We start from the raw sequence: 53,716 nt of genomic DNA, 5'->3' as shown, positions 1-53,716 counted from the left end.
GCTTCCGCTGATCACCGTCGGGGCCCTGGTCGCGAGCCGCACGGGCGTGCCCTTCCCGCTCCAGCGGGTGCTGGCCTGGCCGGGGTATCTGTGGCTGGCGCTGCTGCTGTATCTGACCCTGGCCCTGCTGGTCGGCGAGGCGGTACGCCCCCTCCTGCACGCCTGGCTGAAGCGCCGCCCGGCACCCGAAGCCGCCGCCGCACCGGCCCCCGCTCCCGCTCCGGCCCCGGTGCCCGCCGCCGCGCCGGGAGGCCCGGCCCCCGAGGCACCTCAGGCGCCCCAGCCGCCTCAGGTGGCCGAACCGGTCCGTACGGCCCCGCGGCGGCTGTTCGTCGCCCGGGCCGTGGCCGCGGGCGCGACTGCGGCGGCCGCCGGGACGGTCGGGTACGGGACGTACACCGTGCTGCGCGGGCCGCGGGTCAAGCGGGTCACCGTGCCGCTGGCGAAGCTGCCGCGCCGCGCCCACGGCTTCCGGATCGCCGTCGTCAGCGACATCCACCTCGGCCCGGTCCTCGGCCGCTCGCACACCCGGCGCGTGGTCGAGACGATCAACCGTACGAACCCCGACCTCATCGCCGTCGTCGGCGATCTCGTGGACGGCAGCGTCGCGGACCTCGGCCCGGCCGCCGAGCCGCTGCGCGGGCTGCGCAGCCGTCTGGGGAGCTTCTTCGTCACCGGGAACCACGAGTACTTCTCCGGCGCGCGGCAGTGGGTCGACCACGTCCGCGAGCTCGGCGTCCGCCCGTTGGAGAACGAGCGCGTCGAGCTGCCCTGGTTCGACCTCGCCGGGGTGAACGACGTGGCGGGGGAGGACGAGGGGCAGGGGCCCGACTTCGAGCGGGCGCTCGGCGACCGCGACCGGGCACGGGCGTCCGTCCTGCTGGCCCATCAGCCGGTGGTGATCGACGACGCGGTGGAGCGCGGCGTCGACCTCCAGCTGTCCGGCCATACGCACGGCGGGCAGCTGTGGCCGGGCGAGTACGTCGCGGCGCTGGCCAACCCCACCGTGGCGGGGCTGGAGCGGTACGGCGACACCCAGCTCTACGTCACCCGCGGCGCGGGCGCCTGGGGCCCGCCGGTGCGGGTCGGGGCGCCGCCGGACGTCACCGTCGTGGAACTGGCCTCGACCCGCGCTTGAGCCAGGACGCCTCCCGGCCCTTCGGAGCCGGCACGCCTCCTAGCCCTTCGTCTGCTCGAAGGAGCCGAGGAAGATGCCGAGCGCCTGCTTGTTCTCCTTGGCGTTCCAGTCGCCCGCCGGGGTGGTCCAGCGGATGGAGAAGCCGCGGCCGTCGCCGACCAGGAAGCCGCGGCCGAACGTGCGGAGCCGGTCCTGCCCGACCGCGGTGCTCCACTCCATGTCGGCGGCCTTCCACTTGCGGTAGTCGACCCGGCGGATGTCGTCGATCCGCTGGAAGCCGGGGTACAGCTTCTCGATCGTCGGGATCAGGCGCTTCCAGCCGTCGACGGGGTCCTGTTCGGGGCCCTTTCCGAAGGTCACCACCAGATTGCGGTCGTCGCCCTCCGCGGCGAACTTGATGTGGAAGCGCGAACCGCTCTTGACCTGCTTCCAGCCCTTGGGGAGGTCGATCGAGAACCCGCCCGCCTCGCTCTCGTAGCGGTAGTAGCCGGGCGGCGGCGGGTCGTCGGGGCCGGGGTAGGCGCCGCCGCCGGAACCGGCGGGCGGGGGAGCGGACGAGGACGGCGGGGGCTGGCCGGGGGCGGACGACCCGGGCGGGGCGGAATCCCCGGGGGTGGAGGGCGGGGGGTCCTCGCGCGGCAGGCTCGGGGGCGCTCCGCCCGGCGGCGGGGCGGAGGGGGAGGCGTCGGAGGCGCGGTTGTCGCCGCCGGTCAGGCCGCTGGTGGTGGTCAGGGCCAGTACGGAGGCCGCCGTTCCGAGGACCAGGGTCGCGATGGTTAGCGCGAACGGGCCGCCCCTGCGCCCCCCGCGCCCAGCGCCGCGCCCCCCGCCCCCGCCGCCGCGCCGCGCCGACGGGAACCACGCCTCGTACGTATTGCGCAGCCACGGCATGCGCGGCGCCGCGCTGATCACGACGGGCTCGCCCTCGTTCAGGATGCGCTCCAGGGCCTGGCGCACCACCGGGGCGGTCAGCCGCTCCTTCGGATCGTCGCGCAGCAGCCCGTGGATGACCTGGACCAGCGGCCCGGCGTGCGGCGGGGGCGGTACGGGCTCCTCCCGGATCACCCGCAGCGTCTCCTCAGGGGAGGCCCGGCCCCGGTGCGGCGGGCGGCCCTCGACCATGGCGAACAGGACCGCGCCCAGCGCCCACATGTCGGACGCGGCGCACGCGCCGGTGGCGCGCGCCTGCTCAGGGGAGGCGTACGCGGGGTCGGTGACCTGCCGGGACGGCTCGGTGCCGACATGGCCGAAGCCGGAGAGGACGACCTCGCCGTCGGAACGCAGCAGGACCCGCGCGGGGCTGATGTCACCGTGGACGATGCCCGCGCGATGGGCGGAGTCGAGGACGGCGAGGAGTTGCAGCCCGATGCGGGTGGCGCGGACCGGATCGAGCCCGCCGCGCCATGCGAGTTCGTCACTTAACGGGCGGCTGTCGCTCATGGGCCGGCCGGTTCGTTCCTCAGCGCCGCGCTCCTGCGTGCCGGTCACGCTTTCACCCCTTGATGAACGTGCCCCATCCACCCTCTTCCCCAGGAGGTACGTCGAGGTCGCAGCGGGCGTTCAACGGCTGTGAAAACGCTATGGGCCCGCCCCCGGACGAGGGGGCGGGCCCATGCGGTACGGCACTACAGGCGGCTCAGAAGCGACGCGTGATCAGCGCGCGCTTCACCTCCTGGATGGCCTTGGTGACCTCGATGCCACGGGGGCATGCGTCGGTGCAGTTGAAGGTGGTGCGGCAGCGCCAGACGCCGTCCTTGTCGTTCAGGATCTCCAGACGCTGCTCACCGCCCTCGTCGCGCGAGTCGAAGATGAAGCGGTGCGCGTTGACGATCGCCGCCGGGCCGAAGTACTGGCCGTCGTTCCAGAACACCGGGCACGAGGAGGTGCACGCGGCGCACAGGATGCACTTGGTGGTGTCGTCGAACCGCTCGCGGTCCTCGGCGGACTGCCGGCGCTCGCGCGTCGGCTCGTTGCCCGTCGTGATCAGGAAGGGCATCACATCGCGGTACGCCTGGAAGAACGGCTCCATGTCCACGACCAGGTCCTTGAGGACCGTGAGGCCCTTGATGGGCTCGACCGTGATGGGCTTTTCCGGGTTGATGTCCTTGATCAGCGTCTTGCAGGCCAGCCGGTTGCGGCCGTTGATCCGCATGGCGTCGGAGCCGCAGATGCCGTGGGCGCAGGAACGGCGGAAGGTGAGGGTGCCGTCCTCGTCCCACTTGATCTTGTGGAGGCCGTCGAGGACGCGCTCCTTGGGGTCGATGTCGAGCTGGAAGTCCTCCCAGTACGCATCGGCCGCGATCTCCGGGTTGAACCGCCGGATCCGGAAGGTGACCGTGATCGTGTGCGAGGCGGTGGCGTCGGCCGGCTCCGGGGCCTGGTCGGTCTTCTCAAGCGTGGGGGTGCTCATCAGTACTTACGCTCCATCGGCTGGTAGCGGGTCTGCACGACCGGCTTGTAGTCGAGGCGGATGGACTCGGAGCCGTCCGCGCCCACCTCTCGGTACGCCATGGTGTGCCGCATGAAGTTGACGTCGTCGCGGTTCGGGTAGTCCTCGCGGTAGTGGCCGCCGCGCGACTCCTTGCGGGCCAGCGCGGAGATGGCCATGACCTCGGCCAGGTCGAGCAGGTTGCCCAGCTCGAGGGCCTCCAGCAGGTCGGTGTTGAACCGCTTGCCCTTGTCCTGGACGGAGCAGTTCTTGTAGCGCGCGCGCAGGCTGCCGATCTCCTCGACGGCCTCCTTGAGCGTCTGCTCGGTGCGGAAGACCATGACGTTCTTGTCCATGGTCTCCTGGAGCGCCCGGCGCACCTCGGTGATCCGCTCGGTGCCGGTGGCGTCGCGCAGGTTCTCGACCTGGTCGCGGACGAACCCGGCGGGGTCCTCGGGGAGTTCGACGAAGTCGGCCGTGGCGGAGTACTCGGCGGCGGCGATGCCCGCCCGGCGGCCGAAGACGTTGATGTCGAGCAGCGAGTTGGTGCCCAGCCGGTTGGCGCCGTGCACGGACACGCACGCGACCTCGCCCGCGGCGTAGAGGCCCGGCACGACGGTGTCGTTGTCGGACAGCACCTCGCCCTCGACGTTGGTCGGGATGCCGCCCATCGTGTAGTGCGCGGTGGGCTGGATCGGGATCGGGTCGGTGTACGGCTCGATGCCCAGGTAGGTGCGCGCGAACTCGGTGATGTCCGGCAGCTTGGCGTCCAGCTGCTCCGGCGGCAGGTGGGTCAGGTCGAGGAAGACGTGGTCGCCCTCGGGACCGCAGCCGCGGCCCTCGCGGATCTCCGTGTAGATGGAGCGGGAGACCACGTCGCGCGAGGCGAGGTCCTTCATGACCGGCGCGTACTTCTCCATGAAGCGCTCGCCGTCCTTGTTGCGGAGGATGCCGCCCTCACCGCGGGCGCCCTCCGTCAGCAGGATGCCCATGCGCCAGATGCCGGTCGGGTGGAACTGGAAGAACTCCATGTCCTCCAGCGGCAGTCCGCGCCGGTACGCGACGGCCTGGCCGTCACCGGTGAGGGTGTGCGCGTTGGAGGTCACCTTGAAGAACTTGCCGCAGCCGCCGGAGGCGAAGACGACAGCCTTCGCCTGGAAGACGTGCAGCTCGCCGGTGGCCAGCTCGTACGCCACGACGCCCGCGGTGCGCTTGACCCCGTCGACCTCGGTCATCAGGAGGTCCAGGACGTAGAACTCGTTGTAGAACTCCACGCCCTCCTTGACGCAGTTCTGGTACAGCGTCTGGAGGATCATGTGGCCGGTGCGGTCCGAGGCGTAGCAGGACCGGCGGACCGGGGCCTCGCCGTGGTTACGGCTGTGGCCGCCGAAGCGGCGCTGGTCGATCGTGCCGTCCGGGGTCCGGTTGAACGGCAGGCCCATCTTCTCCAGGTCGAGGACCGAGTCGATGGCCTCCTTCGCCAGGATCTCGGCGGCGTCCTGGTCGACCAGGTAGTCGCCGCCCTTGATCGTGTCGAAGGTGTGCCACTCCCAGTTGTCCTCCTCGACGTTCGCGAGGGCGGCGGCCATGCCGCCCTGGGCGGCGCCGGTGTGGGAGCGGGTGGGGTACAGCTTGGTGAGCACCGCCGTACGGCTGCGCTTCGTCGACTCGATGGCCGCGCGCATACCGGCGCCGCCGGCGCCCACGATGACGGTGTCGTACTTGTGGATCTTCATGAGTGGATACCTCAGCCCCGGGGCCTAGCGGATGTTCGGGTCGAAGGTGAAGATCACCAGGGTGCCGAGCACGATGGTGAATCCGGCCGCCGTGTAGAGCAGCCCCTTCAGCCACAGGCGGGTGTTGTCCCGCTCCGCGTAGTCGTTGATGATCGTGCGCAGGCCGTTCGCGCCGTGCAGCGTGGCGAGCCACAGCATGATCAGGTCCCATGCCTGCCAGAACGGCGAGGCCCAGCGGCCGGCCACGAAGGCGAAGCCGATCTTGGTGACACCGCCGTCCAGCACCAGCTGGATCAGCAGATGGCCCAGGACGAGGACGACCAGGACGATGCCGGACAGGCGCATGAAGAGCCAGCCGTACATCTCGAAGTTCGTACGGGTCGCCTTGGGCGTCTTGCGGGTGCGGGCCCGCGGCGGCTCGATGACCGGGGCCGGGTGGTCCACGTCGTACGCGCTGACCGCGTCGTTCGCGGGGGTGGTGGTCTCGGCGGACATGTGCGTCAGCTCCCGAACAGTTCGCGCAGCGTGTGCTGGAGGACCGGGTAGAAGGCACTGGCCATCAGCACGGCCCAGATACCGACGACGGCCCACAGCATCTGGCGCTGGTACTTCGCGCCCTTCGACCAGAAGTCGACGGCGATGACACGCAGGCCGTTGAGGGCGTGGAACAGGATGGCGGCCACCAGGCCGTACTCCATCACGTTCACGATGGGCGTCTTGTACGTCGCGACCACGTCGTCGTACGCCTCGGGGGACACCCGGACGAGAGAGGTGTCCAGGACATGTACGAACAGGAAGAAGAAGATGAGGACGCCGGTGACTCGATGAGCCACCCAGGACCACATGCCTTCCCGGCCGCGGTACAGCGTTCCAGCCGGCACGGAAAACCCTCCGGAAGCGGGGACTGGGGCCTGCCGGCTTGCTGTCGGTCGGGCCCGGCCGGGTACGGTCCACCGGCCCTGGCCATCGTAGCGACGTGCTGTCGGAACCTTCGCGCGGGGGGCTCGGGTGTGATCAAAGAGGCACAGGTGGGCGCGCTATACCGGGCGGAATCCGGTGATATCCGGCATGGCGGCACCCGGAGCGGTCAGTCGGGTGAGCCGCCCGCGGGCGATGCGGCGCAGCTCCTCGGCGGCGTTGACCCGCTCCTCCTCGGGATCGTTCCCCAGCCGGTCCCGGATTCCGGTCAGCAGCCGGTCCAGCGTCTCCTCGGGGGCCAGGCCGTCCAGGCAGATCACGAACGCGTGGCCGAACCGCTGCTCGTACGCGGCGTGCGCGGCGCGTAACGCGGTGTGTGCCGCCAGTGCGCCGACCCCGGTCTCGGCGGGCAGCGGATGGCCGGTCATGGACTCGTCGGCCAGCGCCTCGGCGAGATCGGCCGGGGTGAGGTCGTAGCTCGCCTCGTCCCCGGCGGCCAGCAGCGCGCTGAGATCGGGATACGGGCGGTGGTCCGCGATCAGCCGGGCCCAGCGGCGGCTGCCGCAGCAGGAGAGCAGCGCCGCCTCGGCGGCGTCGGCGGTCAGGCGGTTGAGCCGGTCGAGGCCGTGGGTGTCGCGGGTGTCGCGGGTGTCGCGGGACCCGGGACGGGGTCTGGGGCTGGACCTGGACAGCGTGGACTCCTTGGGCGCGCGGGGACACACGGGGGCGCGTGGGGGAGGTGTGCTGGGGGCGTGAGCAGTTCACGCTAACGACGTGGAGAGGCCAGTGTGGCGCAGAGAGCGTAAATTCACTCGTAGGGGGACGTTTTATGGCGTGAAGTAGACAGGGGTGTGACGGAGGCAGCAGGACCGCAAGAGGTGAGGTGCGCGTCATGGGGTTGCCCGTCAGAGCCGCCACCAGGGCGGCCATCCTCCGCGGCGGCGTCGCCGGTGCCGCCGCGACCGTCGTCCTCGTCGGCCTCGGCTGCCAGCAGACGCAGTCCACCCAGCACGGCACGGCCTCCCCGCGGGCGCCCACCCTCCCCACACGGCAGCACACCACCGCCACCCACGCCACCTCGCCGCCCGCCTCGACCCCGGCGACCCCGCTGCCCTCGGCCGCGCCCCGCACGATCCCCTCCGTCCGCGACTTCACCCCGCGGTCAGGGCCCGGCTGGAAGCCCGGTAAGAACAGCCGGGTGGTCGCCGACCTCAAGGGCCCGCTCGCCGACGAGGCCCGCATGATCGCCGGCGAGCTGGGGCTGCACACCGCCTCCGGCACCCCGCACCGCGGCGATCTGTCCCTCGCCGTCGCGCCGGGCCAGGGCGGCGGCGCCGAGGGGTACACGCTCACCGTCCACAAGGGCAGCGCCCGCGTCACCGGCCCGGCCACCGCGGGCGTCTTCTACGGCACCCGGACCGTGAAGCAGGCCCTTGCTTACGGCGGCAAGCTCCCCGAGGGCGTCATCCACGACCGCCCGGACCGCCCCCAGCGCGGGCTGAACCTCGACATCGCGCGCAAGTTCTACACCGCCAGCTGGATCGAGGCGCGGCTGCGCCAGATGGCCGACCTCAAGCTCAACCAGCTGGGCCTGCACTTCTCGGACGACCAGGGATTCCGTATCCAAAGCGATACCCACCCCGAGATCGTCTCGGCGCAGCACCTCACCAAGGCCCAGGTCCGGCGGATCGTCGGGCTGGCTCAGCAGCTGCACATCACGGTCGTCCCCGAGATCGACTCGCCCGGCCACCTCGGCGCGGTGATCCGGCAGCATCCGGAGCTCCAGCTGCGCAACGCGAGCGGCACCACGTTCCAGGGTGACGTGGACATCTCCAAGCCCGCGTCCGCGCGGATCGTGGACCAGCTGATGCGCGAGTACGCCCCGCTCTTCCCCGGCCGCTACTGGCACCTGGGCGCCGACGAATACCTGGCGCTCACGGTCAAGAACCCCGAGGCGTCGTTCCCGCAGCTCGTCGCAGCCGCCCAGCGCAAGTACGGCTCCCGGGCGACGGTCCAGGACCTGGCCACCGGCTGGCTGAACGACCGGGCGGCGGTCGCCCGCTCGCTCGGCAAGGAGCCCAAGGCGTGGAACGACGGCTTCTTCAGCGGCGGCGTCGTCCAGCCCGACAAGAACATCGAGGTCGAGTACTGGACCGGCCGCACCAAGTGGCCCGCCAGGCCGCCCGTGGAGTATCTGCGCGAGGGCCGCAAGGTGGTGAACCTCAACTCCGAATACCTCTATTACGTGCTCGGCGAGCCGAACGGCTTCTACTACCCCACCGGCAAGCGCATCTACGACGAATGGACCCCCGGCACCCTGCGCGGGACCCAGCCCGTCTCCGACAAAAAGCTGACCGGCCCGAGCCACGTCCTCGGTGGCCGCTTCGCCGTCTGGTCCGACCAGCCAGGGGCCCAGACCGAACAGCAGGTGGCCAAGGGCATCCGGCTGCCGCTCGCCGCGCTCTCCCAGCGCCTGTGGGACCCCGGTACGCCCCCGCTGAACTGGTCCGCCTTCACCCGCCTCGCCGACCAGCTGGGGGTCTGAGCAGCACGGAAGACCCGAAAGGGCGGGAAGGCGCGGGAAGCGCGCGGAAAAGGTGAGGAGCGTGAGAAGGCGGTGCGCGGGGGCTGGAGGGACGGCCGGGGCCGCCACCCCCCACAGGAGAGGCCCCGACCGCCGTCCAGCTCGGGCCCGCGAAGGCCCGTGCTCCTTATAGCGTCGCACGCTTCGAATGCGTCACACCCGCCGCGGACGCGAAACCTGACCGTTACGGTCACGGGCGCGGGCACACCAGGCGTGTCCATGCCCTGGGCCGACTCTGGACGGGACCGGCCGGATGCCCGTAACGTGCAGGTCCGCGCTGCGGGCGCGGTCAGATTTATTTTCTCGCGTGGTTCCGATCGGGCCACGTCCCCAGGGGGATCAAGAAATGTATCCGTGCGGGAACTGCCGCGCTTCAGCCGTCGGCCCCGACGGTCGCTGCGCGGCGTGCGGCACCTATCAGCAGCAGACGCAGCAGCATCAGGCTCCGGCCGCAGGGCCCGGCGGCTATGCCTATCCTGCCGCGCCGCCCGTGTCCATGCCCGCGGCGGGCGGCATGCCCCCGGGCGGTGTCGATCTGCGGCGCGGGCTGTCCACCACGCTCACCGTGCTGTTCTGCGCGACCATCGCCGTGCTGATCCTCGCGTTCATCGCCCGCGTCCAGCAGTACAGCCTCTTCGGTGACCTTCTGGACGGCGGCTCGTCGGTCTCCCCCGAGGAGGCCGACGACGCGGACAACTTCTACCGCGTGGCGCTGGTGCTGTCCTCGCTGGTCATGCTCTCGCTCGCCATCGTCTGGCCGATCTGGTTCCGGCGGCTGCGGCTGAACGCCGAGGTGTTCGCGCCGGGCCAGCACCGCTTCGGATCCGGCTGGGCGGCGGGCGCCTGGTTCACCCCCGTGGTCAGCCTGTGGTTCCCCAAGCAGATCGCCAACGACATCTGGCGCGCCAGCTCCCCGCAGGGCCCGCACCAGGTCAGCCGCGGTCTGCTCAACGGCTGGTGGGTGTGCTGGGTCATCAGCGGCCCGCTCTTCAGCAGCTCCCTCGTGCAGTGGAGCAACGCCCGGCAGCGGGCCATGGACGGCGGTCTCTTCGGGGCGCGGAGCGCCATCGAGGACATGCGGTCGGCGATCGGCATGAACTGCTTCGCGTACCTGGTCACCATCGCCGCCGCGATCCTCGGCCTGCTGGTCGTCCGCCAGATCACCGCGATGCAGGAGCAGCGCGCCGCGCTGCCGCCGCAGGCCCCGCAGGGCCAGATGCCGCCGTCCCCGTACGGCGTGCCCGCGGCCAACCCGTACGGCGGCGGCGCCCCCGGCAACCCGTACGGCGCGCCCGCCCCGTCCCCCTACGGCGGCGCCCCGCAGCAGCCGCCGATCGTTCCGCAGGCCCCGCCCGCCCCGCCGTCCGCGCCCAGCCCGCCGTACGGGCAGGGCTAGCGCGTCGGCCGCGGCAGTGCTGGACCGAGACTTCTCCGAGTGGGGCAGGAAGAGAGCGTGCAGGCGGACGACGCGGAACTGACCGCCGCGGTGAACGCGGCGCAGGCCGGAGACGAGACTGCCTTCCGGACCGTGTACCGATGTGTGCACCCCCGGCTGCTGGGCTACGTCCGCACCCTGGTCGGTGACGCCGACGCGGAGGACATCACCTCCGAGTCCTGGCTCCAGATCGCCCGCGACCTCGGACGGTTCAGCGGAGACGCCGACCGGTTCCGCGGCTGGGCCGCCCGCATCGCCCGCAACCGCGCCCTCGACCACATACGCATGCGCGGCCGCCGCCCGGTCATCGGCGGGGACGAGACCGAGCTGGAGACCCGGGCCTCCGAGGCCGACACCGCGGGTGAGGCGATGGAAGCCCTCGGCACCGGCCGCGCGCTCAGCCTCATCGCCCAGCTCCCGCAGGACCAGGCGGAGGCCGTCGTGCTGAGGGTGGTCCTGGGGCTGGACGCCAAGAGCGCGGCCGCGGTGCTCGGCAAGCGCCCCGGCGCCGTACGGACCGCGGCCCACCGCGGCCTGCGGCGGCTCGCCGATCTCCTCGGTGACACGCCTGTGCTCGATGGGATACCCGGGCAGCGTGAGACAGGGGTGGCCAGGTCCGCGGGTGTGACGGAATCGGGTGCGCCAACGCAGAAAGACATGTGATGGCCGACGACCACCGCTACAGCTGGCTGGATGACAAGGCCGCGGAGCGGCTGCTTCGCGGTGAACCGGTCGAGGGGCAGAACGGTGCCTCCGGCGACCGGGACGATCGGCCGTACGCCGAAGCGGAACGGCTGGCCGCCGTGCTCAGCGCCGTGGCCGGAGCCGCGCGCCGCCCGGGCGGCGCCGCCGCGGACGGCACGGCCCCGCTCCCCGGCGAGGAGGCGGCGGTGGCCGCCTTCCGCGCGGCGCGGGCCGAGCCGACGGTCGTTCCCCTTTCCATGGAAGGCCAGGTCGGCGCCAAGTCGACGCGCATAGCGCGTCGGCGGCGTCCGCTGCGCGCCGGCATGGTGGCCGCGATCGCCGGATGCGCGCTCAGCGGCTTCGCCGTCGCGGCGGCGGCCGGTGTGCTGCCCTTCGGGCACAGCGGCGGCACCCCGGGCCCGGGCGCGAGCGCGTCGGACACCGGCCCCGGTGACGGCGACTCGGCCCGGCCGGAGATCTCCGAGGGCGGCGGTACGTCGACGGGGCCCGACGGAGGCGGCTCGTCCGACGGCACCCAGGGCCGGGGCGTACCGGGCGACGGCGAGGGCCGCGGCAAGGACAAGCACGGCGAGCACGACCGGCGCGGCAAGGGCGGGCACGGCAAGCCGGACAAGTCCGGTAAGCCGGGGGCCTGGAAGACCGGCAACGGCCAGAGCAACGGCAACGGTCAGCGGGCCCTGGGGGCCTGCCGCCGCTACCTCGCGGCGGAGGCCGGTACCGGGCCCGACGTCGGCTGGAAGGCGCTGAAGAAGCTCCAGCAGGCGGCGGGCAGTCGCTCCGCCATCCACGATTACTGCGTCCAGCTCGTCGGCGACACCGATCCGCGCAGCGGCACCGACGACAACTCCGGTTCCGGTGACGACACCGGGAGCGACGACGGCGGGTCGTCCCACCCCGCGCCCCCGCCGCCGTCCGATGACGGTACGAGCGGTACGCCGAGCCCGGACCCCAGCCAGTCGGACACCCCGTCCAGCACCCTGTCCGGCACCACCTCGTCGTCGGGCGGTCCTTCCGCCAGTCCGTCCGCGACACCGTCCGGCTCCGCGGAGGCCACCAAGTCCGCGAAGCCCGCGAAATCCAGCGGATCCTGAGACCCACGGGAACCTGGTGTGACGTTTTTTTCAGGGGTGACGCTGTAAGAAACGGGCCGACTGGTCATCGGCCGCGCGGGAGCCGAGGTTCCCCCCGTACCGACGGCTCCGCGCATATGGCGCGGGCAGAGCACGTTCCCCCGGCTCTGCCCGCGCCCACTCTCACCGTGGCGGGCCTACTTGTAGACGACCACCTTGTCGCCCGCCTTCACCTGGTTGAAGACCGCCGCGATCTTCTTCTTGTCGCGGACGTTCACACATCCGTGCGACGCCCCGCTGTAGCCGCGGGCGGCGAAGTCGGCCGAGTAGTGCACCGCCTGGCCGCCGCTGAAGAACATCGCGTACGGCATAGGCGTGTGGTAGATCGTCGAGACGTGGTCCCGGCTCTTGAAGTTGACCTGGAAGAGCCCCTCCCGGGTCGGCGTGTACTGCGAGCCGAAGCGCACGTCCATGGCCGAGACGACCCGGCCGTTGATCATCCACGCCAGCGTGCGGCTGCCCTTGCTGATGCACAGCACCCGCCCGGTCAGGCACCGCGAGTCCGGCTTGGCCAGGGGGTTCGTGGTCGGCGGGTACAGCTCGTCGCGGGTGGGCGGGGTGGTGCGGGACCGCAGGGAGCTCCAGGTGCGGCTGTCCACCGAACCGGTGGCCGCCAGCCCGCGGGCGCGCTGGTACGAGGCGACGGACGCGCGCGTCACCGTGCCGAAGTAGCCGGTCGGGTTGCGGCCGAAGTGCCCGAGCTGGCGCAGCCGCGCCTGGAGTTCGCGCACCCGTTCGCCGCTGGTGCCGAACGCGACGACGGGCGGCGCCACCCGCGGCGCACCGCGTGGCTTCGCCGCGACCCGGGTGCGGGGCGGGGCGGCCCGGTGGGGCGTGGCCCGCGGGGTGTGGGTGAACGTGCGGTGCGGGCGCGGCGCTGCGGCCGGGGTGCGGGGCGCCGCGCTGACGGTGCTGGCGCCCGCGCGCGGCTCCGCTCTGGTATGTCGCTGTCCGTCCAGGGTCACCGTCTCGCCCCGGCAGCCCGCCAGGAGGGCCGCCGCGGCGGCCGTGGCGAGCGCGGTGCGGACGGCCGATCTTCCGTGCATGTATCCCCCTCTTCGCCGGTTCGTCGCCCGGAATGTTGCCCGGGGCTGCCGTGCGGTGAACATCGGCGCATGCTGTGAAGAAGGCCCTGAATGGGTACAAGGGCAGATATAAGCCACCAGAAGGCAGGGACCCATGGCGCGCGAGTCGGAGTCGGGCTTCCCGATCGAGCCGGTGTACGGGCCCGGTCGCGAGTGTGGCGTACCCGACGGGCTCGGCGAGCCCGGGGCGTACCCCTTCACCCGCGGCGTCTATCCGTCGATGTACACCGGCCGCCCGTGGACGATGCGTCAGTACGCGGGTTTCGGCACCGCCGCCGAGTCCAATGCCCGCTACCGGGAGCTGATCGCGCACGGCACCACCGGTCTGTCGGTCGCGTTCGACCTGCCCACCCAGATGGGCTACGACTCCGACGCGGCGCTCGCGCACGGTGAGGTCGGCAAGGTCGGCGTGGCCATCGATTCGGTGGACGACATGCGCGTCCTGTTCGACGGCATTCCGCTCGACCAGGTCTCGACGTCGATGACGATCAACGCGCCCGCCGCGCTGCTGCTGCTCCTCTATCAACTCGTCGCCGAGGAGCAGGGGGTGCCGGGGGAGCGGCTGACCGGCACCGTCCAGAACGACGTCCTCAAGGAGTACATCGCGCGCGGCACGTACATCTTCCCGCCCGCGCCCTCGCTGCGGCTCATCGCGGACATCTTCCAGTACTGCCGCGCCGAGCTGCCCAGGTGGAACACGATCTCGATCTCGGGCTATCACATGGCCGAGGCCGGTGCCTCGCCCGCGCAGGAGATCGCGTTCACCCTCGCGGACGGCATCGCGTACGTCCGCACGGCCCTCGCGGCGGGCATGGGCGTGGACGACTTCGCGCCGCGCCTCTCCTTCTTCTTCGTCTCCCGTACGACCCTCCTCGAAGAGGTCGCCAAGTTCCGCGCCGCGCGCCGGATCTGGGCGCGGGTGATGCGCGAGGAGTTCGGCGCGCGCGATCCGAAGTCGCAGATGCTGCGCTTCCACACGCAGACGGCGGGCGTCCAGCTCACCGCCCAGCAGCCCGAGGTGAACCTCGTCCGGGTCGCCGTCCAGGGGCTCGCGGCGGTGCTCGGCGGCACCCAGTCGCTGCACACCAACGCGTTCGACGAGGCCATCGCCCTGCCCACCGCCACCTCGGCCCGGCTCGCGCTGCGTACCCAGCAGGTGCTGGCGTACGAGACGGACGTCACGGCGACCGTCGACCCGTTCGCGGGCTCGTACGCGGTGGAGGCGCTGACCGACGCCGTCGAGGAGGCGGCGGTGGACCTGATGCGCCGGATCGAGGATCTGGGCGGCGCCGTGGCCGCCATCGAACGGGGCTTCCAGAAGGCCGAGATCGAGCGCAACGCGTACCGCGTCGCCCGCGAACAGGAGGCGGGGGAGCGGGTGGTGGTCGGTGTGAACCGGTTCCGGATCGACGCGGAGGAGCCGTACGAACCGCTGCGCGTGGACCCGGCCATCGAGGAGCGCCAGCGCGCCCGGCTCGCCCGCCTGCGGGCCTCCCGGGACCGGTCGGCCGTGGGCGCGGCGCTGTCGGCGCTGAAGAAGGCCGCCGAGAGTGAGCCGGGTACGGCCAATGTGCTCTACCCGATGAAGGACGCGCTCGCGGCGCGGGCCACGCTCGGCGAGGTGTGCGACGCGTTGCGGGAGGTGTGGGGCACGTATGTCCCGGCGGACGCGCGCTGAGCCGGCCTGCTGAGTGTGCGGGTGCGCGACACTGGGTTCATGTCTGCTCCCCGCCGCACCTGTCCGGTCTGCACCCGTGAGATCGCGGTGGTCGGCGGGCGCTTCGCCCGCCACGATCCGCCGGGCCGCCGCTCCGACTACGAGCTGGTCTCGTGCCCGGGGTCGCGGCGGATCGCGCCGCTGCTGACCACTCCGCCGAAGCTGTTCGGCGGGGACGAGCCGCCGACTCCGGGCCAGCAGCCGCTGTTCTGAGGACGGTCGAAAAGGTCAGCTCACCAGTCGTGAGGTGATCACGACGCCCGGGCTGGACTCCGTCAGCGCCTCGCTGAGCCGGTCACCGGCCGCCGTCAGCGCGGCGTCGTCCATCGGGCCGAGCGCGTCCAGGACGAACATGGCCCGGGTGGTGTCGTGGGTGAGCCGGGTGCGGGTGCACTGGCGCCAGTTCCAGCGGCGGCAGGTGACGCCCGCGTCGTCCCGCCACACGACCTCGCCGGGCGAGGGGTGCTCCACGGCCGGTTCGCCGCTCGCCGTCGTCTCGAACGCCTCGTCGCCCGTGGCGCGCACCAGCCGGGCCGCGCCGGTGTAGTGGTCGAGGTCCTCGCCGCCCAGCGGGAGCACATGGGCGACCGAGATCGCGTTGTAGAGGTCGGTCAGCCGGTCCACCCGCGGCAGTCCGGCGCCCGCCCGGCGCAGCAGCGCCTCCGCGCTGGGCCGGGTGCGCTGCGGCTTGGCGCCGAAGGCGCGGAACGCCTCGCGCCATGCGGCCAGATGCGGATGCTCCTCGACCGGACCGTCCCCGAAGCGCTCGCGCGCCTCCGTCTCGGCGGCGGACAGCCACTTCTCGCTCAGCTCGTCACTGGGCCCGGGGCGCAGGCCCTCGGCGGTGATGAGCAGCGCGCGGTAGTCGGGGCGCAGGGCGTGGACGGCGGGATCGACGGTGGCGGATGCGAGCCAGTGGGATGCGGTGGACGTCGTCATGCGGTCCACTATGACATACGTTTCGGTGCAGTTTTGTGTACTGGGTGCGGGGCTAGAACAGGCCGAGGTGTGCGGCGAACATCGCCATCACGACGGCCAGGACCCAGCCGATGGCGTGCTCCACGAGCTTGTCGTGGTCGTCGGAACCGGAGGGACCGCCGGTGCGGGCGTGGACCGCGATGTGGGTCATGCGGGTCGTCCTTGCTGCTTGGTGTCTTGCTGCTTGGCGTGGGCCAGGAGGATGGTGATGATGGTGATGAAACGGGCAACCACTGTTGCCCAGGGTGCGCGGCCGCCCCTCCTCGGGTAAAGGGGGAGTGGCCTAACTCACCTATCCGTGAGCATGAGGAGGATCATCGTTGACCAGCGTCATTCCGAAGGGGCTTGGCGAGCAGGTCAGGGCGCTGGCCGACGGCGAGGTGACCTCGCGGGCGCTGGTCGAGCAGGCGCTGCGCCGCATCGCCGAGACCCAGGCCACGCTCAACGCCTTCCGGCGCGTCCGGGCCGAGGCCGCGCTGCGCGAGGCCGGCGACGCCGACCGGCGGCTGGCGGGCGGTGAGCGGTTGCCGCTCCTCGGGGTGCCGGTCGCGGTCAAGGACGACACGGATGTGGCGGGCGAGCCGACCGCGTTCGGCTGCTGCGGTGACTTCCCGGCCAAGGCGGAGGACGGCGAGGCGGTGCGGCGGCTCCGGGCCGCCGGGGCCGTGATCGTCGGCAAGACCAACACGCCCGAGCTGGGCCAGTGGCCGTTCACCGAGGGCCCCGCCTTCGGCGACACCCGCAACCCCTGGAACCTCGACCGCACCCCCGGCGGCTCCTCCGGCGGCGCCGCGGCCGCCGTCGCCGCCGGGCTGGTCCCCGCCGCGCTCGGCTCGGACGGCGCTGGCTCGGTCCGTATCCCCGCCGCCTGGACCCATCTCGTCGGCATCAAGCCGCAGCGCGGCCGGATCTCCACCTGGCCGGACGCCGAGTCCTTCCACGGCATCACCTGCAACGGCCCCCTCGCCCGCACCGTCGCCGACGCCGCCCTGCTGCTCCACGCGGCCAGCGGCAACCGCGACGGCGACCTGCACTGTCCGGAACCGATCGACGTGCTGTCCGCCCCGGGCCGCGACCCGGGGCGGCTGCGGATCGCCCTGTCGTTCAAGCCCGCCTTCACGGGCACGCCGAAGAGCCTGGACCCGGCCGTCCGCGCCGCCGTGACCCATCTCGCCGAACGGCTCGCCGCCCTCGGCCACGACGTCGAGGAGGCCGAGCCGCGCTACGGCGCCGTCGGGCTCTCCTTCCTGCCGCGCGCCACGGGCGGCCTGTGCGAATGGGCGGGCCGCGTCCCCGATCCGCTCCTGCTGGACGTACGCACCCGCGCCGCCGCCCGCAACGGCCGCCTCCTGCGCGGCACCCTGCGGCTGGCCCGCGCCGCCGAGGAGCCGCTGCGGCGCCGGGTCGGCGCCATCTTCCGGCGGTACGACGTCGTCCTCTCCCCGACCACCGCCACCCCGCCCCTGCGGATCGGCGCCATGGCCCGGCTGTCCGGCTGGGCCACCGACCGCGCGATGATCGCGGCCTGCCCGTACGCCTGGCCCTGGAACGTCCTCGGCTGGCCCGCCGTCAACGTCCCGGCGGGCTTCGCCGACCCCGCCGCCACCCTCCCCCTGGGCGCCCAGCTCCTGGGTCCGGCGTCCAGCGAGCCCCTGCTGATCGCGCTGGCCGCGCAATTGGAGGCCGACCAGCGCTGGTACGAACGCTGGCCCTAGCCCGCGTCCCCCGCGTGCCGGGCGCGGGCCCGCTCCAGCGCGGCGTCGAAGTCGCGCTGGGTGTCGTCGCACCAGTGCATCAGATCGGCGAGCAGCAGCCGCAGGGTCTCGCCGGGGCTGCGGCGCCAGCCGTCCGCGGAGAGCGTGTAGGTCTGCACGGCCTCGTTGGCGCGTCGCACGGCCTCTTGGTGTGCGCTCGGCGTCGTCATGCCCGTGTGTCCTCTCGTCACTCGTCCAATGAAACTGAAACGCATTGTATATTTGCAACACAATTCAGTTTTGGGGGTGTGGGCGATGACCAACGCACTGCGCGAGGTGACAGCCGTCCGGTACGTCACCCCGCTGCGCGGCGGCGGTTCCGTCCCCGGCGTGGTGGAGGCCGACGACCTGGGGACGTACGTCGTCAAGTTCACCGGCTCGGCGCAGGGCCGCAAGGCGCTCGTCGCCGAGGTCATCGTCGGCGAACTGGCCCGGCGGCTGGGCCTGCGCGTACCGGAACTGGTCCTGGTGCACTTCGATCCCGCGGTCGCCGCGGACGAACCGCACCAGGAGGTCCAGGACCTGCTGCGCGCCAGCGCGGGCCTCAACCTCGGCATGGACTACCTGCCGGGCGCCGCCGACTTCACCCCGGACGCGCACGACGCGCTCGGCCTCGACCCGCTGGAGGCCGCCCGGATCGTCTGGCTGGACGCGCTCACCGCCAACGTGGACCGCACGGTGCACAGCACCAACCTCATGACCTGGCCCACCTCCGGCCACCAGAAGCCCCGGCTGTGGCTCATCGACCACGGCGCCTCGCTCGTCTTCCACCACCGGTGGGAGACGGCGCGGGACGCGGTGACGAAGCCGTACGACCTCCGCCACCACGCCCTCGCCCACGGCACCCCGGCTGTCCCGGCGGCCGACGCCGAACTCGCTCCCCGCATTACGCCCGGGCTGCTCCACGAGATCGTGGCCACGGTCCCCGACGCCTGGCTCCCCGCCGAGCCGGGCTTCCCGACCCCGGCCGACTTGCGCCGGGCCTACGTCACCCACCTCACCGCCCGCGCCCGCCGCTCCGCCGCGTGGCTGCCGACCGTGTGCCCAGCGCCGCCCTGATCGCCGACAGATGGTCGTCCACCGGGCCGAGCGTCAGCAGGCCGCTGCCCGCGCCCGTGAGCTGGCCCGCCGCCGGGAGCAGGCGGGCGTGGGCCCGCGCCAGGACGTCGCGGTCGCCGAGTTCCCGGGCGACCGCCGCCTCCAGGCAGCACAGCGCCTCGTACAGCAGGTCCGCCGGGGGCTCCGGCAGGGCGCGCAGCGCCGCCCGCGCCCCGGCGGCATCCGTCCCCAGCAGCGCGAACGGCTCCGCCCAGGGGCGGTACGGACCCCAGTCCGCGCTCAGGTCGACGCCCCGCCCCGCCTCGCGCGCGGACCGCTCCCCGCCCGCCGCCAGCCGTACGCACAGCAGCGCAAGCGGCAGCAGCCCCCGCTCCACGCCCGGCATCCCGGCCCCCTCCAACCACCCGGCCGCCGCCCGGTACGCGGCCTCGGCTCGCGCCGCCTCCCCGGTCGCGGCGAGCCGTAGCGCCCCGTACCACTCCGTGAAGACGCCCACCAACGGCAGCTCATGGCGCGCGCCCAGCCGGTCCGCGGCGGCGGCGTGCTCGTCGGCGGCCGGGAAGTCGCCGAGCGCGCAGCGCGCCTGGAGCCGGACCAGATGGCCCAGCACCTCGTACGTCACCAGCCCGTGCCGCGCGGCCACCGCGATCAGTTCCGCGCCGATCGCGTCCCGCCGCGGCGCGAGCCCGGCCCGGGTGCAGGACTGCATGAACGCCCCGTTCAGGGCGAAGACCAGCAGCGCCGGATCGTCCAGCCGCCGGGCGATCTCCTCGGCCTCCCGTGCCGCCTCGGGCCCGCGCGGGGAGCGGGTGCCGCGCATCTCCAGCGCGACGGTGGCCAGCAGGCGGCAGCGCGCCGCGTCGCCGCCCTGAGGCGGCAGCGCGGCCAGGGCCCGCTCGGCCGCACCGACGATCCGCTCCGCCAGCTCCGGATCGTCGCTCCGGGTCCAGATCGCGGGCACGTCGTACGCGCCGATCACCCGCGCGGTCAGCTCCGGATCGCCGCACTCCTCGGCGGCGGCGATGGCCGCCGGCCGGTGCTGCCGGGCCGCCTCCAGACCCCCGCCCCCGGTCACGGCGAGGTTCCGGATCAGCCCCACCGTGGCCTCCAGCCGAGCCCGCGCCCCGCCGCCGACCGTACGGTCGTAGACGGCGGCCGCATCGGCCCAGACCCGCGCCGCGGACTGCCCCACCCCGGCACCCACCGGCCGCCCCGGCCCACCGCCGGGGCCCGGCGTCGGCTCCGCTGGACGACCGGCAGCCCCCGCCTCCAACGCCGGGTCCTGGGCCAGGATGTCCGCCTCCAGGCGGCGCAGGCGGGGGGCGGGGTCCAGGCCCAGCTGGGCGGTCAGGGTGGTGCGGGCGCGGCGCAGGACGGACAGGGCGTCGGCCTGGCGGCCCGTGCGGTACAGCGCGAGGGCCAGCAGGCGCCACGCGTCCTCGCGCCAGGGGTGGTCGGTCAGATGCGCGTCAAGGTCGGGCACCGCCTCCGCGGGGCGGTGCAGCGCGAGCAGGGTCTCGGCGCGCTGCTCGACGGCGCGGAGCCGCAGTTCGGCCAGGCGGGCGCGTTCGCCGCGGGCCCAGTGCTCCGTCTCGAAGTCGGCGTACGCCGGACCGCGCCACAGCTCCAGCGCCGCCCCCAGCCGCCGCAGCGCCGCCGCGGGCGGCAGGGTCGCGGCGGCGCCGACGGCCGCCTCGAAGCGCCACGCGTCCACGGCGTCGGCCGCCGCCCGCAGCGCGTACCCGGGGCCCTCGGTGACCAGCAGCCGGGGCCGGGCGTGCGGCGGACGGTCCGGTTCCAGGGCGCGGCGCAGGGCGCCGACGAAGGTCTGTACGGCGCCCACCGCCCCCGCAGGGGGCTCGTCCCACAGGTCCGCGACCAGCCGGGACACCGGTACGACCCGGCGGCGGGCCACGATCAGCCGCGCCAGCACCGCCCGGTGCCGTGGCCCCTTCAACGCGAGCGCGCCACCGTCACCCTCGGCCACCACCGGCCCGAGCACACCGAACGCGACCCGTTCCCACGTCACCGGGCCACCTTGACGTGCTCCCTGGCCTGAAGTCCGGGGATTCCGGCCTGGGTCGTGTGACCCTTCCGGGGGCTTCCTGTTTCCACGCGCTGTGCGGGCACGTGTGCCCGTCTTACCGGCGCTCCGCAGGCGTTTAGCGTCTCCGCCCGTCCGGCGGCGACGATACGGCGTCCTTCGAAGAGGACGTTGCGCGCTGCGTTGTGGTCGCGGTCGTGCACGGTGCCGCACTTGCCGCACGTCCACTGCCGGACGTGCAGGGGCTTGGGGCCGTCCCGGAATCCGCAGACCGAACAGACCTGAGAGGAGGGGAAGGCCCGGTCCACCTTGGCGAAGGTGCGGCCGTGCTTGACCGCCTTGTACTCCAGCATGGCGACGAACGCGGACCATCCCGCGTCGTGCACGGATTTGGCGAGCCGGGTGCGGCCGAGGCCGGACACCGCGAGGTCCTCCACGTACACCGCTTGGTTGTCGCGAATGATCTGAGTGGATGCCTTGTGGTGCCAGTCCCGGCGCCGGTCCGCCACCTTGGCATGGTGGCGTGCGACCTTGAGGCGGGCCTTGGCCCGGTTCTTCGATCCTTTGGCCTTGCGGGACAGCTCCCGCTGAAGGCGCCCCAGCTTCTTCTCCGCCCGGCGCAGGAAGCGGGGGCTGTGGATCTTGCTGCCGTCGGACAGGACGGCGAAGGCGGACAAGCCCAGGTCGATCCCGGTATCGGCGTCCCGGGCGGGGAGGATGTCCGGCTCGGTGTCCACGACGAAGCTGAGGAAGTACCGGCCGCAGCTGTCCTTGGTGACGGTCAGGGACGTCGGTGCGGCCGGAAGCCGGCGGGACCACGTGACCTTGAGATGGCCGACCTTGGCCACGTACACCGTGCCGTTGTCCTGGAGGGCGAAGGCGTTGGTGTTCAGTCGGATCGACTGCCGGGTGTCTTTCTTCGACTTGAACCGGGGCGGTCCGACCTTGCGGCCTGGCCGCTTGCCCGTGAGGCTGTCGAAGAAGTTCTTGTAGGCGGTATCCAGGTCCCGCAGGGACTGTTGCAGGACGACCGCTGATACGTCGGCGAGCCAGGCGCGTTCGGTGGTGCGCTTGGCCTGGGTGATACGCAGTCGGGAAAGATCCGCCGATGTCACGTACGGCAGTCCTGTGGCGTGTGCTTCCCTCCGGTCGCGCAGGCAGTCGTTCCACACCACCCGGGCGCACCCGAACGCCTTCGCCAGCGCATGGCGCTGGGTGGCGTCCGGGTAGGCCCGGTAGTTGTAGCGGAGCTGCATAAACGGACTCTACTACGATTGGTCTCATGGATGAGGAGAATGCCTATAGGCATGGTAGACACGTTGTTTCGGCAATGCATGTGCACTTGGTCTTCGTGACGAAGTACCGGCGTGGTGTGTTCGACGACGGGATGCTGACGCGCTGCGAAGAGATCATGCGCAAGGTCTGCGAGGACTTCGAAGCGGAGCTGAAGGAGTTCAACGGCGAACGCGATCACGTCCACCTCCTGGTGCACTACCCGCCCAAAGTCGCCGTCTCGAAGCTGGTCAACAGTCTCAAGGGCGTCTCCGCTCGCCGGATCCGGCAGGAGTTCACCGGCCGGATCAACCGCGCCATCATGCACGGGCACCTGTGGTCGCCCTCATACTTCTCCGCATCATGCGGCGGAGCACCGTTGGCGATCGTCCGCCAGTACATCGAACAGCAACAACGTCCGCTCTAAGGTGCACGTCAGAGCGGCCTTGAGATGCATTCATCCCCGGCGTGAACGCCGGGGCCTTCTGCAAAAGACCCGGTAACCGGACCCGCCGCTGTGCTGATCGGCTGCTGATCGGGACGCGGCAGCCTCGACGGGACAGACCACCGGCCGAACGAGAGCAGCGCCCCATGCCAGAGACCATCCCGGGCTTCGCCTACCACCGCGTCCCCGTCACCGCCGACGCCGATGCCGCTGACGGCATCGCCCTCAACGTGGCCGTCGGCGGCACCGGCAGCCCGGTCGTCCTGCTGCACGGCTTCCCGCAGACCCACCTCATGTGGCGGCACGTCGCGGCCGACCTCGCCGCCGACCACACCGTCATCTGCCCCGACCTGCGCGGCTACGGCGCGAGCGACAAACCGGCCGAGGCCGACAGCGGTACGTACGCCAAGCGCACCATGGCCGCCGACACCGTGGCCGTGGCCCGCGCCCTCGGCCACGACCGCTTCGCCCTCGTCGGCCACGACCGCGGCGCCCTGGTCGCCTTCCGCGCCGGGCTCGACCACCCGGACACCGTCACCCACCTCGCCGCGCTCGACGTGCTGCCGACGCTGGACATGTGGGAGGCGATGCACGGCACCACCGCGGCGGTCGGCTTCCACCTCTACCTGATGGCGCAGCCCCCGGGCCTGCCCGAGCGGATGATCGCCGCCGCCCCGGACGTCTTCTTCGGCCACTTCCTCGACCTCTGGGGCACCGACCCCGCCGCGATCCCCGCCGCCGTCCGCACCGCGTACCTGGACGCCTGCCGCGCCGCCGTGCCGTCGATCGTCGCCGACTACCGGGCCTCCGCCGGGATCGACGTCGCCCACGACCTGGCCGACCGGGAGGCGGGCAACCGGCTGCGGATGCCCGTCACCGTCCTCCAGCAGGACTGGGGCGCCGCCCTCGGGTTCGACGCGGAGGCGCTGTGGCGCGCCTGGGCGCCCGACCTGCACCACGCGACCGTCTCGTACGGCCACTTCATGGCCGAGGAGGCGCCCGCCGACGTCGCCAAGTCCCTCCGCACCCTCCTCGCCCGCGGCGCCTGATCCGATACGGAATCGGCCCTCCGGATGGCCAACTCCGGCAGGGTCGGAGGCAGTTCGTTCCGTACGCACGGCCACGACCCGTCAGAAGCCGGTCCCGTGTCCACGGCTGGGCCCGGCGGGTCTCCCTACAGCGGCAGACCTCGGCGGAAGACGGCCATGGGTCGGCCCGCGCCGTCGTAGTCGTCGACGATCTTCGCGTCGAAGCCGAGGCTGCGGTGGAAGGCGATGGAGCCGGAGTTCCCGATCGACGTGATCGCCTTCAACTGCCGTGCGCCGTGACGTTCCGCGGCTTCGGCGAACGCCGCATACAGACGGCGCCCGAGGCCCGTGCCACGCGCGTCGTCCCGCGTGGCGATCAGATGCACGTAGCCGGTGCGGTCCGGGGTGACGAACCCGAAGACGTACCCACGGATTCCGTCCTCGGCTCGGGCAACCAGGCAGGTGGAGCCGAACTCCTGCACCAGTGCCAGGAGGTGCAGCGACCGAAGGTCGCGTTCGCCCCAGTAGCGGGGGTGATCATTCAGGACCTGGTGGAAGTCGGCCACCCCGGCTGGTGTGATGTGTATCCCCATGACGCCACGCTAGTCGGCGCCGAGCGGCGTGGGCCGTGGGGTTTCACGCTCGGGCGGCGATGCGCTCGCCGAGTTCGGCGGCTGCCGGGCTGTCGGGCAGGGAGGTGGCGCGGGCGGCGATGTTGGTCAGGCCGTCGTTGATCCGTACGGACTGCACGCCGTCGGCGCAGTCGAGGAAGTCGCTCCAAGTGGCCAGGGCCGTCTCGGTGTTGCCGCGTTTGAGCTGGACGTGTCCGAGGTCGGCGAGCACGATCGCCCGGGTGCGCTTGCGGTCGAGGCCGTGGATGTCGAGCGCGAGGTGGAGGTGTTCTTCGGCGGCGGTGAGGTCGCCGAGTTTGGCGTGGATCATGCCGGAGTCATGGGCCCACCGGCCGTGGCTGTAGTGGCTCGCCCAGGACTGGCCCGGCCGCGACGGCGCCTGCTCGATAGCGGTCTGCGCGGAGGCGAGCATCGTCGCGGAAGTGGTGTGATCATTGTCGGCGGCTGCCGCGCGGGCGAGGGTGTTGCGGTAGTACGCGAGCGCCTTGGGGTTGTCGAGTTTCCGGCCGCGCTGTTCGCACGCCTCGGCGAGCCGTACGGCGGTGGGGATGTGGCCGAGGTCGATGGCCTGTTCGGCGAGTCCGCGCAGGGCGGTCGCGGCCAGTTCGTTCTCCCCGGCCTCGGTGGCGAGCTTGAAGCTGTGCAGGTGGTACTGCTGGCTCAGCCCCTGGTTGCCCTCGTCACGGGCCATCCAGCCGATCAGGTGCACCAGTTCGCTGGCCGCGGCGAACAGCTCGCGGCCGACCTTGTCGCTGTAGCGGCCGTCCAGCCATCGTTTGACGTCGACGGTGAGGTAGCGCACCGCGAGGTGCCGGGCGTGTCCGCCGCCGAGTTCGGAGGCGGCGTTGCCCAAGGTGGTGGTCATGGTGCGGACAGCGGTGACCTCGCCCACGCCGACCGCGACAGGGCCGGGCCGGTTCGCGCGGCGGGTGATCGCTTCGGCGTCGGGCAGGTCGAGCACGGCCAGGCCGACAGCGGCGGATGCCGCGAGGAACTGCCGTCGTTCCACGTCGCTGCCTCCCAGGATCACGACCGAGGTCACGGTATCGGCGAACTCGCTGTCATTGTTCCCGGACAGATCGACGTTCAGGACTTGTTCGATGAACGGCAGCCACACCTGTGGCACCCGGCGCCCGGTCTCCCACCGGTAGACCTGCTGTCGGTCACAAAATCCCGTCTTTCCCCAGCGCGCCACCGAGAGCTCGTCCGCGAGCTTCTCCTGACTGCACCGGGGGCGGCGTGCCGTGCGTGCCGCGCGGATGCGCTCGCCGATGGTCATGTCCGAACCGTTCGTCGGTCCTGGTTCACAACTGGCCTACACCTGGCAGACATTGTGGCAGCTCCCCACACACCGCGCCCGAGCGTTGACTGATGGTAACCGTCAGGCGGGATGGTCGCCGGGCAACGAGCGGAAGGAACACCCTCATCATCCGAACCAGCACTTCCGCTTCGCACTACACCGTGCTGCTCTCCGCCACCCGCAAGGGCGCCCGCCTCGCTCGGCTGCTCGCGACCGAGCGCATCCGCTCCTGGGGCTGCCGTACGAGAAGGCGGCGCTGATCGTCGCCGAGCTGGCCGCGAACGCCGCGCTGCACGGCCGCGTTCCGGGCCGGAACTTCCGGCTCTCGCTCAACAGGACCTCCGACACGCTCCGCGTCGAGGTGAAGGACCCCCGGGCCGACCGCCTGCCCGCCGTCCGTCCGAAAACCGGGGCCGGTGACCAGCCGCGCGAATCGGGCCACGGGCTTCTGCTCATCGAGGAGTTGGCGGACCGCTGGGGCGTCCGGTCCGAGCTGATCGGTAAAACCGTCTGGGCCGAACTCGACCTCCGCGCCTGAGCCCGTTCCACCGGAGGCCCGGATCGGCCTCGCCGCGTACATCCAGTCGCGTGCCGGAGTGCGCGTCCGTGGCGCTCGGCTCTGACCGCGCGGAGAAAACACGTGGCGCGTATCGTCGAAAACGGACCTTCGGAGGGGGATGTCACCCTGCGCCGCCCTCGTCATCGGGACGGGCAGGCGGCGCCACGTCACCAGAGAGGTCAGGGATTGCCATGGCTACGGTGAGCAGCGTCCGGTACGTTTCCCCCTTCTCTTGGGTCGGTCTCAATGCGAATGAGGCGCTGGAGGTCTTCGCCCGCGGTTCCGACGGCACCCTTCAGCACAACTGGCAGACGGCCCCGAGCCGCAACGAATGGTCGGGGTGGAAATCGCTCGGCGGCAACATGGCAGGCGACCCCGTCGTGGCCACGAATCTCGATGCCCGGATGGAGGTTTTCGCCCGCACCACGGACGGCAAGGTCCAGCACGCCTGGCAATCCAACCCCCACGGCACCTCTTGGTCGCGTTGGGAACCCCTCCCCGGCAGCCCGTCCGCGGCAGGCACCCCGACCGTCGCCAGGGACTTCGACGGCCGACTGGAGGTTTTCGTCCGTGCCACGAACGGTTCCGTCCAGCACATCTGGCAGACCGCCCCGAACAACGGATGGAGAGATGATTGGAAAGCTCTCTTCGTCGACGACGTGATGGGCGATACGGCGGTCATACAGGACGCCGATGGCCGGCTGGAAGCTTTCGTCCGCGGCTACGACGACGAGAATGGGGTGCTCACCGTTCTGCACGCTTATCAGCGTCCCCATGTCGACGGATGGGCGTTCGGTGAACTCGGCGGCACTCCGCAGGAAGACCCGACGGCCGTCTTGAACACCTCCGGCCAGCAGGAGGTCTTCGTCCTCGGCCCGAACGGCGACATCGAGCACATCTGGCAGACCAAGCCCAGCAACGGATGGGCTCCGGGCTGGAAATCGCTCGGCGGCGACAATCCGGTGGGCACCCCTGCCGTCGGCGTGAACACCGATGGCCGCCTGGACGTCTTCGTACGTCAGGAAGGCGGGGCCATCGAGCACAAATGGCAGACCAACCCCGCCCCCGACGGCAGGTGGTCGTCCCATTGGGCACCGCTCTACAGCGGCAGCCCGCTCGTGATCGGCGACCCGGTGGCCGCCTCGAACGCCGACGGCCGCATGGAGGTCTTCGCCCTCTTCGGCGACGGCACGATCAGGTGCACCTGGCAGAACGCACCGGGCGACGACAGCGACTGGTCGGCCTGGCACTCGCTCGGCGTGCCCGAAAGCTCGCAGGGCGGGTGAGTTCGATGGCGGGCGAGAAGCCTTGGGCTGGTCCCGCCGCTCACGCGGCGGGACCAGCCCCACAGCTGCTAGTTCTTCTCACACTTCTTGGTGTCCTTGCTGACACCCATGATCGGGTTGATGTGCGCGAACTTGTACGTGCCCTTGGTCATTCCCTCGAAGCTGACGCACTTGTACCACGGCGTCGATCCGTCGTTCCAGAACTTGAAGGCGACCTTGGTCTTGAAGCCGCCCAGGCAGTGGTTGTTGTAGTACACCTTGGTGCTCGCGTAGCCGGTCTTCCAGGAGAAGTTGATCCGCGACGAGTTCTCGTTGCACTTGACGCTGCCCTTGCCCGCCTTCGGCGGCTTTCCCTGCGCGGCCGAGGTGGACGCGGTGCCGGTGTCCGACGCCGCGATTGCCGGTGCGGACATCAGGCTGAGGGTGAGACCGGCGGCTGCGAGCATGCCTCCGGCCGTAATGAGCGTACGCATGATTTCCCCGTGGAGGTCGCGGATCACCGCAAGAGTGATCCGTTCCTGATTGGTCGCGATCACTAAATCTCCCGGGCGGATAGGGCGTCAACCCCCGAGCCCGCAAGGCGGCGTTGGGGTCATCCCTGATCACGAGGAGCTACGCCCGCCTCGACTCTTTCCGGTGCCATTCGCTCAGCAGGGTCAGATCCCGCTTTTCGGGTGCCCTTACAGGCGATAAAGGGCGCGCGCACGCGCCAGGTCGACGGGCTTGTCGCCCGCGAGATCCAGAAAGTGGTCCACCTGCCACGCCTGAGTTCTGGATGCCTGGCGATTGGCCGTGGTCACCCACGGCGGATGGACGCGGAAACCGCGCTTCCCACCGGTGCCGCCGCGCGACATGATGCCGCGCTCGCACAGCACGTCGCGGGGGAACACGAACTGCCCGAAGTGTCCGCTGTCCCGGTGTGGCACACCGGGACAGCGGACGAGCGAGGGGTGACGGAGGCGGTCAGCCGATGGGGTTGACGAAGGTGCCGGGGTGGGTGGCGCTGCGCTGGTCGACGAGGGTGCCCCAGGGCCACTTGAGAGTGATCGACTTGGTCTCGTTGGGCGGGGTGATCTCCGCGTAGGCGGGCTGGTAGAAGCCCTCGTCCTCGTCGGTCATGGCGAGGTTGATGGTGAAGTCGGTGCTGTCGCCGGGGGCGAGGGTGATCGAGCCGTACTTGGTCGAGGAGCGCTGGAGCGACCAGCGCTCTCCACCGTTGACGGACTTGAGGTCCACGCCGGGGAAGCCGCCGATCTTGCAGGTGCTTCTGCCCTTGTTGGTCAGCATGACGCTGGTGGTGGTCCCGCCCTCGGCGTTCGGGTCCGGGACGGCGTCGTCGCCGGTGGCGAAGGCGGCCTTCAGCCCGGAGGTGTGGCAGCGCTCGATGCCCGAGGCGGCCTTGCCCGCCTTGTTGCTCAGGTCGCCCGCGTCGACCTTGGTGTCGGAGCCCTTGCCACCGGACTCGGCGGTGGCGGCGGATTTCGCGCCGGTGTCGCCGGAGCCGGAGCAGGCGGTCAGGCTGAGGCCGGCGGCCACGGTCAGGGCGGCGATGGCGACGCGCAGGGTGCGGCGGCGGGCGGTGCGGGCGGTGGTGTTGGTGTTCATTTCGGGTCCCCCCCAGGGGCAGTTGGTGACGTTGTCTCCTCGGTACGTCATCCACTCTGGCCGGGCCCGCTACCGCAAAGCTGCCGCGCCGCTAACGCCCGGCTGATGCGGGCGTTAGCAGGGTCCCGGCAGTGGTCACATGGAGAAGCGGACCGTCGTGCCCTCGGGGCCGGTGTGGATACGGACGAGATCGGCGAGGTGGTGGACCGTCAGCAGACCCCGGCCTCCGGGACTGTCGCGCTGTGGCGGGAGACGGCCTGCCAGCGGGTCGCGCAGCCATCCTCGGTCTCTCACCTCGCACACGATCTGCGTGCCGTCGCCCCAGACCGACACGGTGCCCGAGCCGCCGCCGTGCCGCACGCTGTTGGTGGTCAGCTCGGTGACGGCGAGCGCGAAGTCGTCCAAGCGCTCACCTGGCAGACCGAGGCGCTTGGCCAGCCCGACGGCGAGGTCCCGCGCGCCGGGCAGACGGTCGGCGTCGAACGTGAAGACGACGGCCCATCGTGGTCGCACGAGGAGTTCATTGAAGGCGGCGACAGCGCCGTCGGCGTCGTAGGCCGCACTGCGCTCCTCCCTGCCGCCGACGATGACGACGGGATGTGTCGTGAACGCGTCGGCAAGCCGTCCGGCGTTGAGCCGTACGGCGTCGTAGGGGCACAGGATGCTGACGTTCCGGCCGTGGAACGCCTTGTTGATCAGCGCTTCGTGCTGGACACAGGCCGGATATTCGGCGGGGGTACGGGCGGGCCAGATCGGCTCACCGATGATCCGTACCCGCTCGGTGAGATGCGCGTCGGCGAACCAGAGGAGCACCTTGGGAATGATCCGGCCCGGGTTCCGTCCTGCCCGGCTCATGTCGGTGAACTGCACCTGTTCGGCGCTCGCACCCAGCTCCGCGCGCAGCAGCCCGAGATTACTCGCGGGTACGGCCACCGCGACCGGCTCGCCCGCGGCCAGGCCCTCCTGTACGAACGGGACCGTCCCGGCCACGTACTCCTGGACGCCTCGGTAGAAGAAGGCCCGATGGGCGAAAGACTGAGCCGCGCACGTCACGTCATCATCTCGATCGACGCCAGTTCGGGCAGAAAGGCGGCCCACGTGCGCCGCGGCGTTGGCGGCGGGACCCGTGGGATCGCTCTCGTTTCGGCGATCGGCCATGTGCCCGGCCAGCATGAGGCGCCCACGTTCTCACCTCCACCGACCTCGACGCCGGAGTACCACCGTCTTCACGGTAGCGCGGTGGGGGCGCACCGAGCGAGGTCCCGTTGCTCAAGATCGAGTGCGGCCGGGGCCGCCGCGGTGTCCGGCCGCGCTGCTAGCGTGCGGACACCAATGGGGAGGGCGGCAGCGGCGCATGGCATCGATGAGCTTTCGCATCGGCGGCGATCTGGACGTACGGCGGCTCGGGTTCGGGGCCATGCGGCTGGCGACCGAGCCCGGGCCTGGGCGGGAGGCGTCCATCGCGGTCGCCCGGCGGGCCGTGGAGCTGGGGATCACGCTGATCGACACCGCTCACCTGTACGGCGGGGGAGCCAACGAGGAGCTTCTCGCCGAGGCGCTGCACCCGTACCCGGACGGGCTGCTCGTCACCACCAAGGTCGGCGTCGCGCGCACCGGTCCCGGTGGGGAGTGGAAGCTGGACGGGCGGCCGGAGGTGCTGCGGGACCAGGTGGAGCAGGCGCTGCGGCGGCTGCGCGTCGAGCGGATCGAGCTGCTCCAGCTGCACCGCATCGACCCGGAGACGCCGCTCGCCGACCAGCTCGGCAGCCTGCGGGACCTCCAGGTCGAGGGGAAGGCGGGCCGGATCGGGCTGTCCGAGGTCACCGTCGCCGAACTCGGTCAGGCACGGGCGATCATCGATGTGGTGAGCGTGCAGAACCGCTACAACGTGCTCGACCGGGAGCACGAGCCGGTGCTCGCGGCGTGCGAGGCGGCGGGGATCGCGTTCCTTCCGTGGCGGCCCGTCGCGGCGGGGGTGTGGGACGAGACGTCCGAGGTCGCGGCGGTGGCGGCCGAGCTGGGGGCCACGCCCAGCCAGGTGGCGCTCGCGTGGCTGCTCGGCCACTCGCCGGTCGTTCTGCCGATCCCGGGCACGGCGCGGATCGGTCATCTGGAGGAGAACGTGGCCGCGGCGGACCTCCAGCTGACACCGGCGCAGCGCGACCGCCTCGACAGGGCGGGGGACGGAGCTCTGTAACGGCGCTCAGTGCGGCCGGCGCAACCCCGCGATCAGCAGCTCGACCAGTCGGCGCGGGTCGTAGCGGGCGTCGCTGTCCGCGCCGATGCAGAGGTTGCCCACGCCGCGCATCAGCGCGTACGCCTCCACGTCGGCGCGGATCTCGCCGGATTCGGCGGCGGCGTCGAGCAGTTGCGTGCCCACGGGCAGGAGGCGGTCGAGGAAGTAGGCGTGCAGGGTGTCGAAGCCGGAGCCGTCGGACTGGAGCACGGCGGCGAGGCCGTGCTTGGTGACCAGGAAGTCCACGAAGAGGTTGATCCACTGCTCCAGCGCGGCGTACGGGGTCGGGCTGGACTCCAGCAGGGCCGGTCCGGCCTCGGCGCACGCTTCGACCTGGTGCCGGTAGACGGCGATGATGAGGTCCGCCCGGGTGGGGAAGTGGCGGTAGATCGTGCCCATCCCGACGCCCGCCTCGGCCGCGATGTCGCGTACGGGGGCCTCCACGCCCGAGCGGACGAAGACCGTGGCGGCCGCGTCGAGCAGCGTCTCCTTGTTGCGCCGGGCGTCCTTCCGCTTGGACGGGGCCGCGCGCCCCGCGCCGTCCCCGCGCCCGCCCTTGCCGCCGTTGTCCACCGTGCCGCTCCCTTCGCCATTGCGCTTGCCGAAACGGAACAGCGTTCCGTGTCGTTCCAAACGGAACGAGGTTCCGTTTGTTCATGATGGCAGCTCCACCCGCGATGGAGGAACACCGTCATGCATGACCGCACCCTGGGCCGCACCGGCGTACAGGCCAGCCCCCTCGCGCTCGGTGCGATGAAGCCCACTCGCGGGCTCGGTTATCCCGTTGCCGCTCCTCGCGGCGGCCGGTAGGGTCACCCGGGTGACTGCCGGGTCGGCCCATGAGGGCCATGCGCGAGTGAGGCGCCCGGCCTCGGCGTGAGCGCGAGGCGGGCCAGGGCCCCGCCGCTCCTCTCCGTTGTTCATCGTTCGCACCGCGGCCTTTCGCGCCGCCACCACGACGACACCGGAGACACCTCACATGGACATTCAGCTGAACCACACCGCCGTCTACGCCTCGGACCGGCACCGGTCGGCCGAGTTCCTCGCCACGGTCCTGGGCCTGGAGGTCGGCGTCCCGTTCGGGCCGTTCCTCCCCGTCGACCTCGGCAACGGCGTCACGCTCGACTACTACGAGAAGCGCGACGAGCCGATCCAGCCGCAGCACTACGCGTTCCTCGTACCCGAGGAGCGGTTCGACGGCATGATCGCCCGGCTGGAGTCGGCCGGAGTCACCTACTGCGCGGACCCCGGCCACACCCGGCCCGGCGAGATCAACGACCTCTTCGGCGGCCGCGGCGCGTACTTCGACGACCCGGACGGCCACAACATGGAGATCATGACCCGGCCCTACGTCCGGCCGTAGGCGAGAGGGGCGCCCGCCCTCACGAGCAGACGAACGACCGCCGCACCGTCTCCGACAGGGCCTGGCGGCGGCGGTCGTGCTCCTCGGGGCGGTCGTCCTGCGTCGCGGTGGCGTAGGGGCCCGCCGCGGACCAGGTCAGGGCCATGGAGGTGATCAGGGCGAGGATGTCCTGAGGGTCGAGCGAGGCGATGACCCCGCCGTTCCGCTGCGCCTCGGAGAGCGCCCGCAGTTTGGCGGCGACCGCCGGATTCCCGGGCGCCAGGCTTCCGGTGTGGATCCCCTCCAGCTTCGCCCAGGTCACCAGGCGGACCAGGTCCGGGCGGGCGAGGAACGCGTCGTAGAGCCGCACGGCGTAGGTGGCGAGGTCCGTGGCGGTGAACGGGACGGCGTCGGCGACGGCGTCGGCGTGCAGGCGGAAGACCGCGTCGAACAGGCCGAGTTTGTCGCCGAAGTAGGCGTAGAGCTGGGCCTTGTTGACGCCGGCGGCGGCCGCGATGCGGTCCACGCGTGCCCCCGCGACGCCGTGGGCGGCGAAGTCCTCGGTGGCGGCGTCCAGCAGGCGACGGCGGGTGGCGTCGGCTTTCGCGGGGGACATGGCGCCAGATTACCAACTGGTTGGTTGCCCTCCGCGGTCCACTGCCCTACCGTAAAACTAACTAGTTGGTTTTTCGGAGAGGCGGTAACCCGTGGCCGTGGCCGTACGCGCGTATGCGGTGGAGCAAGCCCGAGGGCCGGTACGGGTGCGGGAGTACGAGCCCGCGCCCCCCAGCCCCCACGAGGTGGACGTCGCCGTCACCCACTGCGGTGTCTGCCACACCGATGTCGGCATGATCGACGACCTGCACGGCATCTCCCGCTTCCCGGTGGTCGCCGGGCATGAGGCGGTCGGCGTCGTCGCGGCGCTGGGCAGCGCGGTCGACCGCACCCGGCTGTCCATCGGGCAGCGGGTGGGCGTCGGGGCGACCGCCGGTGCCTGTTTCGCCTGCGAGTGGTGTCTGAGCGGTCGACAGCATCTCTGCCCGGACAAGGACGACCTCGTGCTCCGTGGCGACGGTGGCGCGTTCGCGACCCAGGTGCGCGCCGGTGACTGGCGGTATGTGCAGCCCCTCCCCGACGCCCTCGCGTCCGAGCAGGCCGCGCCGCTCATGTGCGCCGGTTCGACGGTGTTCTCGGCATTGGTGCGGCACGGGGTGCGGCCCACGGACCGGGTCGCCGTGGTCGGCGTGGGGGGCCTGGGGCACCTGGCCCTCCAGTTCCTCGCGAAGTGGGGGTGCCATGTCACCGCTCTCTCCTCGACGGCCACCAAGGCGGACGACGCCCGGCGGTTCGGGGCGCACGAGTTCGTCGTGGCGGGCGCGGCGGGAGAGGGGCTCGCGGGGCTCTCCGGGGCGTTCGACTTCGTCCTGTCGACCGTCTCCGGGGACCTGCCGTGGGACGCGTACCTGGCGACGCTGCGGCCGCAGGGGAGCCTGAGTGTCGTCGGGGTGCCCGAGTCCGCGTTCACCGTTCATCCGCTGTCCCTGCTGCTGGGCGAGAAGACCCTCGCCGGGGGACTCGTGGGGACGCCCGTGGAGACGGGACAGATGCTCGACTTCGCGGCCCGGCACGGCATCCGGGCGGAGACCGAGACGTACCCGGTGTCGCGCATCGAGGAGGCGCTGGACCGCGTGCGGGGCGGACGGGCCCGCTACCGCGCGGTCCTGGAATTCTGACGAACGCTCACGTCGTCGGCAGCCACCCGCCGGCGGGCCAGTGGGACGGGGCCCGGGCCTACGGCGCCAGGATGTCCAGCTCGCGCAGCGCGCCCACGGTGATCTCGCGGGTGTAGCGCTCCGCGCGCTCCGCGTCGCGGGCGCGGACCGCTTCGGCGACGCGGACGTGGAGGGTGACCGCCGCCGGGTCCGGGTCGCTGAACATCACCTGGTGTTCGGTGCGGCCCGCCAGGACCTCGGCGACCACGTCGCCGAGGCGGGCGAACATCTCGTTGCCCGAGGCGCGCAGGATCACGCGGTGGAAGGCCACGTCGTGGACGAGGTAGGCGGGGAGCTGCTCGCCGCGCGAGGTGGCGACCATGTTGAGCGCGTGCTCGGTCAGCTCGGCGCACTGGGCGGCGGTGGCGTGCTCGGCGGCCAGCGCGGCGGCGGCCGGTTCGATGGCCGAGCGCAGGGAGGTCAGGGAGCGCAGCTGCCGGGGGCGGTCGGGACCGGCCAGCCGCCAGCGGATGACCTGCGAGTCGAAGACGTCCCACTCCTCCGGCGGGAGGACGGTCACCCCGACGCGGCGGCGGGAGCGGACCAGGTGCATGGCCTCCAGGACCCGCACCGCCTCGCGGACCACGGTCCGTGAGACGTCGAAGCGGCGCTCCAGCTCATCGGTGCGCAGCACGGTCCCCGGCGGGTAGTCGCCCGCGGTGATGGCGGGCCCGAGGGACGCCAGCAGCCGAGCGTGCAGTCCCCGCCCGGCGGGCCCCTGGTTGTCCATGAGGTCAGACTACGTGGACGTCGGTCGCAATTTAAGTATGACTTTTAAATCACGGACTCTTGAATACGTCGTATCTGTGGGGTTGAGTGTGCTGCCAGCGGTGCCGAGGTCGAGGAAGACGGAAGACGGTCGAGGAGACGGTCGTCGCGGCGGACGGCACCGGAGCAGACAGCGAGGTTTTCCACATGCATGCCCCCCTGGTCGTCGTCATGGGAGTGTCCGGTACGGGCAAGACCACGGTCGGCCCCCTGCTGGCGGACGCGCTCGGTGTGCCGTACGCCGAGGCCGACGACTTCCACCCGCCGGCCAATATCGCCAAGATGTCGGCCGGCACCCCGCTGGACGACGAGGACCGCAGGCCGTGGCTGGACGCCATCGGCGCCTGGGCCCATGACCACGTCGGTCACGGCGGCGTGGTCAGCTGCTCCGCGCTCAAGCGGAGCTACCGGGACCGGCTGCGCGCTGCCGAGCCCGGTGTCGTCTTCCTCCATCTGACCGGCGACCGCAAGCTGATCGCCGACCGGATGAAGGAGCGCAAGGGCCACTTCTTCTCCGAGAAGATGCTCGACTCGCAGCTCGCCACCCTGGAGCCGCTCCAGGGCGACGAGAACGGCGTCGCCGTGGACATCGCCCCGGGGCCCGAGACCATCACCGAGCGGGCCGTCGCCGCACTGCGGCAGCGGTCCTGACATCGACAAAAACGCAGGTTAGGAAGCCTCCGTGACCAGACTCAGCGCCGAGTTGCTGGCAGCGGACACCGTCGACCCGATCACGTCGGCCGGTCACGCGCAGCTGGGCATAGCCGTTCTCGTCGGCATAGCCGTCCTCGTCCTCCTCATCACCAAGACCAAGCTGCACGCGTTCCTGTCGCTGACCATCGGCTCGCTGGCGCTCGGCGCCGTCGCGGGGGCGCCGCTCGACAAGGTCATCACCAGCTTCTCGGGCGGTCTCGGCGACACCGTGGCGGGCGTCGGGGTGCTGATCGCGCTCGGTGCGATCCTCGGCAAGCTGCTCGCCGACTCCGGGGGCGCCGACCAGATCGTGGACACGATCCTCGCCAGGGCGAGCAACCGGACGATGCCCTGGGCGATGGTGCTCATCGCGGGGATCATCGGGCTGCCGCTCTTCTTCGAGGTCGGCATGGTGCTGATGATCCCGGTGGTGCTGCTGGTCGCCAAGCGCGGCAACTTCTCCCTGATGCGGATCGGCATTCCGGCGCTCGCGGGCCTGTCCGTGATGCACGGCCTGGTGCCGCCGCACCCCGGCCCGCTCGCCGCGATCGACGCGGTCCACGCCGACCTGGGCATCACGCTCGCGCTAGGCGTCCTCATCGCGGTGCCGACCGCCGTCATCGCGGGCCCGGTCTTCTCGCGCTTCGCCGACCGCTGGGTCGACGTCACCCCGCCGGACCGGCTGATGCCGACGCGTCCCTCGGAGGACCTGGAGCGGCGTCCCGGTTTCGGCGTCACCGTGTTCACCGTGCTGCTGCCGGTCGTGCTGATGCTGGTCAAGGCGCTGGTCGACATCGTCATCGACGATCCGGAGAACACCACCCAGCGGATCGCCGACGTCATCGGCAACCCCTTGGTCGCGCTGCTGGCGGCGGTGCTCGTGGGCATGTTCACGCTCGGCCGCGCGGCGGGCTTCACCCGGGACCGCATCTCGGCCACCGTGGAGACCTCGCTCGCGCCGATCGCCGGAATGCTGCTGATCGTCGCGGCGGGCGGCGGCTTCAAGCAGACGCTCATCGACATCGGCGTCGGCAACATGATCATGGACATCTCGAAGGACTGGAACGTCTCAGCGCTGCTGCTCGCCTGGCTGATCGCGGTCGCGATCCGGCTCGCGACCGGCTCGGCGACCGTGGCCACGATCTCCGCCGCCGGGCTGATGGCGCCGCTCACCGCGGACATGTCCAGCACCCATGTGGCGCTGCTGGTGCTCGCCATCGGCGCCGGCTCACTCTTCTTCAGCCATGTCAACGACGCGGGCTTCTGGCTGGTGAAGGAGTACTTCGGGATGAGCGTGGGGCAGACGGTGCGGACCTGGTCCGTGATGGAGACGGTCATCTCGGTCGTCGCGCTCGGCTTCGTCCTGCTGCTGTCACTGGTGATCTAGCACCGGGGATTTTTGAGAACCGAGAGGTATGTACGTCATGACCACACATCCGCTCTTCGACATCACGGGCCGCACCGCCCTGGTCACCGGCTCCAGCCGCGGCATCGGCCACGCGCTCGCCCGCGGCCTGGTGGAGGCAGGCTGCACGGTCGTCCTCAACGGCCGTGACCAGCAGGCCCTGGACAAGGCCGCGGCCGAACTCGGCGGCGCGGAGGCGGGCGTGCACACCGCCGCCTTCGACGTCACCGACGGCCCGGCCGTTGCCGCCGGGATCGCCGACGTGGAGGAGCGGGTCGGCCCGCTCGACATCCTGGTCAACAACGCCGGGATGCAGAACCGCGCACCGCTGCTGGAGTTCACCGACGAGGCCTGGCGGCAGATCGTGGACACCAACCTGACCAGTGCGTTCCTGGTGGGCCGGGAGACCGCGCGGCGCATGACGACCCGCGGCCACGGCAAGATCGTCAACATCTGCTCGCTCCAGAGCGAGGTCGTCCGCCCCGGTATCGCCCCCTACTCGGCGACCAAGGGCGCGCTGAAGATGCTCACCAAGGGCATGTGCGCCGACTGGGGCCAGTACGGCATCCAGGTCAACGGCGTCGGACCCGGCTACATCGAGACCGAGCTGACCCGGCCGCTCGTCGAGGACGAGCAGTTCAGCACCTGGGTGCGCGGCCGGACCCCGGCGGGGCGCTGGGGCCGCACCGAGGACCTGATCGGGGCGCTGCTCTATCTCGCCTCGCCCGCCGCCGACTTCGTCAGCGGACAGGTGCTGTACGTCGACGGCGGCATGACGAGTCAGCTGTGAAGCACATGACAGAGGAGGCAGGGCGGATGGTGCTGGGCTGTGTGATCCATGGGCAGGGAGACCTGCGGGTCGACGAACTCCCCGAACCGGAGGCGGGGCCCGGGCAGGCGCTCGTGGCGATCCGGTACGGCGGGATCTGCGGGTCGGACCTCCACTACCACCAGCACGGTGGCGTGGGCGACTTCCGGCTGAAGCAGCCCATGGTGCTGGGGCACGAGGTCGTCGGCACGGTCGTGGCGTACGGCGAGGGCGCGAGCGGGCCCGCGCCCGGCACCCCGGTCGCCGTGCACCCGGCGACGCCGTGCGGGGTGTGCCCCGAGTGCGCGGGCGGCCGCGCCAACATCTGCCGCGACACCCGCTACCTGGGCAGCGCGGCCCGCTTCCCCCACGTACAGGGCGGGTTCGCGTCCCGTATCGCCGTACCCGCCGGGCAGCTGCGGGTCCTGCCCGAGGGGCTTGAGCCCCGCCGGGCGGCGCTCGCCGAACCGCTGTCCGTCGCCCTGCACGCGGTGCGCCGCGCGGGCGATCTGACGGGACGGCACGTGCTGATCACCGGGTCCGGGCCGATCGGCTGCCTGGCCGTCGCCGCCGCGCGGGCGGCGGGCGCCGCGTCCATCACGGCGACCGACGTGCTGCCCCGGGCCCTGGAGTTCGCGGCGGCGGCCGGTGCGACGGCGTGCGTACGGGCCGACGACCCGGACGACCCGAACTGGCCCACCGACGAGGTGGACGTCGCGATCGAGGCGTCCGGCGTGGCCGCCGGGCTCGACACCTGTCTGCACCGGGTGCGGCGCGGCGGAGTGATCGTCCAGCTGGGCATGCTGCCGCCCGGGCAGAGCCCGTTCGCCGGAAACCTGCTGGTGGCGCGGGAGATCGACCTGCGCGGCGCGTTCCGCTTCCACGAGGAGTTCGACGACGCGCTGCGGCTGCTGGCGGCGGAGCCGTCGTTCGACGCGCTGATCAGCGGGGTGCGCCCGCTGCGGGACGCGGCGGACGCGTTCGCGCAGGCGGCCGACCGCCGCGAGTCCTGCAAGGTGCTGCTGGACTTCGAGCAGGCGCCCTAGGTGTGCTGTTCCGGCACGTTGGTGACAGGCGACGCGCCGTGAGTGGTTCTTGAACGAGGCGAGGGCCTCTGGTTTCGGTGTGGATCGCGACATCCACCACCGGCACGCAGGAGGCCCTCACCCGCCTCAGCCACCGGATGTGAGCTCGCTCAATCGTCGTTGTGTGTCACGGAGTTCGGCTTGCCTGGCGTCGAGCCGTCGGGCCAAGGCGACCAGCTCGGCTCGTAGGTCGGGGCACATCTCCAGGGTGGTGCCGTGTGCGCCGCTGCGAGCGCAGTCGAGGTACTGCTGGATGGCCGAGGTGCCCAGGCCAGCGGAGATCATCGTCCTGATCTCGGCTACGCGGGTGACATCGGACTCGGCGTAGTTCCGGTACCCGCTGCTGTTGCGAGCCGGGACCAGTAGTCCTCGGTCCTCGTAGTGGCGTAACGCTCGCGCGCTCACTCCGGTCAGCTCGGCGAGTTCGCTGATCAGCACCGTTGCTTCCCCCTCATCGGCTTGACCTTCACGCTGACGTGAACCCATATGGTCCTGCGGCATGACAACAGGAACAACCCAGCGGCGGGCCTCGATCATCCACGGCTACGGGGCATCTCCCGAAGACCACTGGTTCGGCTGGCTGGGCGAGCAGCTCGGCACGGACGGCATCGTGACCACGATCCCGGCCCTTCCGAACCCACGAGACCCAGACCCCGCACAGTGGACAGAAGCCGTGCGCACCGACTTGGGAACTCCTGACGAGAACTCGATCATCGTCGCGCACAGCCTGGGCTGCCTGACAGTGCTGCGCTACCTGCGATCACTTCCGGGCCCTTGGCGCCTTGGCACCCTCGTGCTGGTCTCCGGATTCGTCGACCAGTTGCCCGCGCTTCCAGAACTGAACTCCTACATCGGAGACGGCTGCGACGTGGAGGAGCTCAGCAACCACGTCGAGCGACTTACGATCATCCGGTCGGACGCAGACCCGTACGTTCCCCCTGGTCACACCGACCGTCTTGCCGGCCTGCTCGGGGTCTCCGCAGAGGTGGTCCCCGGAGCCGGTCACTTCCTCGCTTCTGACGGCGTCACATCACTGCGCGAAGTCCTTGAAGCGATCGCGCCGTCACGGGGATAAGTGAACTGCACGGCAACGCCACCCGCACGAAAATCAGTGGAACCGTCTCCCACGCGCCGTTATCGTGCTTCCGCCCGCAGTCACCCTGCCAAGGACATGCCGTTGTACTCCAAGTGAGCCCCCAAGCGCTGATCGTCGCGCGTCGCACCTTTGCGCCGTGCTCCTTTTCGCTGCGGTCTTCTCACTGGAATCGGTGTAACTCTGTGTCCAAAAACTGGGCGGTGGCGCCCATCTGCCTGCCGATCGTTCTCCGCCGCGGCGGCTCGGGTCGAACCGAGCGGCCGGCCTGGCAGTCGCCGTACGGTCCGCCGCCGCACCGGGCTCACCGCGGCCGGTGGGCGTCTGCGCTGGTGTTGGCCAGGTCCCGGCCCGCTGCGCGGCGTGTATACCTGGGCGGCCGGTGCGTCTGATGACCGAAGGCTTCGGGTGACCCCGGTGTAGGGCTCTCCCTAGACAAGGCGCCGGGTGCCGTGGCGGGCCGTGTCCGCCATGGCACCCTGCGGTCGACAGGCGCTCGACAACGTTGTCCGAGCGCCCCGGGCACGTCAACTGACTTGGAGTCGACCGCCAATGAGACGCGTCGGTACCTTATGCAGCGCCCTCACTCTCGCCACCGTGACCCTGGGTACGGCCGCCCAGGCGCACGCCGCCGCCCCGGCACCCGCCTCCGCCTCCGCGAACGGCGCGGCCATATCCGCCGGTGACCAGCGCGCCGCCGAGCGCTACTGGACGCCCGAGCGGCTGCGCGGTGCCAAGGACGTCACCACACTGCCCGCCGCCCGCGCCGCGCACCTCGGCACCGGGCCCACGGTCGGCAAGCAGGTGTCCGTACCCCCGGTCCAGGGCCCGGCCGCCGCGACCCCCGGGTCGCCCTCGACCCGCGCCACCTCGCCCACCGCCTGGACCGGCGGCGGGCTGATCAGCACCACCGCGGGCAAGGTCTTCTTCAACAACGCCTCGGGCGGCACCTTCGCCTGTTCGGCCACCGTCGCCAACACCGACAACAAGTCCGTCGTCCTCACCGCGGGCCACTGCACCGTGGACGCCGCCACCGGCACGGGCTACCGCAACTGGGTCTTCATCCCTGGCTACAACAACGGCAACCGCCCCTTCGGCACCTTCACCGCGCGCCGCCTCTTCTGGGAGCCGCAGTACGTGTCCACGAAGGGCAACGCCAACTGGGACTACTCCTTCGCCGTGATGAACACGCTGAACGGCCGCTCGCTGGTCGACACCGTCGGCGCGCAGGGCGTCGTCTTCAACTCGACGACCAGCCGCCGCGTCCACTCCTTCGGGTACGGCGGCTCCGCGGCCGAGGGCAACGGCGAGCGGCTGAACCACTGCGAGGGCGACGCGTTCCCCGACCCCGGCCGCCCGGGCTCCACGATGTGGGGCATCGACTGTGTGCAGACCGGCGGTTCGAGCGGTGGCGGCTTCCTCGCCGACTTCTCAGGAGGCGCGGGCTATCTGATCGGCAACATCAGCGTGAGCGCCGGGCAGAACGAGTACTACCCGACGCTGGGCAACGAGGCCCTGTCCCTCTACCGCCAGGCGGGCGCGGCCTGACGAACAGCGGAGGGCCTGCTCGCGCGGCTCGCGAGCAGGCCCTTTCGTCGCTTCGTGACTACTTCGAGAAGCCGTAGGTCAGCAGCTTCTTCGCGTCGGCCGTGCGGTTCGCGACCGAGGACGAGGCGAGGACGGTGCCGATGACGGTCTTGCCGCTCCGGGTGGCGGCGAAGACCAGGCAGTACTTGGCCTCCGGGCCCGAACCGGTCTTCACGCCGATGGCGCCCGAGTAGGTGCCGAGCAGCGGGTTGGTGTTCTCCCACGTCATGTTGCGGTAGCCGCCGCTCTTGGTGACGGTCTTCTGCGTGGTCTTCTTCGTCTTCACGACCGTGCGGAACGTCGAGTACTTCATCGCGCTGCTCGCGAGCTTCGTCAGATCGCGCGGCGTGGAGTAGTTCTTGCCGTGCCCTATGCCGTCGAACGAGTCGAAGTGCGTGTTCTTCAGGCCGAGGCTCTTGGCGGTTGAGTTCATCTTGCCGATGAACGACTTCACCCGCGCGGCGCGGGTCGAGCCGGTGCCGAACTTGTCGGCCAGGGCGTACGCGGCGTCACAGCCGGACGGCAGCATCAGCCCGTAGAGCAGCTGGCGGACGGTGACCTTGTCGCCGACGATCAGACGGGCCGAGGAGGCCCAGTTGTTGTCGACGATGTAGTCGCTGTACGCCTTCTGGACCGTGACCTTGGAATTGAGGTTCAGGCCCGACTGGGCCAGCACCACGCGGGCGGTCATGATCTTGGTGGTGGAGCCGGTGGAGAGACGGGTGTCGGCGGCCTTCTTGTAAAGGTCCTTGCCCGTCCCGTTGTTCATCACGTACCCGCCCTTGGCGGTGATCGTGGGCGCAGCGGCGGCGGCCTGCGCCGGGACGAACGCCCCGGAGGCCAGCACGGAACCCGCGGCGAGAACGCTCAGCGCGGAGAGGCGACGCATGCGCTTGGTGGTGGTTTTCAAATGAATACTCCAAATGTCCGTGGGCGGCGCGGCCTTCTGGAGGGAAAGCCGTCGAGCCAGGGACGCATGAGAGCGGTCAATGGATGTGCGCTCCGCGATGTTATCCGTACCCGCTGTGCGATTTCCCGCCGTATCGCCCTACGCGCCCAACCTGGTCAGATATCCCGTCACCTGGTCCGCACGGTCGGCCGCGCACCCCACGTAGCCGTCCGGCCGGATGACGAGGACGCCCCGGTCGCCGTATCCGGCGCGGAGGTGTCCGTCCGGGTCCAGCAGATCGGGTGCCGGGCCGCCGACACGATACGCAACCACGGACGCGCGTTCGGGGGCGGGCGGTTCCGCGCCGCCGAGCGCGAGCACCGTCACATGCGGGCCGCGGAAGGCGTCGAAGAGGCGGAACGGGGTCCCGTCGGGGAGGGTGCAGGGGGCGTCGGGTGCGCGGTCGCCCGCGCGGAGGGCGGTCGCGGCGTCTTGCCGCCGGTCCACCGCGAGCGCGCCGCCCCGGTAGGTCAGCCCCAGTTGGTGCACCTCCGCCGTGCGCCGGGGCTCCTTCGCGTTGCCCACCATTCCGGCGCGGTGGATGCGGGTGCTGATGCCCAGCACCCCGGCGGCGACCGGCATCCGCTCCTCCTCGTAGGAGTCCAGCAGCGCCGCGTCCGCGCCGCCGCGCAGCACCGCGCCCAGCTTCCAGCCGAGGTTGTACGCGTCCTGGACGCCGGTGTTCAGGCCCTGGCCGCCCGCGGGGGAGTGGATGTGCGCGGCGTCGCCCACCAGGAAGACGCGGCCCTCGCGGAACCGTTCCGCCATCGCCGCCCGGACCCGGAACGGTGACGCCCACCGCACGTCCCGCACGTCGGACGCGGCGAGATGCGTCCGCTCGGCGATCAGTCGCCGCACCGCCTCCGGGTCCGGGTCGGGGACCGCGTCGACGTCGTCGTACTGGGCCATCGCCTGGAAGAGGCCGGTCCCGGCGAGCGGGCACAGCGACAGGCTGCCGCCCTTCGCCTTCTGCCACACATGCCAGTGGTCCCGGTCCAGGCCGGTCAGCGCCACGTCGGCCACCAGTCGCGGAACCGGGTCGACGGACTCGCCCGCCATGCCGATGCCGAGCGCCTTGCGGACCGTGCTGCGGCCCCCGTCGGCGGCCACCGCGTAGGCCGCCCGTACGTCTTCGGCCGAGCCGTCGGCGTGCGCGAGCCGCGCGGTGACGCCGTCCGCGTCCTGCGTCAGCCCGGTGCACTCCGCGCCGAACGCGACCTCGCCGCCCAGCTCGCGCAGCCGCGCGTACAGCACCTCGGCGGTCCGCCACTGCGGCAGCATCCAGATGTCGTGGTACGGGGTGCCCGGGGTCGGGCCGTTGCGGACGATCATCTCGAACGCGCCGAGGCGCCGGTCGTCCTCCCACCCCATCATCGGCGGATACGGCCCGCCCGCCGCCCGCACCGCGGCCATGACCCCGAGGTCGTCGAAGACCTCCTGCGTCCTCGGCTGGAGCCCCTTGCCGCGCGACCCCGGGAACAGCCCCTCGCCCCGCTCCACGATCCGCGCCGATACGCCGCGCCGGGCGAGGTCGACGGCCAGGGTCAGCCCGGCGGGGCCCGCGCCGATGATCAGTACGCCGATCTCTTTAACGCTGTTAAGTTCCATGCCGCCGAGGATGCGCTTAACGCTGTTAAATTGTCAAGAGGTCTTCGGTGAGCTGGGAGGATGAGCGCATGGCGACGACGCGACTGGACCGTGATCAGGTGGTGGACACCGCGCTGCGACTGCTCAACGAGGTGGGCCTCGAAGGGCTCACCCTGCGCCGCATCGCCAAGGAGCTGAACGTCCAGGCGCCCGCCCTCTACTGGCACTTCAAGAACAAGCAGGCACTGCTGGACGAGATGGCGACCGCGATGTTCCGCCGCCTGGCCGAGGACCGGGGGGACCTCGGCGCGACGACGTGGCAGGAACGCCTCGTCGCCTCCCAGCGCGCCCTGCGCCGCGCCCTGCTCCGCTACCGCGACGGGGCGAAGGTCTTCAGCGGCACCCGCTTCACCGGCACCCCCCACGCCGCCCCCATGGAGGCCCAGCTGCGCGCCTTCGTGGACGCGGGCTTCACCCCGGGCGCCGGGGCCCGCGCCTCGTTCATCGCGTACACCTTCACCCTCGGGTTCGTGATCGAGGAGCAGGCCGTCGAGCCCATGGCGGGCGAACGCGCCCCCGGCTACGACGTCGACGAGCGCGCCGACCTCATCGGCCCCGACTACCCGCTCACCGCCGCCGTCGGCGCGGACCTCTTCCTCGACTACGAGACGCGCTTCGAGGAGGGCCTGCGGACGATCGTCGCGGGCATCGAATCCACGCTGGGCCCGGCCGCACAATGACCGCATGACGACTGACGGGATTGACGGTACCGACGCGGCCACCGCTCACGCCTGGGCCGCCCTGGGCGGCGCCCCCGCGCTCGCCGAGCGCGTCACCTACGCCCCGGCGGGCCCGGTGCTCCCCGCCCGGCTGCCGGTGCGGCAACTGGCCCGCGCCACCGTGGGGGTGTGCTCGCTGGCCGCAGCCGAACTGGCCGCGCGGCGCGCCGGGGGCGCGATTCCGGCCGCCGTACGGGTGGACGAGGGCGCGGTCGCCACCGCGTTCGTCAGCGAACGCCATCTGCGGATCGACGGCCGCAGCGCCACCACCTTCGCCCCGCTGTCCGGCTTCTGGCGCACCTCCGACGGCTGGGTGCGCACCCACGCCAACTACCCCCACCACCGCGCCCGGTTGCTGGCCGCGCTGGGGCTGGGGGAGCGCGCCGACGCGGAAGCGCTGGCTGCTGAGCTGGCGGGGCGCCGGGCCCGGGAGGTCCAGGAGAGTGCGTACGCGGCGGGCGCGCTGGCGGTGGCCGCCGTACCTCCTGGTGAACTCCCCTTGGCCGGGATGCCGTTGACCAACAACATCCCTACTAATAACGCCACCCCTCGCCCCCTCCCACCAGCGGCGCTGCCCGCCGAGGGAATCCGCGTCCTCGACCTGACCCGGGTCATCGCCGGTCCCGTCGCCACCCGCACGCTGGGGCTGCTGGGCGCGGACGTGCTGCGCGTCGACTCCCCGCGCCTCCCCGAGGACCCCGACGCGCACGCCGACACCGGCTTCGGCAAGCGCTCGACCCGCCTCGACCTCGCCGACCCCCACGACCGGCGGACGTTCGACGAACTCCTCGCCCGAGCCGACGTCGTGGTCACCGGCTACCGCCCCGGCGCCCTCGACCGCTACCTCACCCACCACCCCGGGCTGATCGTCGCCCAGCTCAGTGCCTGGGGCTGGACCGGGCCGTGGGCCGACCGGCGCGGCTTCGACAGCCTGGTGCAGGCCGGGACCGGAATCGCCCTGCTGGAAGCTTCGGACGACGGCCACCCCGGCGTCCTCCCCGCCCAGGCCCTGGACCACGGCACGGGTTACCTGCTCGCCGCGGCCGTCCTGCGCGCCCTGACCTCGCGCTTCGAGGCGGGCACCGGTCACCATCTGCGCTTCTCCCTGGCCGGTACGGCCTCCTGGCTGCTGCACGGCATCACGCCCGTACCGCCGGGGGACGGTCCGCCCACCCCGTACGCCCCGGACCCCTGGCTGACCGGGGCCCCGTCCCCGTACGGCCCCCTGCGCCACGCCCTCCCGCCGATCGCGTACGAGGGCTCGCCGCGCAACTGGACCCGACCGCCCAGCCGTTGGGGCACGGACGCCCCGGCCTGGCTGCCCCTGTGAAATCCCGTTGTGGGGCCAGGGGGACGACCGTAGGGTCCACCGGTATGACTTTGCGTGTTCGTATGCGTCAAGCACTGCCGGAAGCGATGCGCGCCCGCGACAAGGCGGCGGTGAGCGCGCTGCGCGCCACGCTCGCCGCGCTGGACAACGCCGAGGCGGTGCCCGTGGGGGAGGCGGCGTTGTGCGGGGTGGCCCTCGAGGCGTCGCCGGTCGGCGTCGGGGCCACCGAGGGGGCGCGGCGCGAGCTGAGCGAGGGCAGGGTGGCCGAGATCGTACGCGCCGAGGCCGATGAACGACTTGAGGCGGCGGCCCAGTTGACCGCGCCCGTACATGCCGAGCGGGCGGCGCGGCTCCGCGTGGAGGCCGATGTGCTGCTGCGGTTCCTGGACGCCCCCGCATAGGGCCGCGTCTATACCCACACATCGCCCGCGGCCGGACCCGAGGCCCGGAACGTGCGCCGGTACGCCGACGGGGCGACCCCCGCCTCCGCCGCCAGGTGCCGCCGCAGCGAGGTGGCGGTGGCGAAGCCGACCTCGTGGGCGACCCGTTCCACCGGCAGGTCGCTGGACTCCAGCAGGTGCCGCGCCCGCCGCAGCCGCTGCTGGGTCAGCCAGCGGCCGGGGCTCAGACCGGTCTCCTCCCGGAAGCGCCGGGCGAACGTACGGGTGCTCATCGCCGCGTGCGCGGCCATTTCGTCCAGCGACAGGGGCAGTTCCAGTCGCTGGAGTGCCCAGTCGCGGGTCGGCCCGGTGCCGGTTCCGCTGGCCGGTGGCAGCGGCCGCTCGATGTACTGCGCCTGCCCGCCGTCCCGGTACGGCGGCACGACGCAGCAGCGGGCGACCTGGTTGGCCACCTCGCTGCCGTGGTCCCGGCGCACCAGGTGCAGGCAGACGTCGACACCGCTCGCCGCCCCCGCGGAGGTCAGCACGTCACCGTGGTCGACGAAGAGCACGCTCGCGTCGAACTCGACCCGGGGGAACAGCTCCTGGAAGTGGTCCGTGAGCGCCCAGTGGGTGGTGGCCCGCCGCCCGTCCAGCAGACCGGCGGCGGCCAGCAGGAACGCGCCGGTGCAGATCGACACCAGGCGGGTGCCGGGGCGGACGCGGGACAGGGCGGCGAGGGCCTGCGGGGCCGGGGCGGTGGTCCGGGAGATCGCGTACGGAGGGATGACCATGGTGTCCGCCTCCGCCAGCACCTCGGGTCCGTGCCCGGGGGTGACGGTCAGGTCCGCGTCGGTCCGTACGGGCTGCCCGTCCACGCTCGCGGACATCACCTCGTAGCGGCCACCGGCGGACCCCAGGACCCGGTGCGGGATGCCGAGTTCGAAGGGATAGACGCCGTCGAGGGCGAGGACGACGACCTTGTGGGCGGCCTTGTGGGCGAGGGTCATGGCAGGAATGTATCGAAGGCTGACCTTCCTGCCATCGCCCAGGACCGGACCGCGGGGCCAGGATCGAGCCATGACCTCGAAGAACACTTCCGACACGATGCTCGCCCTGCACCAGACGACCCTGGGCGGCCCCGAAGTCCTGGAGCTGGCCGAACTTCCGCGCCCCGCGCCCGGCCCCGGGGAGATCCTCGTCGCCGTGCACGCCGCCGGACTCAACCCCACGGACTTCAAGCACCGCGCCCTCAGCATCTTCCTGCCGCCCCCGCCGCTGACCCTCGGCTGGGACGTCTCCGGCACCGTGGTGGAGACCGGCTTCGGGGTCACCCTCTTCCGCCCCGGTGACGAGGTGTTCGGCATGCTGCCCTACCCGTACGGGGCCGGCTCCCACGCCGAGTACGTCACCGGCCCCACCCGCGCGTTCGCCGCCAAGCCCGCCGGGATCGACCACGTCCAGGCGGCCGCCCTGCCGCTGGCCGCGCTCACCGCCTGGCAGGCCCTCGTCGACACCGCGGACCTCCGGGCCGGGCAGCGGGTGCTGATCCACGCGGCGGCGGGCGGCGTCGGCCATCTCGCCGTACAGATCGCCAAGGAGCGCGGCGCGCACGTCACCGGGACGGCGAGCGCCCCCAAGCACGACTTCCTGCGCGAACTCGGCGCGGACGCCTGCGTCGACCACCGCACCGAGGATTTCACCGACACCGACGAGCGTTATGACGTCGTCCTCGACGCCCTCGGCGGCGAGACCGCCACCCGCTCCGCGGCCGTACTCCGCCCCGGCGGCACCCTCGTCTCCCTGCTCCCGGGCACCGCGGCCACCCGGGCCGCGGCGGAAAGGGCACAGGCCCGCGCGGTCACCCTGCTCGTCGAACACGACCAGGCCGGAATGCGCGCCATCGCCGACCTCGCCGCCCGCGGCAAACTCCGCCCCCACGTCTCCGGCACCTTCCCCCTCGCCGAAGGCGCCCGGGCCCACACCCTGGGCGAGACGGGCCGCACCACGGGCAAGCTGGTGATCACCATGCGATAGGGCGGACTCTGTTCACTCCCCGTGTTCCGACCACCATTCCGAGAACGGCTCCGCATGAGCGAGGGCCGTATCCCGGTAGCCGATGAATTCCTGCGCCCGCTCATCGGGCAACGTTTCCCGCCCTGTGACAGCGCCCGAGGCGTCGTAGGCCATGGTGACCGGGGTCCGGGCGTCGAAGAGCCAGAAGTCTCCTACACCTTCGAGGGGATTGGGCTTGTCGGTGGTGTCGAGGATGAAGAACTCCTCACCGCCGGTCTGGTTCGTCCGGTACCCCCAGCCGAGCTCGAAACGGAGATAGGGCGTGAGCGGCCGCGAAAGGATGTGCACCCGGTAGACGCGCTTCCCCTGGCCGGTGTGCGAGCGAAGCTCTGCCACCCATTCGGCGTTGTAGCCCTCCGGCCGGGGATCTCCCGCCAGGAACCTGCCGTACGCACCCGTGTTGCCCGACCCGCCGTAGTCGTCCAGCGTCTCCAGCCGGAATGCTTCCCGTTCGAAGGTGTCGAACAGCTCGCCGAGATTCTTCATACGTCCCTTCCCGGTACGCCGAGCGTGGAAAGGCGTGCGATCAGAGTTCTGCGATGTGGTCGAACTGGCCTGCCTTGGCGGCGCGTATGAAGGCTCTCAGGGGGGTGCGCCTGGTGGAGAGTATGGCTTCGGGGTGTTCGCTCTCGCGGAGCATGACGGTGTCGCGTTCCCCCACCGCGACGTTCACGCAGGAGGCCGACTCCTGGCAGTACGAAGACTGACGCCACGAGACCACGTTCATGTGCTGCTCCTTGTCACAGTTCGTGGACGAGGTCATTCCGCTGCCCTGGGCACCGACGCCCTGTTGTGGTTCTGGCCCTACGCCTCCTCAGGGCAGGGGGTTTCCGGCCGCATGCGGTGTGGGTCGCATGCGATCAGGCATACGGACAGAAACCTCTGACCGGTGAGATACCAGCCGCCGACCGCATCCTCTCCTTCGGTGACCCACTTGGCGGCTCGGACTACCGCGTCGCGGTCGTGCTCCGAGACGAACGACGCGGCGGCGTCTCGCGCTTGCCCATCGAACCATTCCGCTGCCTGCTGCGGGTCGGTCCATGTCCCCTGGATGAAGGATGCGGGCTTGAGCAGCCAGTGGGCCAGTTCCAGGGGGACGACTTTGCTGGATCGGAATTCCGGGTGCAGCGGGCGTCGAGGGCCGTCCTTGAGTAATTCGTGGGCGGATCCGAGCCAGGTGTAGCCGTGGTGGTGCATGCGCTCGCCTTCTCAGCGAAGGTCGGTCCCCAGCGGGACGGGGACCGACCTCCATCTCACCTGTTACTGACGACCGCAGCCGTCGCCGTCACCGCAACCGCCCTGCTGCCCGCCCTCGGTGGGCCCGTCGTCCTCCGGGTCCTGTCGGAGGACGACGGCCTTGAATCCGCGTAAAGGCATCGGGATGATTCCCTTCGGTGCTGTCGGCGCGGGGGCCTTCCCCGCCGCTGTCGTGCACGTGCACCCGTTCCGCGCTGGGCTCGACCTGCCAGGGCTCCGGTCCAGCCGGAACGGGGGTTTTAAGGGGCCGCTCAGCTCGTGGCGGCCCTCTTGGCCTGCTCCTCCAGGGCGGCGCGCATGAGGATTTCCGCGAGGCGGTTGGCGCTGTCGAGCGGAATGCGGCCGAGGGCGACCATGGGGTGACCCGAGACCGTGACCTCGCCGCGCAGGACGGGCCAGAACAGGTCATCGCTCTTCGCCCCGTGGGGAACGGCCACGTCGGGAGTGAAGCCGAGGCGACCCAGCGCCTCCCGCAGTAATTCGGCGACTGCCCTTGCTTCTGCTCCAGCCGCCCGGTGGTGTGTGGAACGCATGGCGTCGATGTGTTCCTCGGTGATCTTCATAGCGCGCAGCTCCCCGCAGATGTGAGTGAGGGAGACGCTACGGAGCGAATCAATGCCTGCTCAACGACGTTGCTCGAAGTTGCTCGGGAATTTCAACCGAGCGAGTCGGCTGCCGAGGAGATCAGTTCTCGTGCCGCCGCTCCGTAGAGCGCATGTTCGGTAAATTCGCCGAAGGTCCGGGCGTACATGGCGATCTCGCCGGGCTGGGTGATTGTCAGAAAGCCCGAAACCAGTTCGACATTGACCTCGGCCATGTCGAACATCCAGAAGCTCTCCACGGGCCAGCGAACCCGGTCCGGCTGCATCGGGACCACGCCCACGCTGACGTTGGCCAGCGAACTGATGGCGAGTATATGCGCGAGTTGCTCCGCCATCGTCTCCGCGCCCCCGGTCCCGCAGCGCAATACGGATTCTTCGATGAGGAAGGCGAAACGACGCTCTCCGGTATGCAGTAATCGTTGCCGCTCCATACGACTGGCCACGGCGGCCTCGACGTCATCGACGAGCCCACGGCGCTCGCGGATGGCGCGCAACACCGCCGTTGTGTAGGCGCGGGTCTGGATCAGTCCAGGGATCAGCCAGGACGAGTAGACGCGGAAGCGGGTGGTGCGCTCGTACAGCGGCAGACGTTCCTCTTGTGCGCGGCGAAGACCTGCCCGCTCCATTCGGCGCCACTCAACCCACATGCCTTGCGCTGTGCGCAGCGACGCGATCAGGTCTGCCGTCTGCTCCGGTACATCGCAATGTTCTGCCCAGGCCCGAATGTCTTCCGGTGAGGGGGACGTCTTGGCATGCTCGATCTTGCTGACCTTGGACGGGTGCCAACCGCACAAAGCGGCGAGCGCTCGCCCGGTCAGCCCCGTGTCTTCGCGGATCTCACCGAGGCGGGCGCCAAGAGCTTGCCGTGCCTGTTGTGCGCTGGACGAGGGAGAGACGGACATCGCCAGGGGCTTCGCTCAAAGCGGCCGGTACTCCGCATGCGGTACGGCGCGCTCCCAGACGGCCTCGAACGCTGAGACGCACAGCTTTGCCACCGCAGGTTCCCTCCGCACATCCATACCCGTCGCAGGGTCCCAATTTCCGTTGCCATCGAAGTGATTGAAGATCACGACCTCATCGTCGATGACCCAGCAGTCTGCGCCCGGAAGGGCGAGATCGACCGCCTTCCGCCGGGGCAACCACCGGACCTCTTCGCCGGCTGCGATGTTGTGGGGCCCCGTCACGTCGTACTCGAATTTGATGTATTCGCTGACGGGTTCAGAGACGACACGAGCCCGCCTCATCCGAACGCCTCTGGCCGTGGTCGCTACTACCACGTCGAACCAGCTTCGCCACCGCTCGGCAGGGTCGAAGTGCACACCGGCGCGCCAGTCGGCGAAATCGGGGTCGTCGGGCGTGTAGATGTCGCGCAGTTCCAGATGAACTGCCGAATGCCGCGCGGAAGCCAGAGCCTCACGTACCGCCGTTGCCACTGTTGACCTCGCTATCAGGCTGAGGGATGAACTGCCGCATGTTCGCAGGGAGCCGGATCACCGTCTCGTGATCAGGCACGTCGGTGGAGTGACCAGGAATCGACCCCACCTCCTGGCACTGCCTGAGTGTCGCGTCGTCCGCCTTCCACGACTGGATGATCAGATCACCGGAGTCCTCGTCCAGCCAGATGGTGGGCGAGCCGTCGTTCGGAGTGTTCGGATAGATCCCCAAGAACTTTAGTGCCACGGCCGCCTCCTGTGCCGAGTCGCTCACGGATAGCGCATGACTCTCCACCCGTCCGATGAGGCGGACAAGGGCGCACAGGCGCCAAACGGGGCGTGAGGGGGTACTCAGGACTCGGTGACGTGGTCGAACTGACCTGCCTTGACGGCGCGTATGAAGGCTCTCAGGGGTGCCCGGGTGGTCGAGAGCATGACCTCGGGGTATTCGCTCTCCTGGAGCACTATGGCGTCGCGTTCCCCCACGCCGACGAACAGGCAGTTGGACCCCTCCACGCTGTAGGACGACTTCCGCCAGTGACGTTCGGGCACGTAGCTTTCCTCTCAGGTGTCGAGCGCGATGCGGCGCATCAGGTCCCGTGACGCCTTTGGATCAAGAGCGGTCTCCTCCAGCCGGTCCAGAACGGATCGGTACTTCACCAGCTGCGCTTCCGCGTCGAGGAACTCGCAGCCGTGATCGGTATCCAACGTCACGGTATCGAGCTGGGGCACAGGGCCGTACACGTAATCGATCGGCTGGCCGGATCCGGGGAACGGTCCGCTGCCGAAGGGGATCGCCAGCACGGTGATGTTGTCGCGCTCGCTCATCTCCATCAGGTGCTCCAACTGGGACCGGGCGACCTTCGGTCCGCCACAGCCCAAGCGCAGAGCGGCCTCGTGAACGATGACCTTGTACGGCATCGACCGCTCCCCGTGGAGGATTCCCTGCCGACGGACGCGGAAAGCGACCCGGTGCTCCACCTCGTACGGCTCCAGGGCCGGGACGGTTTCGCGGTAGAGGGCACGAACGTGATCCACGGTCTGGAGCAGTCCGGGTATGTGGACCGCCAGGGCGACCCGCAACCCCTCGGCTTCCTGCTCCAGTTCGGCGATGTCGAGCATGACTGTGGGCAGGACTTCGCGGTATTCCTCCCACCAGCGGCGGTCCCGTCGTCCAGCCATGGCAGCCAGGGCGTTGATCAGGGCCTGATCTGCGGCGTCGTAGCTGCGGGCGAGCGTGCGCACGCGCTCGGCGCTCACGGCGTACCGTCCCGCCTCAAGGTTGCTAATCCGTGCCTGATTGACACCGTTGAGCACTGCCGCCGCGGTGGACGTCAGTCCCGCACGTTCGCGGAGCTTCCGCAGCTCGGCTCCCAAGCGGCGCTGGTGGACGGTCAGTGCGTCCCTCGGTGGCATGCGGCTCTCCTTCTCGCGCCTGGGCACAGTGTGCCGTGAAGGCCCCTCTCGTTCCAACTAGAAGATCATCTAGAGATTTCTAGAAACTCTTCTAGTCGCTTCTCTGTGATGTGAGGCAGGCCACTTCGGCGTGACCGTGGTCGCCGATCACGCATACCTGGTTCCGGCCACCTGCGCCTCTCGGCAAGGAGAATCTCAATGATCGTGTCAAGCCGCCTGCGTGACCGGCGGGGCGGAGGTGAAGAACCTCTTGTCACGCAGCATTGCCCACAGAACGTCG

Annotated in this window: 58 protein-coding genes and 2 pseudogenes (1 of these 60 cut by a window edge); 26 read left to right on the top strand and 34 right to left on the bottom strand. The window is 71.1% G+C overall.

Features of this window, described 5'->3' with window-relative positions; all coding sequences use genetic code 11:
- Nucleotides 1-1,138 carry the 3' portion of a metallophosphoesterase gene (locus tag ACH4TL_RS24515; RefSeq protein WP_398319533.1) on the top strand. The gene continues 143 nt to the left of window position 1, outside the view, so the window shows 1,138 of its 1,281 coding nt (coding positions 144-1,281); its start codon lies beyond the left edge, outside the window; it ends in the stop codon at nucleotides 1,136-1,138.
- A 39-nt stretch (nucleotides 1,139-1,177) separates the two neighbouring features.
- Here ACH4TL_RS24515 and ACH4TL_RS24510 read toward each other — a convergent pair whose 3' ends face one another.
- From ACH4TL_RS24510 to ACH4TL_RS24485, 6 genes are all read right to left on the bottom strand, one after another.
- A complete protein-coding gene (locus tag ACH4TL_RS24510; RefSeq protein WP_398319536.1) occupies nucleotides 1,178-2,626 on the bottom strand; it encodes an APA family fibronectin-binding glycoprotein in 1,449 nt (482 codons plus the stop codon).
- 148 nt (nucleotides 2,627-2,774) lie between these two features.
- Nucleotides 2,775-3,548, bottom strand: coding sequence for a succinate dehydrogenase iron-sulfur subunit (locus tag ACH4TL_RS24505; RefSeq protein WP_398319539.1), 774 nt, complete (start codon nucleotides 3,546-3,548; stop codon nucleotides 2,775-2,777).
- A complete protein-coding gene (sdhA, locus tag ACH4TL_RS24500) occupies nucleotides 3,548-5,302 on the bottom strand; it encodes a succinate dehydrogenase flavoprotein subunit (protein ID WP_398319543.1) in 1,755 nt (584 codons plus the stop codon). The genes ACH4TL_RS24505 and sdhA overlap by 1 nt, the downstream gene beginning before the upstream one ends.
- Before the next feature lie 24 nt (nucleotides 5,303-5,326).
- Nucleotides 5,327-5,797, bottom strand: a complete 471-nt coding sequence (locus ACH4TL_RS24495) for a succinate dehydrogenase hydrophobic membrane anchor subunit (protein ID WP_398319546.1) — start codon at nucleotides 5,795-5,797, stop codon at nucleotides 5,327-5,329.
- A gap of 5 nt (nucleotides 5,798-5,802) precedes the next feature.
- A complete protein-coding gene (sdhC, locus tag ACH4TL_RS24490; protein ID WP_398319549.1) occupies nucleotides 5,803-6,183 on the bottom strand; it encodes a succinate dehydrogenase, cytochrome b556 subunit in 381 nt (126 codons plus the stop codon).
- A 156-nt stretch (nucleotides 6,184-6,339) separates the two neighbouring features.
- Nucleotides 6,340-6,942, bottom strand: a complete 603-nt coding sequence (locus ACH4TL_RS24485) for a 2-oxo-4-hydroxy-4-carboxy-5-ureidoimidazoline decarboxylase (RefSeq protein ID WP_398319552.1) — start codon at nucleotides 6,940-6,942, stop codon at nucleotides 6,340-6,342.
- Nucleotides 6,943-7,112: 170 nt separating this feature from the next.
- Between ACH4TL_RS24485 and ACH4TL_RS24480 the strand changes: the two genes are divergently transcribed.
- From ACH4TL_RS24480 to ACH4TL_RS24465, 4 genes are all read left to right on the top strand, one after another.
- A complete protein-coding gene (locus tag ACH4TL_RS24480) occupies nucleotides 7,113-8,765 on the top strand; it encodes a glycoside hydrolase family 20 protein (RefSeq protein ID WP_398319555.1) in 1,653 nt (550 codons plus the stop codon).
- Nucleotides 8,766-9,300: 535 nt separating this feature from the next.
- Entirely contained in the window at nucleotides 9,301-10,200 is a 900-nt protein-coding gene (locus tag ACH4TL_RS24475) for a DUF4328 domain-containing protein (protein WP_398319729.1), read from the top strand.
- Nucleotides 10,201-10,257: 57 nt separating this feature from the next.
- A complete protein-coding gene (locus ACH4TL_RS24470) occupies nucleotides 10,258-10,902 on the top strand; it encodes an RNA polymerase sigma factor (protein WP_398319732.1) in 645 nt (214 codons plus the stop codon).
- A complete protein-coding gene (locus tag ACH4TL_RS24465; RefSeq protein WP_398319558.1) occupies nucleotides 10,902-12,035 on the top strand; it encodes a hypothetical protein in 1,134 nt (377 codons plus the stop codon). Before ACH4TL_RS24470 ends, ACH4TL_RS24465 begins: the two co-directional genes overlap by 1 nt.
- 176 nt (nucleotides 12,036-12,211) lie before the next feature.
- Here ACH4TL_RS24465 and ACH4TL_RS24460 read toward each other — a convergent pair whose 3' ends face one another.
- Nucleotides 12,212-13,120 (bottom strand): peptidoglycan-binding protein, encoded by a 909-nt coding sequence (locus ACH4TL_RS24460; protein ID WP_398319561.1) that lies wholly within the window; start codon nucleotides 13,118-13,120, stop codon nucleotides 12,212-12,214.
- Nucleotides 13,121-13,253: 133 nt separating this feature from the next.
- Here ACH4TL_RS24460 and ACH4TL_RS24455 point away from each other — a divergent pair, with 133 nt between their 5' ends.
- Together ACH4TL_RS24455 and ACH4TL_RS24450 are read left to right on the top strand one after the other, a co-directional pair.
- The gene (locus ACH4TL_RS24455; protein ID WP_398319564.1) at nucleotides 13,254-14,837 is read left to right on the top strand and encodes a methylmalonyl-CoA mutase; all 1,584 of its coding nucleotides are present in this window, start codon (nucleotides 13,254-13,256) and stop codon (nucleotides 14,835-14,837) included.
- A gap of 39 nt (nucleotides 14,838-14,876) precedes the next feature.
- Nucleotides 14,877-15,089, top strand: coding sequence for a hypothetical protein (locus tag ACH4TL_RS24450; protein WP_055546847.1), 213 nt, complete (start codon nucleotides 14,877-14,879; stop codon nucleotides 15,087-15,089).
- 15 nt (nucleotides 15,090-15,104) lie between these two features.
- On the opposite strand, the gene ACH4TL_RS24445 is transcribed toward ACH4TL_RS24450, so the two are convergent.
- Together ACH4TL_RS24445 and ACH4TL_RS24440 are read right to left on the bottom strand one after the other, a co-directional pair.
- Entirely contained in the window at nucleotides 15,105-15,815 is a 711-nt protein-coding gene (locus ACH4TL_RS24445) for a B3/4 domain-containing protein (protein ID WP_398319567.1), read from the bottom strand.
- Between the two features lie 52 nt (nucleotides 15,816-15,867).
- Nucleotides 15,868-16,005, bottom strand: a complete 138-nt coding sequence (locus tag ACH4TL_RS24440; RefSeq protein ID WP_398319570.1) for an SCO1431 family membrane protein — start codon at nucleotides 16,003-16,005, stop codon at nucleotides 15,868-15,870.
- A gap of 169 nt (nucleotides 16,006-16,174) precedes the next feature.
- On the opposite strand from ACH4TL_RS24440, the gene ACH4TL_RS24435 reads away from it, so the two are divergent.
- Nucleotides 16,175-17,569, top strand: a complete 1,395-nt coding sequence (locus ACH4TL_RS24435) for an amidase (protein WP_398319573.1) — start codon at nucleotides 16,175-16,177, stop codon at nucleotides 17,567-17,569.
- Here ACH4TL_RS24435 and ACH4TL_RS24430 read toward each other — a convergent pair.
- Nucleotides 17,566-17,778, bottom strand: a complete 213-nt coding sequence (locus ACH4TL_RS24430) for a hypothetical protein (protein ID WP_398319576.1) — start codon at nucleotides 17,776-17,778, stop codon at nucleotides 17,566-17,568. The genes ACH4TL_RS24435 and ACH4TL_RS24430 overlap by 4 nt on opposite strands.
- Before the next feature lie 85 nt (nucleotides 17,779-17,863).
- Here ACH4TL_RS24430 and ACH4TL_RS24425 point away from each other — a divergent pair, with 85 nt between their 5' ends.
- Nucleotides 17,864-18,667: a HipA family kinase gene (locus ACH4TL_RS24425; RefSeq protein ID WP_398319579.1), complete on the top strand. Its 804-nt coding sequence runs from the start codon at nucleotides 17,864-17,866 to the stop codon at nucleotides 18,665-18,667.
- Here ACH4TL_RS24425 and ACH4TL_RS24420 read toward each other — a convergent pair.
- The gene (locus ACH4TL_RS24420) at nucleotides 18,606-20,696 is read right to left on the bottom strand and encodes a BTAD domain-containing putative transcriptional regulator (protein ID WP_398319582.1); all 2,091 of its coding nucleotides are present in this window, start codon (nucleotides 20,694-20,696) and stop codon (nucleotides 18,606-18,608) included. The two genes, ACH4TL_RS24425 and ACH4TL_RS24420, sit on opposite strands and share 62 nt — an antisense overlap.
- Nucleotides 20,693-21,967, bottom strand: coding sequence for an RNA-guided endonuclease InsQ/TnpB family protein (locus tag ACH4TL_RS24415; RefSeq protein WP_398319584.1), 1,275 nt, complete (start codon nucleotides 21,965-21,967; stop codon nucleotides 20,693-20,695). The genes ACH4TL_RS24420 and ACH4TL_RS24415 overlap by 4 nt, the downstream gene beginning before the upstream one ends.
- A gap of 26 nt (nucleotides 21,968-21,993) precedes the next feature.
- Between ACH4TL_RS24415 and tnpA the strand changes: the two genes are divergently transcribed.
- Nucleotides 21,994-22,410: an IS200/IS605 family transposase gene (gene tnpA / locus ACH4TL_RS24410; protein ID WP_398319587.1), complete on the top strand. Its 417-nt coding sequence runs from the start codon at nucleotides 21,994-21,996 to the stop codon at nucleotides 22,408-22,410.
- 164 nt (nucleotides 22,411-22,574) lie between these two features.
- On the top strand, nucleotides 22,575-23,477 hold the full coding sequence (locus tag ACH4TL_RS24405; RefSeq protein ID WP_398319590.1) for an alpha/beta fold hydrolase: 903 nt from the start codon (nucleotides 22,575-22,577) through the stop codon (nucleotides 23,475-23,477).
- A 125-nt stretch (nucleotides 23,478-23,602) separates the two neighbouring features.
- On the opposite strand, the gene ACH4TL_RS24400 is transcribed toward ACH4TL_RS24405, so the two are convergent.
- Together ACH4TL_RS24400 and ACH4TL_RS24395 are read right to left on the bottom strand one after the other, a co-directional pair.
- Nucleotides 23,603-24,049: a GNAT family N-acetyltransferase gene (locus ACH4TL_RS24400; protein ID WP_398319593.1), complete on the bottom strand. Its 447-nt coding sequence runs from the start codon at nucleotides 24,047-24,049 to the stop codon at nucleotides 23,603-23,605.
- 43 nt (nucleotides 24,050-24,092) lie between these two features.
- Nucleotides 24,093-25,205, bottom strand: coding sequence for a tetratricopeptide repeat protein (locus ACH4TL_RS24395; RefSeq protein WP_398319735.1), 1,113 nt, complete (start codon nucleotides 25,203-25,205; stop codon nucleotides 24,093-24,095).
- A gap of 254 nt (nucleotides 25,206-25,459) precedes the next feature.
- Here ACH4TL_RS24395 and ACH4TL_RS24390 point away from each other — a divergent pair.
- Nucleotides 25,460-25,926: pseudogene (locus tag ACH4TL_RS24390) on the top strand (ATP-binding protein).
- Nucleotides 25,927-25,994: 68 nt separating this feature from the next.
- Entirely contained in the window at nucleotides 25,995-27,233 is a 1,239-nt protein-coding gene (locus tag ACH4TL_RS24385) for a hypothetical protein (protein ID WP_398425331.1), read from the top strand.
- 68 nt (nucleotides 27,234-27,301) lie between these two features.
- Here ACH4TL_RS24385 and ACH4TL_RS24380 read toward each other — a convergent pair whose 3' ends face one another.
- The 4 genes and pseudogenes from ACH4TL_RS24380 to ACH4TL_RS24365 form a co-directional block, all read right to left on the bottom strand.
- A complete protein-coding gene (locus tag ACH4TL_RS24380; RefSeq protein WP_398319599.1) occupies nucleotides 27,302-27,706 on the bottom strand; it encodes a hypothetical protein in 405 nt (134 codons plus the stop codon).
- Nucleotides 27,707-27,913: 207 nt separating this feature from the next.
- Nucleotides 27,914-28,150: pseudogene (locus ACH4TL_RS24375) on the bottom strand (MepB family protein); the annotation flags it as partial.
- 46 nt (nucleotides 28,151-28,196) lie between these two features.
- Nucleotides 28,197-28,838, bottom strand: coding sequence for a DUF4232 domain-containing protein (locus tag ACH4TL_RS24370; protein ID WP_398319602.1), 642 nt, complete (start codon nucleotides 28,836-28,838; stop codon nucleotides 28,197-28,199).
- A 135-nt stretch (nucleotides 28,839-28,973) separates the two neighbouring features.
- Complete coding sequence (locus ACH4TL_RS24365; protein ID WP_398425330.1) at nucleotides 28,974-29,891, bottom strand: anti-sigma factor RsbA family regulatory protein; 918 nt, start codon at nucleotides 29,889-29,891, stop codon at nucleotides 28,974-28,976.
- 301 nt (nucleotides 29,892-30,192) lie between these two features.
- Between ACH4TL_RS24365 and ACH4TL_RS24360 the strand changes: the two genes are divergently transcribed.
- Complete coding sequence (locus ACH4TL_RS24360) at nucleotides 30,193-31,035, top strand: aldo/keto reductase (RefSeq protein WP_398319608.1); 843 nt, start codon at nucleotides 30,193-30,195, stop codon at nucleotides 31,033-31,035.
- Between the two features lie 6 nt (nucleotides 31,036-31,041).
- Here the strand turns inward: ACH4TL_RS24360 and ACH4TL_RS24355 are convergent, their stop codons facing one another.
- A complete protein-coding gene (locus tag ACH4TL_RS24355; protein ID WP_398319738.1) occupies nucleotides 31,042-31,647 on the bottom strand; it encodes a TetR/AcrR family transcriptional regulator in 606 nt (201 codons plus the stop codon).
- A gap of 406 nt (nucleotides 31,648-32,053) precedes the next feature.
- Here ACH4TL_RS24355 and ACH4TL_RS24350 point away from each other — a divergent pair, with 406 nt between their 5' ends.
- Nucleotides 32,054-32,437, top strand: a complete 384-nt coding sequence (locus tag ACH4TL_RS24350; RefSeq protein WP_398319611.1) for a VOC family protein — start codon at nucleotides 32,054-32,056, stop codon at nucleotides 32,435-32,437.
- A gap of 19 nt (nucleotides 32,438-32,456) precedes the next feature.
- Here ACH4TL_RS24350 and ACH4TL_RS24345 read toward each other — a convergent pair whose 3' ends face one another.
- Nucleotides 32,457-33,032 (bottom strand): TetR family transcriptional regulator, encoded by a 576-nt coding sequence (locus ACH4TL_RS24345; protein WP_398319614.1) that lies wholly within the window; start codon nucleotides 33,030-33,032, stop codon nucleotides 32,457-32,459.
- A gap of 91 nt (nucleotides 33,033-33,123) precedes the next feature.
- Between ACH4TL_RS24345 and ACH4TL_RS24340 the strand changes: the two genes are divergently transcribed.
- On the top strand, nucleotides 33,124-34,149 hold the full coding sequence (locus tag ACH4TL_RS24340) for an NAD(P)-dependent alcohol dehydrogenase (RefSeq protein WP_398319617.1): 1,026 nt from the start codon (nucleotides 33,124-33,126) through the stop codon (nucleotides 34,147-34,149).
- A 58-nt stretch (nucleotides 34,150-34,207) separates the two neighbouring features.
- Here the strand turns inward: ACH4TL_RS24340 and ACH4TL_RS24335 are convergent, their stop codons facing one another.
- Nucleotides 34,208-34,918 (bottom strand): FadR/GntR family transcriptional regulator, encoded by a 711-nt coding sequence (locus ACH4TL_RS24335; protein WP_398319620.1) that lies wholly within the window; start codon nucleotides 34,916-34,918, stop codon nucleotides 34,208-34,210.
- Between the two features lie 185 nt (nucleotides 34,919-35,103).
- Between ACH4TL_RS24335 and ACH4TL_RS24330 the strand changes: the two genes are divergently transcribed.
- The 4 genes from ACH4TL_RS24330 to ACH4TL_RS24315 are packed head-to-tail and all read left to right on the top strand — an operon-like array spanning nucleotide 35,104 to nucleotide 38,908.
- A complete protein-coding gene (locus ACH4TL_RS24330) occupies nucleotides 35,104-35,607 on the top strand; it encodes a gluconokinase (RefSeq protein WP_398319623.1) in 504 nt (167 codons plus the stop codon).
- A 31-nt stretch (nucleotides 35,608-35,638) separates the two neighbouring features.
- Nucleotides 35,639-37,036: a gluconate:H+ symporter gene (locus ACH4TL_RS24325; protein ID WP_398319626.1), complete on the top strand. Its 1,398-nt coding sequence runs from the start codon at nucleotides 35,639-35,641 to the stop codon at nucleotides 37,034-37,036.
- Nucleotides 37,037-37,073: 37 nt separating this feature from the next.
- Nucleotides 37,074-37,844: a glucose 1-dehydrogenase gene (locus ACH4TL_RS24320; RefSeq protein WP_398319629.1), complete on the top strand. Its 771-nt coding sequence runs from the start codon at nucleotides 37,074-37,076 to the stop codon at nucleotides 37,842-37,844.
- 26 nt (nucleotides 37,845-37,870) lie between these two features.
- The gene (locus tag ACH4TL_RS24315) at nucleotides 37,871-38,908 is read left to right on the top strand and encodes an L-idonate 5-dehydrogenase (protein ID WP_398319741.1); all 1,038 of its coding nucleotides are present in this window, start codon (nucleotides 37,871-37,873) and stop codon (nucleotides 38,906-38,908) included.
- A 126-nt stretch (nucleotides 38,909-39,034) separates the two neighbouring features.
- Here the strand turns inward: ACH4TL_RS24315 and ACH4TL_RS24310 are convergent, their stop codons facing one another.
- The gene (locus ACH4TL_RS24310; RefSeq protein WP_398319632.1) at nucleotides 39,035-39,385 is read right to left on the bottom strand and encodes a MerR family transcriptional regulator; all 351 of its coding nucleotides are present in this window, start codon (nucleotides 39,383-39,385) and stop codon (nucleotides 39,035-39,037) included.
- 61 nt (nucleotides 39,386-39,446) lie between these two features.
- On the opposite strand from ACH4TL_RS24310, the gene ACH4TL_RS24305 reads away from it, so the two are divergent.
- Both ACH4TL_RS24305 and ACH4TL_RS24300 read left to right on the top strand, forming a co-directional pair.
- The gene (locus ACH4TL_RS24305; RefSeq protein WP_398319635.1) at nucleotides 39,447-40,022 is read left to right on the top strand and encodes an RBBP9/YdeN family alpha/beta hydrolase; all 576 of its coding nucleotides are present in this window, start codon (nucleotides 39,447-39,449) and stop codon (nucleotides 40,020-40,022) included.
- 615 nt (nucleotides 40,023-40,637) lie between these two features.
- Nucleotides 40,638-41,588 (top strand): trypsin-like serine peptidase, encoded by a 951-nt coding sequence (locus ACH4TL_RS24300; RefSeq protein WP_398319638.1) that lies wholly within the window; start codon nucleotides 40,638-40,640, stop codon nucleotides 41,586-41,588.
- 58 nt (nucleotides 41,589-41,646) lie between these two features.
- Here ACH4TL_RS24300 and ACH4TL_RS24295 read toward each other — a convergent pair whose 3' ends face one another.
- On the bottom strand, nucleotides 41,647-42,516 hold the full coding sequence (locus ACH4TL_RS24295) for a D-alanyl-D-alanine carboxypeptidase family protein (RefSeq protein WP_398319744.1): 870 nt from the start codon (nucleotides 42,514-42,516) through the stop codon (nucleotides 41,647-41,649).
- Between the two features lie 159 nt (nucleotides 42,517-42,675).
- Nucleotides 42,676-44,184 carry an FAD-dependent monooxygenase gene (locus ACH4TL_RS24290; RefSeq protein ID WP_398319642.1) on the bottom strand — a complete coding sequence of 503 codons (1,509 nt, stop codon included), beginning with the start codon at nucleotides 44,182-44,184 and terminating at the stop codon, nucleotides 42,676-42,678.
- A gap of 68 nt (nucleotides 44,185-44,252) precedes the next feature.
- On the opposite strand from ACH4TL_RS24290, the gene ACH4TL_RS24285 reads away from it, so the two are divergent.
- The 3 genes from ACH4TL_RS24285 to ACH4TL_RS24275 all read left to right on the top strand — a co-directional run bounded on the left by ACH4TL_RS24285 (nucleotide 44,253) and on the right by ACH4TL_RS24275 (nucleotide 46,673).
- Nucleotides 44,253-44,903 carry a TetR/AcrR family transcriptional regulator C-terminal domain-containing protein gene (locus ACH4TL_RS24285; RefSeq protein WP_398319645.1) on the top strand — a complete coding sequence of 217 codons (651 nt, stop codon included), beginning with the start codon at nucleotides 44,253-44,255 and terminating at the stop codon, nucleotides 44,901-44,903.
- A 4-nt stretch (nucleotides 44,904-44,907) separates the two neighbouring features.
- Entirely contained in the window at nucleotides 44,908-46,272 is a 1,365-nt protein-coding gene (locus ACH4TL_RS24280; RefSeq protein ID WP_398319648.1) for a CoA transferase, read from the top strand.
- An 86-nt stretch (nucleotides 46,273-46,358) separates the two neighbouring features.
- The gene (locus ACH4TL_RS24275) at nucleotides 46,359-46,673 is read left to right on the top strand and encodes a hypothetical protein (protein WP_398319747.1); all 315 of its coding nucleotides are present in this window, start codon (nucleotides 46,359-46,361) and stop codon (nucleotides 46,671-46,673) included.
- Nucleotides 46,674-46,681: 8 nt separating this feature from the next.
- Here ACH4TL_RS24275 and ACH4TL_RS24270 read toward each other — a convergent pair whose 3' ends face one another.
- Nucleotides 46,682-47,662 (bottom strand): GlxA family transcriptional regulator, encoded by a 981-nt coding sequence (locus tag ACH4TL_RS24270; protein WP_398319651.1) that lies wholly within the window; start codon nucleotides 47,660-47,662, stop codon nucleotides 46,682-46,684.
- 70 nt (nucleotides 47,663-47,732) lie between these two features.
- On the opposite strand from ACH4TL_RS24270, the gene ACH4TL_RS24265 reads away from it, so the two are divergent.
- Nucleotides 47,733-48,689 carry an NADP-dependent oxidoreductase gene (locus ACH4TL_RS24265; RefSeq protein ID WP_398319654.1) on the top strand — a complete coding sequence of 319 codons (957 nt, stop codon included), beginning with the start codon at nucleotides 47,733-47,735 and terminating at the stop codon, nucleotides 48,687-48,689.
- 12 nt (nucleotides 48,690-48,701) lie between these two features.
- On the opposite strand, the gene ACH4TL_RS24260 is transcribed toward ACH4TL_RS24265, so the two are convergent.
- The 9 genes from ACH4TL_RS24260 to ACH4TL_RS24220 form a co-directional block, all read right to left on the bottom strand.
- Complete coding sequence (locus tag ACH4TL_RS24260) at nucleotides 48,702-49,214, bottom strand: DUF6879 family protein (RefSeq protein WP_398319656.1); 513 nt, start codon at nucleotides 49,212-49,214, stop codon at nucleotides 48,702-48,704.
- A gap of 40 nt (nucleotides 49,215-49,254) precedes the next feature.
- Entirely contained in the window at nucleotides 49,255-49,455 is a 201-nt protein-coding gene (locus tag ACH4TL_RS24255) for a DUF397 domain-containing protein (RefSeq protein WP_398319659.1), read from the bottom strand.
- Nucleotides 49,456-49,532: 77 nt separating this feature from the next.
- Nucleotides 49,533-49,925 (bottom strand): hypothetical protein, encoded by a 393-nt coding sequence (locus ACH4TL_RS24250; RefSeq protein WP_398319662.1) that lies wholly within the window; start codon nucleotides 49,923-49,925, stop codon nucleotides 49,533-49,535.
- A gap of 311 nt (nucleotides 49,926-50,236) precedes the next feature.
- A complete protein-coding gene (locus tag ACH4TL_RS24245; RefSeq protein ID WP_398319665.1) occupies nucleotides 50,237-50,548 on the bottom strand; it encodes a hypothetical protein in 312 nt (103 codons plus the stop codon).
- A 92-nt stretch (nucleotides 50,549-50,640) separates the two neighbouring features.
- On the bottom strand, nucleotides 50,641-51,489 hold the full coding sequence (locus ACH4TL_RS24240; protein WP_398319668.1) for a helix-turn-helix domain-containing protein: 849 nt from the start codon (nucleotides 51,487-51,489) through the stop codon (nucleotides 50,641-50,643).
- A gap of 15 nt (nucleotides 51,490-51,504) precedes the next feature.
- Entirely contained in the window at nucleotides 51,505-52,020 is a 516-nt protein-coding gene (locus ACH4TL_RS24235; protein ID WP_398319671.1) for a DUF6879 family protein, read from the bottom strand.
- Nucleotides 52,001-52,267 carry a hypothetical protein gene (locus ACH4TL_RS24230; RefSeq protein WP_398319750.1) on the bottom strand — a complete coding sequence of 89 codons (267 nt, stop codon included), beginning with the start codon at nucleotides 52,265-52,267 and terminating at the stop codon, nucleotides 52,001-52,003. The genes ACH4TL_RS24235 and ACH4TL_RS24230 overlap by 20 nt, the downstream gene beginning before the upstream one ends.
- Nucleotides 52,268-52,371: 104 nt before the next feature.
- Entirely contained in the window at nucleotides 52,372-52,572 is a 201-nt protein-coding gene (locus ACH4TL_RS24225) for a DUF397 domain-containing protein (RefSeq protein ID WP_398319674.1), read from the bottom strand.
- Between the two features lie 12 nt (nucleotides 52,573-52,584).
- A complete protein-coding gene (locus ACH4TL_RS24220; RefSeq protein ID WP_398319677.1) occupies nucleotides 52,585-53,436 on the bottom strand; it encodes a helix-turn-helix domain-containing protein in 852 nt (283 codons plus the stop codon).
- Nucleotides 53,437-53,716 lie beyond the last annotated feature (280 nt).

This window comes from Streptomyces sp. NPDC021115, assembly GCF_044333065.1.
GTDB lineage: Bacteria > Actinomycetota > Actinomycetes > Streptomycetales > Streptomycetaceae > Streptomyces.
The sequence above is the reverse complement of the archived record's forward strand: the minus strand, read 5'-3'. Positions and strand labels throughout refer to the sequence as shown.

What these genes read in the sequence shown, in the direction of transcription:
- ACH4TL_RS24255 (WP_398319659.1), bottom strand. Translation starts at nt 49,455, where the DNA reads ATGAACGTGGTCTCGTGGCGTCAGTCTTCGTACTGCCAGGAGTCGGCC.
- ACH4TL_RS24345 (WP_398319614.1), bottom strand. Translation starts at nt 33,032, where the DNA reads ATGTCCCCCGCGAAAGCCGACGCCACCCGCCGTCGCCTGCTGGACGCC.
- ACH4TL_RS24305 (WP_398319635.1), top strand. Translation starts at nt 39,447, where the DNA reads ATGACAACAGGAACAACCCAGCGGCGGGCCTCGATCATCCACGGCTAC.
- ACH4TL_RS24320 (WP_398319629.1), top strand. Translation starts at nt 37,074, where the DNA reads ATGACCACACATCCGCTCTTCGACATCACGGGCCGCACCGCCCTGGTC.
- ACH4TL_RS24220 (WP_398319677.1), bottom strand. Translation starts at nt 53,436, where the DNA reads ATGCCACCGAGGGACGCACTGACCGTCCACCAGCGCCGCTTGGGAGCC.
- ACH4TL_RS24460 (WP_398319561.1), bottom strand. Translation starts at nt 13,120, where the DNA reads ATGCACGGAAGATCGGCCGTCCGCACCGCGCTCGCCACGGCCGCCGCG.
- ACH4TL_RS24270 (WP_398319651.1), bottom strand. Translation starts at nt 47,662, where the DNA reads ATGACCCTCGCCCACAAGGCCGCCCACAAGGTCGTCGTCCTCGCCCTC.
- sdhA (WP_398319543.1), bottom strand. Translation starts at nt 5,302, where the DNA reads ATGAAGATCCACAAGTACGACACCGTCATCGTGGGCGCCGGCGGCGCC.
- ACH4TL_RS24480 (WP_398319555.1), top strand. Translation starts at nt 7,113, where the DNA reads ATGGGGTTGCCCGTCAGAGCCGCCACCAGGGCGGCCATCCTCCGCGGC.
- ACH4TL_RS24455 (WP_398319564.1), top strand. Translation starts at nt 13,254, where the DNA reads ATGGCGCGCGAGTCGGAGTCGGGCTTCCCGATCGAGCCGGTGTACGGG.
- ACH4TL_RS24240 (WP_398319668.1), bottom strand. Translation starts at nt 51,489, where the DNA reads ATGTCCGTCTCTCCCTCGTCCAGCGCACAACAGGCACGGCAAGCTCTT.
- ACH4TL_RS24250 (WP_398319662.1), bottom strand. Translation starts at nt 49,925, where the DNA reads ATGCACCACCACGGCTACACCTGGCTCGGATCCGCCCACGAATTACTC.
- ACH4TL_RS24465 (WP_398319558.1), top strand. Translation starts at nt 10,902, where the DNA reads ATGGCCGACGACCACCGCTACAGCTGGCTGGATGACAAGGCCGCGGAG.
- ACH4TL_RS24415 (WP_398319584.1), bottom strand. Translation starts at nt 21,967, where the DNA reads ATGCAGCTCCGCTACAACTACCGGGCCTACCCGGACGCCACCCAGCGC.
- ACH4TL_RS24430 (WP_398319576.1), bottom strand. Translation starts at nt 17,778, where the DNA reads ATGACGACGCCGAGCGCACACCAAGAGGCCGTGCGACGCGCCAACGAG.
- ACH4TL_RS24445 (WP_398319567.1), bottom strand. Translation starts at nt 15,815, where the DNA reads ATGACGACGTCCACCGCATCCCACTGGCTCGCATCCGCCACCGTCGAT.
- ACH4TL_RS24425 (WP_398319579.1), top strand. Translation starts at nt 17,864, where the DNA reads ATGACCAACGCACTGCGCGAGGTGACAGCCGTCCGGTACGTCACCCCG.
- ACH4TL_RS24285 (WP_398319645.1), top strand. Translation starts at nt 44,253, where the DNA reads ATGGCGACGACGCGACTGGACCGTGATCAGGTGGTGGACACCGCGCTG.
- ACH4TL_RS24245 (WP_398319665.1), bottom strand. Translation starts at nt 50,548, where the DNA reads ATGAAGATCACCGAGGAACACATCGACGCCATGCGTTCCACACACCAC.
- ACH4TL_RS24440 (WP_398319570.1), bottom strand. Translation starts at nt 16,005, where the DNA reads ATGACCCACATCGCGGTCCACGCCCGCACCGGCGGTCCCTCCGGTTCC.
- ACH4TL_RS24290 (WP_398319642.1), bottom strand. Translation starts at nt 44,184, where the DNA reads ATGGAACTTAACAGCGTTAAAGAGATCGGCGTACTGATCATCGGCGCG.
- ACH4TL_RS24360 (WP_398319608.1), top strand. Translation starts at nt 30,193, where the DNA reads ATGGCATCGATGAGCTTTCGCATCGGCGGCGATCTGGACGTACGGCGG.
- ACH4TL_RS24370 (WP_398319602.1), bottom strand. Translation starts at nt 28,838, where the DNA reads ATGAACACCAACACCACCGCCCGCACCGCCCGCCGCCGCACCCTGCGC.
- ACH4TL_RS24280 (WP_398319648.1), top strand. Translation starts at nt 44,908, where the DNA reads ATGACGACTGACGGGATTGACGGTACCGACGCGGCCACCGCTCACGCC.
- ACH4TL_RS24505 (WP_398319539.1), bottom strand. Translation starts at nt 3,548, where the DNA reads ATGAGCACCCCCACGCTTGAGAAGACCGACCAGGCCCCGGAGCCGGCC.
- ACH4TL_RS24475 (WP_398319729.1), top strand. Translation starts at nt 9,301, where the DNA reads ATGCCCGCGGCGGGCGGCATGCCCCCGGGCGGTGTCGATCTGCGGCGC.
- ACH4TL_RS24335 (WP_398319620.1), bottom strand. Translation starts at nt 34,918, where the DNA reads ATGGACAACCAGGGGCCCGCCGGGCGGGGACTGCACGCTCGGCTGCTG.
- ACH4TL_RS24295 (WP_398319744.1), bottom strand. Translation starts at nt 42,516, where the DNA reads ATGCGTCGCCTCTCCGCGCTGAGCGTTCTCGCCGCGGGTTCCGTGCTG.
- ACH4TL_RS24260 (WP_398319656.1), bottom strand. Translation starts at nt 49,214, where the DNA reads ATGAAGAATCTCGGCGAGCTGTTCGACACCTTCGAACGGGAAGCATTC.
- ACH4TL_RS24330 (WP_398319623.1), top strand. Translation starts at nt 35,104, where the DNA reads ATGCATGCCCCCCTGGTCGTCGTCATGGGAGTGTCCGGTACGGGCAAG.
- ACH4TL_RS24400 (WP_398319593.1), bottom strand. Translation starts at nt 24,049, where the DNA reads ATGGGGATACACATCACACCAGCCGGGGTGGCCGACTTCCACCAGGTC.
- ACH4TL_RS24405 (WP_398319590.1), top strand. Translation starts at nt 22,575, where the DNA reads ATGCCAGAGACCATCCCGGGCTTCGCCTACCACCGCGTCCCCGTCACC.
- ACH4TL_RS24350 (WP_398319611.1), top strand. Translation starts at nt 32,054, where the DNA reads ATGGACATTCAGCTGAACCACACCGCCGTCTACGCCTCGGACCGGCAC.
- ACH4TL_RS24450 (WP_055546847.1), top strand. Translation starts at nt 14,877, where the DNA reads ATGTCTGCTCCCCGCCGCACCTGTCCGGTCTGCACCCGTGAGATCGCG.
- ACH4TL_RS24265 (WP_398319654.1), top strand. Translation starts at nt 47,733, where the DNA reads ATGACCTCGAAGAACACTTCCGACACGATGCTCGCCCTGCACCAGACG.
- ACH4TL_RS24380 (WP_398319599.1), bottom strand. Translation starts at nt 27,706, where the DNA reads ATGCGTACGCTCATTACGGCCGGAGGCATGCTCGCAGCCGCCGGTCTC.
- ACH4TL_RS24275 (WP_398319747.1), top strand. Translation starts at nt 46,359, where the DNA reads ATGCGCGCCCGCGACAAGGCGGCGGTGAGCGCGCTGCGCGCCACGCTC.
- tnpA (WP_398319587.1), top strand. Translation starts at nt 21,994, where the DNA reads ATGGATGAGGAGAATGCCTATAGGCATGGTAGACACGTTGTTTCGGCA.
- ACH4TL_RS24495 (WP_398319546.1), bottom strand. Translation starts at nt 5,797, where the DNA reads ATGTCCGCCGAGACCACCACCCCCGCGAACGACGCGGTCAGCGCGTAC.
- ACH4TL_RS24315 (WP_398319741.1), top strand. Translation starts at nt 37,871, where the DNA reads ATGGTGCTGGGCTGTGTGATCCATGGGCAGGGAGACCTGCGGGTCGAC.